Here is a 57,671-nt window from a genome sequence, read left to right as displayed (position 1 = left end):
CTTAAAGAGTTTAAATCCTCCAGACATGCTATCGCCAATATTATACCGCTTTATATAACCGGTAAATTCCGTACCGCTTTGTGTGGTTACGGTACATTTTGCTTTTTTCTGGGCTACGAGGGTTGCTGGCCCAAGCATTAGAAAAAACAGAAACCCTACAAATGCTCTTTTCATGATATCCTTATTTAAAACCGATAACCCAGACCCAATTTCACCAAGTCGATTTGCTTGTTGAAATCATTATCCGCAAGGCTGCCAAAGGTGTCTATTTTTATATAATCGTATTGAGCCATTACAAAAAGCCCTTTAAACACATCAAAAGAAATTGCCGCGTTTGCGTTTGGGCCCTCGGAATTGTCTCGCACCTTTTCTGTTTGGCCAGGTCCCAGGGCATTTTCGGTACGGAAAGAGGTAAAGGTGTAACCGCCACCCACTTGCACCCTTAGTCTACCCACATGTAGTTCCCCAAAAACCCTGGGCTGTATAAAACGGGCATTGATGTCTGGCTGCACCGTAAAATTCTCGTTTTCAAACTCGTAAAAACTGGCATTTACCGAAGCTCCCAAATTAAAAAACTCGGTCGTAAAAAAACGGTATTGTGCCCCAAGGTCTATAATGCCCTTATAGTTTTCGTTGACAAAATTGTCCCCAATGGGAATGGGGAAGGAAAGCGCACCCGAAAATTTTCCTTTTTGGGCCAACCCAAATAGGGTACAGCTTAGGGTTATGGCCAGAATGCATATTTTTCTCATTGGTAGGTCTTAATAGTTATACTGTAAAATTACATCCTCAATTTTCACGCTTACCCCTGTATTTCCTATAAAGCTTAATGTAAAAAGTTGAGCTATACTTTGGGGCCTCTTTATTTAATAAGGTCTCTATAAACCATACTTCGGTTCTATATAATTCCCTTGCCGTTTAATGTTAAAAAATCATATGAGGCACGGAGAACATCTTTTTAGCAACTATTTGTTACCACCAGCGTGGACGCTGGCGGTAGCGGGGAACATTTCCGCGCCATCGGGGGTCCCACAACCCTAGTTCAAAGGCCTCCTTGCCCGTTTCGGGGGAACAACTTTAATATATCTCTCTCCAAGTATTCTCTATACTCGGAAACCATTTCATCAAAGGAATAAAAATCCTCAATATTACATTCTGCCTTTGTCTTGCCTGTACTGTCCTGAATATGGTATTCTATTTGGTTATAGTATAAATATGCCTCAAAAGAATAGGAGAGAATACTAAATTTGAGCCTTAATCCCAATATCTCTTTATCTCTCCAATTTCCATGATTACCAAGAATTTTAAACGTTTCTGTTTCAATATTCTCAGTTCCGTAATCAGAAAAAAGCTCCTTAATTACTTCTAATGCATTTAGTTGAAGAACATTGAATTTTTCTTCATAGCTTTCTATATCTATCATGAAAATTATTAATTCTTTATTTTAGGTATTGGCCCTAAATCAATATTAAAAAAGTGATTTTTCCTTTTTCCATAAGTCGCCCTGAAAACCTGTCTACCTTTATCTGTGGAAAGCCCTATTCTTAAGTATCTATTTGACCCTACCCAAGGATGGTAATATTTAAGGTAATTTCCAAAATATCCAATCGTATGTATTTTAAATGCAGTATAACTAATCCTTGGGGCTTTTATACTTAGCCTTACTGCACTCAAGGCAGATCCACCTGCTAAACTAAAAGCAATATCAGGTGAATTATAACCCGCAGCATAAGACCAATCATAAAGTGTCATGCTGGACACGTTATCATAAATCCTATTTCCCAAGAACCCTTCTAAATCGCCAAAACTATCTGAAGCTACATAATCATTGTAAAGTTGTCCTGTCGAATTTATGGTGTTTGCCACACCTTGAAGCGTTCTATCCGCTGGGCTTTCTATCCAAGCTGCAAAATCCTTCCCTCTCTGTGTCAGGCCTTCATTGAAACCTCCTGTAATGTCATAGTAAGATCTAGCAGCTATATCAGCGATATTTATTTTACCAGAACCACCAAAAAGTTTCCCGATATTACTTAAATAGTCATGTGAAGCCGAATTCGTCCCAACCCAAGTAAAGCCATCAATACTTGCGCTTGTATTGTGCCATTCCAATTCACCTGTTGTGTCGTTGATATACCAGTCTTCACCACCATCAGGATCCACCCGAGAAAGGGGGTTATTGCCCATTCCTAGATATGGGGAAGCATACTGCCCAGCAGGATCCGTAGTTAGCCATCTTCCTATCCTGCCATCCCACAATCTAAGCTCAAAGGCCTCCTTCCCGGTCTCCGGATCCTTTTCCTGGCCCTGGAAAGCATAGCGGTAGGTATTGGCATCGATACTATTGCGGTTGGGCATGGGCATCCCAAAGGGATAGTAATCGTTGTAACTTTGGTTGCTGGTACTGCTCCCGTTTTTTTGGAAGACCGCCCTAACATTGCCCAAATGGTCCGTAAGTTGATAGACATTGACACCCCCGCTCCGCAGGTGTATCCCAAGCCTATTGGTCCCATAAATGAGCTGTTCCTGTAGGGTGCTACCATTATAAACCGACATAATACTGCCTGCCGCATCCCTAACGTAATAAGTGGTGCCGGTTAAGGTACCACTGCCGTTATAGCTTTGTTTCTTGACCCTGTGGTTCCGATCGTTGTAAAAGAACTTGACTAAAGATACGTTGTTTTTCTTTACCTCGGTGACCAGTCCGCTGGCATTGTAAAAATAGGTCAAGCTCTCGCCGGTGTTGGTAATCAATTGCCCAATCTTGTTATAGACATAGTTGTTACCGCTCTGATCTCCGATGTCATCGGCACCTGAGACGTCACCGGCCGCATCATCTACCCGCAACAACTGGTTGGGGCCGTCCTGAGGTGTGGTCTTGTAGGTGTAGGTAAGATCGTCCATGGCATTGCCGCCACTGGCATCCTTGTTCCGCTTTAAGTTCTGGATGTTGCCATTGGCATCATAGGAAATACCGGTAACATCATAGTCGCCAGCGCCCAATTCTTCCAACTGTCCCACAATTTTTGTCGCAAAGGTACTCCCTCCCTGCGCATGGAAGCCCGGTAGTAGCGTAATGCTGTTCCCTGCCTCCAATGTCGTATTGCTGCCATTGGCATAAACCAAAGTGCTGGTCAGGTCCTCCTGTGCCGGTTCGTCCCCGTTGGCCACCCGACCAAAATTGGCCTGGGCAAGCCAATTGTTCCTGTCATAAGCAAAGGCATAGGTGCTCTGTTTACCGCTCACGGCATATAACGGGCTGTTCCATCGAATGCCCTTGATATTGCCGTTTAACTGATCGGTCCCATATCCCGGGGTCGTGATATTATCCGTGCTCTTTCGGGCATAGTCGCTCTGGTTATAGTCCAGTTGCATCCCAAACAGATCATTGCTATCCCCTCCAGGGTCGTCAGCCGCACTTAAGCTGGGGTGGTTAATACTCTTTAGCTGCCCGGCCAGGTTATAGACATAGTCCACCCCTTGGGCTCCCCCGGCCATTTCGGTCCGTTTTAAAGCTCCTGTTTCATAATACTCGTATTCGGCATGGGTGGTATAGCTGCTCCCATTGATGGAGGTTTCTACCTTGGTCAATTGATCGGCCGTATTATAAGTATAGCGGTGAATAAATTGCTCGTTGGAAACGCCCTGCTGGTAAATGACCTTAGTAACGAGACCGGTGATGGGATCGTACTCATAGTCTACCGTTTTGGTGCCCAACCCCTGTATTTCCTGCACCAGCCATTCTACACGACCGTAAATGTCGTAGCTGTACCAGGTTTCGCTCTGGTCATTGGCGGTATAGGCCACATTTCCGGCTGAAAAGTCGAGCGCGGGATAGGACGATTGGCGAGATCCCAAATTATAGGTCTGTGCGGTTTCATCGTATTCCGTATGATGCAACTCGCTCCGGGTACCCGAGACCATACCGCTATCCGGGTCGGCCGAACTAAAGCCGCTATTCTGCACCACCCCACTTTCTATAGGGCGACCAAAACTGTCGTAATTGGTATAGGAGAATCGTCCGGCATCCTTTTGCACGCTGTTCTGGGAATAACGGATTTGCCCATCATTTCTGTACTTAAACCAGGCCTCTCCCTCATCCGGACTCTTGGTATAGGTCAACTGCCCCAGGGTATTGTACTGATATTCCGTCTTGGGCTTGGTGGCCTTGGTGGTGCCAAGGGGCTGGTAGCTTGCTATAAGCCTTCCGGACCGATCATATTCGTTGAGGCTATAGTCATAGTAGTTTTCCTTATAATTAACGGTCACCGGATTGGCCGTATCGTAATTGTCCGGATCATTTACCGCCACCCGGTAAAACCCATTGGGCAAGCCCGTGGAAGGGCTCACCGTAGACTCCGTTATCAAATTGTATGTGGTTATGGTGTTGCCGTTGGTGGTCACCGTAAAGCCCATACTGCTACCCTGGGGCACATGGATGTCCACAAAGCCCTGTTCGTAGATATCAATGCTCATACTCCTGGCCGTGGTGCCTCCGCTACGTGCGGAGGCCAAGGGGCGCCCATCGCTATCGGCAAACACCACATTTTCATTGCCATGGGCATCCCTGCTAACGGTCTTATGTATTCTATAATCCGCTGCGGCGTACTTGCTTTCCCCAAATGCCACTGTTTGGGCCAACTCCTGGCCTGCACGCATGGTAAAGGCGTAGGCCTGCGGCCATTGTCCGTTTACTTTGTTCCCACCAATCGTTTTCAATGGCGTTCCCGGGTTTAATGAACTAAATATAGTACGGGAAAAGGGGTAGGAGGTGATATCCATATAACTGTTGCCCGGGTGGTCATTGTTGTCATTGGACGTACTGTAGTAGTTTCCCAGGGTATTGGAAGCCGTGCCCACCGTGCTTGGGTTATCTGGGTTCGCTTCAAAATCGGCCACCGAATAGGTGCTATTTCCCGCATCCCGTATAAAACTGCTCCGGTATCCAAAGGTAGTTCCCACCGGGGCACCCAAAGTGGAAAGTGCTGCCCTCCCTTGATAATCATACAGGGTTTGGGAGGCCCATATCTTGTTCGTCAAAATATCCTTGGTCTGCACCTGTTGTACCTTCCCCAATTCATCGAAGAAAGAGACACTTCTGCTTTTTACTGTGCCGTTCACATCAAAACTTTCCAAACTGCTCCAGTTGCTTGTAGAGGGAAGTGCATCAAAGGCATCCTGGGCATAGGTCGATAGGCCGCAAAACGCAATCAGCAAGCCCGTGGTCAAAATTTGTAATCCGAAGTTTTTTAGCTGTTTTTTCATGGTTGTATTTTTAGAATGAGCTTACACTTACTGATGTAGAAACGGTACCGCAATTTCCAGGTTTCTGAATACTTAAACTTGTGGAGCCCGAACCACCAGCGGCGGAATTTACGCTCAAGGTACAGCTCACCGAGCCCGAGCCCGGGAAAACCCCGGCATTTACATTGGATACGCTGCTTCCGTTATTAGGGAGAGTTGAACTTACCCCATTTACCGATACGGATCCGTTGAATCCTGCGTTGGACCCTCCTGTGGAAGCCGAGTAAATAATGGGATCCCCTGGGGTTCCATTGAGGGTGACCGTCTTGACCCCAGCTCCATTGTCCGACGCATTGGTAAAGGTATAGGAGGTTGATACCGAAACATTGGTAGTAAAGGATTGGGAACTATTTAGGGTCAATGTAATGGTCTTATTGCCAGCGCTGCTGTACGAATGCGACAGCGTAGATGGCGGATTGTTGCTTCCACTCTGCGAATTGCCATCCCCAAAGTTCACATTCCAGCTTGTTACCCCTCCATATCCGGTAATATCAAAATTGATGGTACATGCCGTGGTCGCCGTGGTCCTATCGGGAGTTATGCTACCCGAGAGGTTGCTACAGGTGCCCGTACTTCCATTTTTGTACTGGAGTTTGTTGCTTGTAACGATTTTAAATCCACCGGTAATACCGGTCTGATCTACCACCTCTATATAAGTACTGCACAATTGCCCCCCTTCATTGTAGATGTATTGCGTTGCCAGATTATTGGCCCCAAGGATATGGGTAAGTTCGTCCCATTCGTTGTACACATAGGAACTCATGGAAGATTGCACCGGATGGATCCTAAAATCATCGTAGTAAAGGGTGCCCGAGTTGGCCCTTACGTAGATGGTCTTATTTGAGGAACTTAAATCCACATAGTGGTTCAACAGCACCCAATCCCCTGCGATGATTTTTTCACCGTTAAAGGATTTTAGGCTGTTTCCGTCGTAGACCCTTGCGTTGGTATGGTTATCCTTGGAGGCCCAGACAGAAATCTTGTATTTTCCTGTTCGATGCCCGGACATGGTGGTCTTAAACCCTTGGTCACTGGTGACCTTAATCGCGTACTGGCCCGTATGCGCCCGATCCGTAGTTCGTCCTACATCATCTATACCGCCATCGAAGGTGGTCCCATCCAAATGTTCCGCACCGCTATAGTGCATTTCCGAGAGGGGGGCATTGGCAGCGGCAATAATCTTGGTATGTGCATCGCCCATACGGGTAGCCGCCTTGTTTCCGTTGATATCTTCCACCTCCAAAATCATGGAATAGCGATCATACGCATTGATTTGTGAAACCAGTTTCCAATCGGTCGGTTGGGAGCTTGCCGTGGTACTCCAGTTAAATCCATCATAGTCCCCTGAAAAACTGGTATAGAAACCATTGCTATCACTGGTACCGTCCCAAGTATACGTTTTGTGTTTTCGCCATACCTTGGTGGTACTTCCTCCATTACTAGGGTTATAGGTCCAAGGGTTCCAGGTATTGATTCCGGCACCCATTAACTTATAGGTACCGTTATCCTTGATATAGGTTTTGTTCATTGCGTCTTGCGTCAACATATTTTTATAAGTGCTATTGGTAATCTTACTGCCCATCTCGGCGTAGCGCGTGTAAGCGGGGATGGTCTCCGTCCTAAATTCAGTACCATCGCTCTGCAATGTGGTAGTTTGAAGTAGCTGACCCGAATAGGAATCATGTTCGTCAAAATAAGTGGTGCTGGTAAAACCTCCCTGTATTACCGTGGTGCTCAATAAGGCACTGGAATATATGGTTCGTGAGGAACTGTTCACATACCATTTATCGGTTATGGAACCACTGGCATAATCCAATATCTTATACTGTTGAAACGATTCCCGAACGACCCCGTGGGGGGCATTGTCCGGCAAGGCATAATTGTTAATGGTCTTGCTCAGCAATTGACCATAACTATTATAGCTGGCTGTTGATAAAAGTTGTCCCAAACATGCCGTATTGTCCTTTATGTTTATTTCGCTTACCGAGACAGAGGCATTGGCCCCGGGATTGCTAAATATATCGTCGTCCTTATCAATCTGCAGGATGTCCCCAAAAGCAACGGTTCCGCTTTTTTCCGGAAGTGTTTTAAATACGTACTGCGTATAGCCCAAAGAGGTGTTGTTTGTCCCAAAAGCTGTGGTCCTCACGTGGGAATACATGGGAATGGGTGCCGGAAGCTCCATCCCATAGGGCACTTCATTGTCGGCATAGGGTCCGAAAGGGATGAAGGATACGATACCCGATGTGGTACTGGTGCCTGGAACATTGTAATCGTATTCCGTTTTGTACGAATTGACACCATCCGTGGTGGTCAGGGATTTTACCCGTGTACCGGTGGAAAAGGTATCCCCGGACATGCTGACCCTGGTATAGGTATTGTTAAAGGTAATAGAGGAACAATCCGTACCATAGGATACGGAACTTATAGAGGTGGGATTTCCATTCAATTGCAATTTTATTTTCTGCGGATTGATGACCTGTATTACTTTGGCCGTACCGTCATATACATCCATGGAGTAGGGGTCGGGATCCGAGGGGGTTGCCCCGTCACTGCAACTGGTCACCTTTCTATGTGTTACCGGAAGATTATCGTTAAGTCCAATACCGAAATTGGAAAAATCCACATTTGCGGTAACTTCAAAGGTGTTGTTGGCATCCAAACTTCGTGTGGTCGAAAAACTAATGTTTTGTGATATAGCGGACGAAAAGGTATCTTCCTCGTAATCCACCGTAATTTTACCTCCAGTAGGCATGGTAATCTCATTGAGGCTCCATTGATCTGGATCAAATTTGTCATAGCCCCATTCGTCCTTATCGGCCAGGGTGTACGGTTTGTTGATATAGGCAAAGGTGTACGGGGGCATCAGTTGATTGTCTCCCTTGCCTTTAAAGGCCACATTTTTTAAGGTCAGCCGTCCCGAAGCCGAGGTGTAAGGCGCTCCTGAAGCCAGGCTATAATCGTAGGCAAATGAAACAACTTTAACAGCTTTGCTTTTTAAGATACCCCAATCGTTTCCATCCTTAGCATCCAGGACATTATCTTGCCTACTACACTTTACGTATTTAAAACCGCCACCATCCGAAACTTGGTCAAACCAATCAATGGAATAGGTGGTGTTTGCAGTTGGTGTTGAACTTAAATTCGTGGTATTGGTCCTGGAGATCGTTCCCAGGTCCGTATTCTTGAGTAGAAGGATCTCTTTAAGCCGCAACAGGCTTTGCTCTTTGAGGTTGAAGGTCCGTAAGGCCGTATTTTTATCTTTCCTGTGCCTATAGGTCAATTGTTTTCCTCTACTATCCAATCGCTCCTCTTTTACAAAAAGCGCCGTATGCGTCCGGGTAAATACCTTATCCAGATAGTACACTTCCTTTCGTCCCCAGGAATAGTTTTTTATCTCGTCATTTAGACCGCTCTCTTCAAACTCTTCGCCATGTGGATTGTACCAGATATAACCATCGGTCCATTGTCCGTAGTCAAAGGCCACCCAATACCCATAGTCCGAATCATCTGGTTTTTGATTGTTGTTCATATCCACAAAATCCGGACCTGTAACCGCAGTGAGTAACCAGTGCGTGGCATATTTTTTTAGCTGGCGCTTTTCATAAAAAGCATCATCCTCATTGGTGTATTGGGAATCCATCCCGTACTGTCTTGCCACAATCTCGTGGTTATGTACCGGTATGGTATAATGATAGGTCTTTCCATCCGGGGCCACCACCTTAAAAGCGCCAATTCCGTCAGGTTCGTACACAGTGCTACTGTAAACCGGTATATTGGAAACGGTCTTTAAAAGACCCTGATTAAACGGTGTGCCCGCAGCAAGCTCCGCGTTGGTATAATACTCCACATACCTTCCGGTTGTCCTACGGGATAGGGAAGCACTTGCCGTAGACGTCAGGTAATTGAAGATAAGGGAACTGTTCGCAGAACTGCCGTGAAAATCCTTTTGGGTCTGTAACCAGGTGGAAGTGTAGTCATTATCAAACTGAAAATCGGGCAACAAAGTGAACTCCGTTGCGGTAGCATAGGAGGTGCCAGCGCTGGGCAGTTCGTGTCTCAGCTCATAGTCCACCGTAGGAAAACTGTTCTCCACTTTTTTGTTGAGCCCAATTAATGCTCCGTTTTTTTGATGCCGGGGGGTTATGGAACCTCCGATACCCTGGCCCGTAACCCGGTAGCCATCGTAATTGGGATATACCGCATTGCTGCTATTGCTATTATAGGTGGTAGAGGTACCTACCCCATAGATATCCGAAGTAGCATGAACACTGGAACTATTTTGATTTAAGGCCGTTCTGTTATTCTTAAAATACAGGGTGCCGTTAACAATGTTATGCTCCAAATTATCCAAAGATACCGTGGTCTTTTGCTTTCCGAAACTAAATGACAAAATACCTCCAGGCAAGGGAATAAAAACGGGAATGTTATAACCGCTTTGTTTTACATTATAATCATTTGATGATACCGAATGTGAAAATGAAGATACGTTTGCTCCAGTTCCTAGGCCTTTGACCTTTCCCGAGACACCAACACCGTTCGAGGAAAAATTTACACCAACGCTGCTCTTTTTACCCCTCTCTCCAACAGAATATGCCGCATTTGCGGAAACATCACCACTCCAGCTCGAACTTACTGTTAAATCAACAGATTGGTTAGGAATCAAGCTGCCAAACCCATAGCCACCTCCCAATCCGATCCCATTGGTGCCAACACTGCCTCCCAAAGAAAAGCCACTTTTTCCCAAACCTACATTTGCACTTAATGAAGCGCCCGTTGTCCCAAGGTTTACTCCAACATTTCCTCCTTCAAAACCGGCGCCCAGACTTACCGAACCTCCAAAAGCGCGAGTGTCCCCCCAAGCTAGGTTAAGTCCAACGGATGCTCCCCCGGTGGAAGTAAAACTAATGCTCGCGGAGTAGTCGGTATAAGTAGTCCCCTTATTATAAAAATACTCTCTAAAAGTGCCCTGGTCCCAATCATCAGGGTAGCCATTTACAGAACGGGTAATGGCCCCAGGGTTCACGTTCCAGCCCAAACCGGTCCAGGACGCCTCCTGATCTATGGCAATCCCAGCGTGGTACGCCAGGGACAAGGGATAACCACCTTCCGGAGAGGGTACATTCATTAGGGGCAATACATAACTCAAATCGCCCGTGGCCAGGTTGACCATATCCGTGGCATCCACAGGCTCAAAACTTGACGCTTCGGGCGCCGTGGGGCCATTGTTAGATGCATAAAGCATGTTAACGGGCAATAAACTGGGTAAAAAGGCCAGGGTAAGGCACACGGCCATTACTTTGTGGGAGAACTTGGTTTTTGTCTTGTGCGATTTCATATGTCGGTTCTTTTAATCGTTGTTTTATTCAAATTTCAGTTTAGGTTCCGTTCGTATGGGATCGGTGGGGATCTTAAACCCTACTTCCCCGGTAGCAAAACCGATGTCATCTATGGTAAAATGGAAGAAATCGTTGCTCAGGAGGCGTCCGTCCCTGGGGTAGACCAGGAGAAGTTGGGTACTTTGTCCCATACCATACATTCGCGGATAGATGTAGTCAGCCATGGGAATCGTATCCCGGGTCTTGCTTATTAAATGTACCTTTTCGGACATACCAAAGGCCAACTGGTTTACCATGGCCCCAAATTCGTTCCGGTTACCCGCTTTTGCGCTCAACAGTTCCTGATTGTCAATGCCCAGGGAAAGGTTAAAATAGAGGTAATCCCCGTACTTGTTCCTCAGGCTATCCACCTTTTCTTTATTAATATCTTCTCCCAGGGCCTGATTGATCAAAACATCGGTGGGCCTATAGCTTAGGGTATAATCCACACCTTTCACCTTCTTATGTTGTGTATATCCATTTTCCGTATCCCTAACATGTGCCCAGAGTTCCTTTTCGGTATCGAAGGTTTTTTGCCCACACGAAAACAGGGCAACCATGCCCATAACACCTAAAAAAAGACGGGTATATGAAAATATTGGTTCCATGCTATTTTCCATTAAATTCTGCGTTAAGTCCTTCCAATACGTCTTGGGTGAGATCCGAAACGTCCTGGGCATACATAATGTTGCCACTGCCCTCGGCCCCAAAAATGATGCGGTATCCCTTGCGTTTACCGTATTCCTTGACATAGGTATTGATATCATTGACGACGGTTTGCGTCATTTTTTGATCTTCTTCCTGTATCTGCTTCTGAATGGCCTGCTGGTAATTGTTCAATTGCTGTTGTTTGTTCTGTAGGAGTTGTTGTTTGAGTTCCAGTTCTTTTTGGGTCATGGTACTCCGCTCCTTTTCGTAGGCTTTGAGCTCATCTTGCCAATTCACTAAAAGGCTGTCTACATTCGCTTTTAGCGTACTGGCTTTTTTATTAAAGGCTTCGCGCTCCACTTCGGTGCGGGCATAGCCGTCCACTAACTTTTTGATATCTACATAAACCAGGTCCGACTCAGAACTCGTGTAAAAAATAGCGGCAATACTTGCTACCAAAGCGATAATTGAAAGTAGAAGTGTTAATTTATTCATAGGATTCTTCTTGGTTTTTATTGTTTATTCTTCAGTTGGCTTTGTTTCATAATTTGTGATTAGCTGTTCCAACTTTAACAGTCTAGCTTCCAAATTTTGGTTGATCTTCTTTTGCTGTACAAGTTTAGCTTCCTGGTGTATGGTGTAGAGCATAAGCTCCTCAATTTTCTCCAGCAGCTTCATATTCATAAGCCCTAGTTTTAATCCATCCCTCTCCATTTCCTCAGCAGAAGGGATATTCGGCAGATGGCCATATTCCTTGATGTATTGTTGGGTTTCCTCCAGCGTACGGAGGTCGTAATCTTCCTTAAAGACATAGTCTGGTGCTGGTACGGAAAGGTCTACCTTGACCTCCTCGGCATGGATTTTGCCTTTTACCGTGAGTTTGGCGTCTGGAGCCGTGGTGCCGACGCCCACGTTTCCAGTTGAGGTAATCCGCATTCGCTCGCTTGAACCTGTTCCAAAAACCAACTTGCCCTGGGCATTGCCTGCTATTATATTTAAGCCACCAAGATCATTCCCGGTTAACAAGGTTGAATTCGGTAAACTATAATTTCCCCATGTGGGTGCATAGCCACCGGCATAATGAGCCAAATAGCCATAATCGCCTCCTGTGAAATCTCCTCCCAGTAAAATGACAGTACGGGAGTTGGAACCGGTATTTGGATTAATCAGATATGCCCCTGTCGTACCATTGACATCTTTATTTATTTCAAGGGCAACGGCAGGCTGGGTGGTTCCTATACCGACATTGCCATTTTGTAGAATTCTCATTTTTTCTGTTGGTAATCCATCATCGCCGGTCCCTTTTGTCTTGAAAACCATATCTGCTTTCCCATAGGAACCTACATTGTCAATCGTGATTTCCGCATTTATCCTGGTTCCGGTTCCTGTAGAACTGCTAAAACCGTCCAATCCGGACCATTTAATCGAAGATTGCCATCCACTGCCGTTGGACCCATCTCCAAAAAGGACTAGATTTCCCTTACCATCACCGGTAGAACCGGAAACGAAGGGTCCGTAGTTGACATAAAGGTCATTTTCGATACTCGCCGTTGTATGGGTTTGCGCTTGCAACCCTAAGGTGCACATCACAACTATTTGAATCATGAACATTATTTTTTTCATTTTCTTTGGTTTTTGATTTCTTGTAATTCTTTTTTAATTGCTTTTATCTGTTGTTCATTGCTTGCTTTCAAATCAATGATATAGAGTGTCAACTCCTCGATCTTCTCCAAGAGTTTCATGTTCATCACACCGAGTTCCACCCCATTTTCTTCCATTTCTTTGGCAGAAGGGATGTTCGGCAGGTGGCCATGTTCCTTGATGTATTGTTGAACCTCTGCTAAGGTGCGCAGCTCGTAATCGTCCTTGAATACGTAGTCCGGGCCGGGCACGGAAAGGTCTACCTTAACCTCCTCTGCGTGGATATTCCCTTTTACGGTGAGTTTGGCATCCGGGATTTTGGTCCCGATCCCTACATTATCCGTTTGGGTGTTGATGACGAACGTATTCCATTTCTCTGTGCCCGAATACAAGGTTCCGATTCCAAAAATATTATGGCCCAAAGTATTGGAGTCAAACCCCATGTTGACGCCCACAAGGGACCCGTCCTGTCTCAATTGGATCATGGGATTGTCATATTCGTCATTATTGTCGGTATCCGCTTCCAATCGCAGAACAGCGTCCCCAGATGTGCCCGTGGAAATATGCAATCTACCTTGCGGAGCGGTCGTTCCAATTCCCACGTCGCCATCTTTATTGATTACCATATCACTGCTATGGTTATTTACCCTGAAATGCATGATATCATACAGATGATAATACTGTATTCCTGCAACAAAATCGTCTTCGGAATCAGCAAAGCCGTAATAGCCATTTACCGTGTTTGGGGTAAGTATGGAAATCATCGCATTACCGCTATTCTCTGATGTTACGCCTGAAAAACCATGTGGTGTCCCCCCGGAGGATCCATTATAAATATGAAGCGTGGATGCTGGACTCGTTGTGCCCACACCTGCGTTCCCTGTAGTTGGAAAAGTATTGGTCTGTGCCCAACACAGTACAGGGAAGCACGCCAATAGAAATACTAATTTTTTCATTTTTTGTTGTTTTTTAGTTCGTCGATTTCTTTTTTTAACGCAATCATGTGCAAGGTTAATTCTTCAATCTTCTCCAACAACCTCATGTTCATCACGCCCAGTTCCACCCCATTTTTCTCCATTTCCTTAGCGGAAGGGATGTTGGGCAGATGGCCATGTTCTTTGATGTATTGCTGGGTTTCTTCCAGGGTACGGAGGTCATAGCCTTCTTTAAAAACATAGTCCGGGCCGGGTACGGAAAGATCTACCTTGACCTCCTCCGCATGGATCTTGCCTTTTACGGTGAGTTTGGCATCTGGGGAAGTGGTGCCGATACCTATCTGCCCATTTTTGTGAAAGGTGAACATGGAAGCATTGTCCGTATGACCAATGAACAGACGGTTCGCATTAGCTTCCAGATCAAAACGCCATACTTTTCCTCCCCGCTCCAGTCCTATGGCCGCACCCCCGGCAGGGTCCTTAATATGTAATTTGTACAAAGGGCTTCCATCCCCCAGCATAAGCTCTCCATTTTTCAGAATGAAATCGCCCCCTGTCTTGAACAAATAGTTAATATTCCCGTCCTGTTTGATTTTAAGGCCATCACTCTCAATTTGCAGATGGTAAATCTGATCTGGACTGTAATGCGTATCCTTAAGGGTAAGCAGATTAGACCTCCAAGTGCTGGTTTCTATGGTAAGGCTTGCGTCAGAAATGGAAGCGTCGCCTGTTGTGGGGAAGTTGTTCTGTGCATAGGCCCCAACACTACACAAACCTAATGCGATTCCTAAAAGATATTGTTTTGGTACCATTGTAATTGGTTTTTATTTGTTTTCGTTTTGGAGTTCCTCGATACTTCTGGCCTGATGGGCCAATTGTTTTCTTTGTTCTTCTGTCTGCTCGCTCAATTGCTTTATGATTTTGTCTTGCTGCAACAAATACAGTGTAAGCTCCTCTATCTTTTCCAACAGTTTCATGTTCATCAGCCCCAGTTCCATGCCGTTTTCTTCCATTTCTTCCGCGGAGGGTATGTTGGGCAAATGGCCATGTTCTTTGATGTATTGCTGGGTTTCTTCCAGGGTACGGAGGTCGTAATCGTCCTTGAACACGTAGTCCGGTCCCGGTACGGAAAGGTCTACCTTTACCTCCTCTGCATGGATCTTGCCCTTGACTGTGAGTTTGGAATCTGGGGCGGAGGTCCCGATTCCAATTCTACCATTTGTCTTCAATGAAAGCACTGGACTGGACCAGGAAGTCCCGTTTAGGGAAGGATAAAAACTAAGTGCGTAATTTTCCGATGAGCCTCGTGTAGAAGCCACCCACGAGAGTCTATTGTTATTTTTAAGAACAAAATCTGTTGGCTGGTCCAAAAGGGATTCTAGTATTAGAGTCCCTCTATTGGTCATATCCTTGACATATAGAGATGCATTGGACGTATAGTGAGCCCCTGTAGATCGAATCTCCAGTTTGGAGGTAGGATTACTTGCACTGATACCAACATTTCCATTGTCCTGATTAAACCACATAACCGGTGAGTAGACCCCTTGGTAAAATCGCCATAGGGCAAGGTCATATTGTTCGCTCGCATTTCGGGTACCCAGCTCCCATTTTACCACGCCGTTAGACCGGAATTCCATGGGGACTTTGTTGGCGGTATTTGCATCATTTAGAATAAGTTTTGGCCCGTATAAGCTTGGCTCAATGGTTACTGTCTCTGAGTGGGTTATTTGGCCATGGGTGTTCATAGCCCATAAAAAACACGTAAACAATACCATTATGGTTACTTTCCACTTTTTCATTCTTTGTTGTTTTTTTATTAATCGAGTCCTTTTATACAAAACCAAAGAGTCAACTAGACTGTTCGTTCTATTTTTAACCATAGGAACACCTTGGTGCCAATCGCCAAGCTCCATCCATCTTAAAACCAATAGCCATTAAACAATACCATTACCGCAATGCCAACGTCCACCGCCGGAAATATTGGTCAGGTCGTAATCGAAAAATTGAAATCGCATTAACGCCAGGTTCGCGCCAATTCCTAGGGAGGTAAAATCCGATCCGGAATGGACCGAAAAATGCAAAAAAAGGAAAACCTAAGCAATGTGTTCTCAAATTGGATCGGTTTGGGGCCTAAAACAAAAATCTGGTATTAAGGTAGAAAATTATTTTGTTTAATAAAACTTTTCTTACATTTTTTTGTATGAATACTATTTTAATCACATTAGGAATATATATTGTTAAAATATTATGGCTTCCTACTCATAAAGTATTAAATTTCGTGTGCAAACCGCGAAACTTTTTATATATTTCGGTAAAAACCCGGCTACACCTCCCAAGAAGGATCGGGTCCCCAAACCAAAGATGATGCACATGAACACAATGAAAAGAATCCCCGCTATTAACCTACAGGAAACCCTGATCGTACTGGCCATAATAGGCATTTTGCTCCTTCTGGCCTTGCCCAATCTAATGCCCCTGATCACCAAGGCCAAGAGCATAGAGGCCCAGACCCAGCTAAAGGCCATTTACAACGCCCAGACCACCTATAGGTACATGTACAGTAAATTCAGTCCGGATTTCAACGAGCTCGATTTTGAGGCGCCCAGGACCGTAAAGGAGAACGGGACCGCCAACTATCAGTATCAGATTATCAGTGCGGACAATGCCACCTTTAAGGCCAGGGCCGAGGCCATTACAGATTTCGACGGGGACGGGGTGTTTAATGTATGGGAGGTTGATGAAAACGGAAACCCAAAACAAATTGTAAAGGATTGATCCCCTTCCTAAAGCTTGGCGCTATGATCTGTTGTGGACTTATCACCTATCAGGACTTTACCCAAAGACGGGTACTCTGGATCTTGTTTCCCTTGCTCGGGCTATTGCTGGGTACGGTACATTTTCTGCACAGTTCCCCTTCCCTTTTCTTGGGCTATGCTTTGTTGAATGGGTTACTGGTTTCTGCGGTAATCCTCATTCTGTATCTCTACACCAAAGGTCTCCGTAAAAAGGCCTTCCTCAATGCCAGCCTAGGCCTGGGCGATATCTTGTTCTTTTACGTCTTGGGTCTCGCCTTCCCCACCCTCACCTTTATAACCCTTTTTGCCTGCTCCCTAATCTTTTCCCTGATTGCCTTTTTGCTCCTTAAGAAAGGTTTGCAATGGTCTACGGTGCCTTTGGCCGGACTCATGTCCATTTTTCTGACCCTGATAATTGCGTACAGCCTCTTTTTTAACTCCCCTAACCTATACCTACTCTAACCATGCAGCATACCGATTACCAGATACAGACCCAACTACAACAACGGATAACCGCCGAACAGGCCTTTCATTACAGGATTGTCCCGGTAGCGGAGCAGGATGGGGTGGTGGTGTTCAATACGGACAGTACGGCCTTGGATAGCTTGTTGTCCGAGTTAAAGATTATTTTGGACATCCCGCTGAGCCTACAGGCTTGCGAAAGCGAACTCTTGCAAAATTACCTTACCGCCAATTACCGCGAACGACAAGATAGCACTACGACTGAGCTTCGGTATACCCCGGATTTTTTGGAGAAAATATTGCTGACCGCCAAGGAGATCAACAGTAGCGATATTCATTTTGAGCCCTATGAGACACATTGCAGGGTCCGCTTTAGATTGGACGGGAAATTGGTGGAACAATTTAGGATTCCCATAGGGGAATATCCCACCATCATCAACAAGATCAAAATCAGGGCCAATCTGGACATTGCAGAAAAACGCCTTCCCCAGGATGGGAGGATAACGGTAAAATCTACCCTGGATGAGTTTGACATCCGGGTGTCGTCCCTGCCCACCCTCTTTGGGGAAAAAATCGTGCTGCGAATCCTCAGTAAGGACGCCAGCGCCATTGATATTAACGATTTGGGCTTTACGGAAAGTGAACTTCGGACCTATTCCCAAGGCATCAAAAAACCCAATGGCATGGTATTGATCTCCGGACCTACCGGATCGGGAAAGACCACCACGCTCTACGCCACCCTAAAACTCCTCAACAATAGCGAGACCAATATCCTTACCATAGAGGATCCCATAGAATACACCTTGGAAGGCATTAACCAGGTACAGCTCAAAGAGGGCATAGGGCTGGATTTTGCCAGTGCCATGCGGACCTTCCTACGGCAGGACCCGGATATTATCATGGTAGGAGAGATCCGGGACGTAAAAACGGCCAATATGGCCATTAGAGCTTCGCTTACAGGACATCTGGTGCTCTCTACCATACACACCAACTCGGCCTGGGCCACGATCTCGCGCCTGATCGATATGGGCATTCCCTCCTTTTTGATCGCCAGCACCCTGAACCTAAGTGTAGCACAACGATTGGTGCGCAAATTGTGCACGCAGTGCAAGCAAAAGGAAAAAATAGCGGACCATCTTTTTCCCGACGGTTTTCTGCCCAGCCAGGAATTAACACATCATTATGCCCCCAAGGGCTGCACCCAATGCCACCATACGGGTTATAGGGGAAGAAAGGCCATCTATGAAATCATCCCGATTACCAAGGATCTGGTGGCCCATATCAAAAACAATGTCTTGGAAATTGAGGACTATCTGTATAAAAACAAAATTATCACCTTACGTCAGAACGCCATACAAATGATACGCGAGGGCATTACCTCCATTGATGAGGTGTATGCCTTGCTAACCAATTAACCCCATGAAAAAAAACCTGCTCGTTATACTATTCCTTTGTGCCTTTCATCTGCATGGCCAGGAAAATCCACGGATACAGAACATACAAAACAATCTGGAGTCGCTTGCCGTGGACAATGCGGGACTCACGGAAAACCTGAAACTGGACATCAACGTAACCAATGTGACCCTGCCCAATTTCCTCATTGCCGTCTCCAAAGTGCATCGGGTAAATATCAATGTGGATCCCAGCCTACAAGGCATTACCATTGTAAACAACTTCTCCAACGTCACAGTAGCCGATCTTTTGGTGTTTCTCTGTAAGGAATATCAATTGGATATCAATTTCACCGGCAATATTCTGTCCATTAAAAAATACGTCCCGCCACCGGAAAGGGTGGTGGAAAAAGAGGTCGTTGCCAACTTTGATGCCCTGAACAATCGTATTTCCCTAGATCTGAACAATGATACATTGGAGAAGGTCTTTCGAAAAATCATTGATATATCGGGTCAAAACCTGCTCTACAACAGTGGCATGGAGGCCCTTCCCCTAACACTCTACCTCAACAACGTGCCTTTTGATGCGGCTATGGCCAAGCTGGCGGAGACCAACAATCTGTCTTTTTCCAAATCGAGGGACGGTTTTTACTTGTTTAACCGAACGGATACCCCACAGAACAGTCCGACGGATACCCGCCAAAACCTTCCACCAAGGCCCCAGCGCAGCCCTAGGGGGAGCAATTTTTATTATCAGGTGCTCGATACGGTGAACCGACTGCTCAGTGTGGATTTTGAAAATGTCCCCATTGCACAGATCATCAATGAAATCAGTTATGACCTAAAGCTCGATGTCTATACCGCCACCCCCTTGGAGGAAGCAGGGAACGTTACCTTTAAGGCAAAACAGATTTATTACGACCGCCTGTTGGAACGTATCTTTGAAAGCAAGGCCAATGGCGCTATCGGGGCCAATCCGCCGCAAAATCAAAACACTAATCCGGCACAGAACAGGGCACAAAGCAATCCAGCCCGGGGTGGTCTGCCCACCAATTTTACCTATAAAAAGGAAGATGGTATTTATTTCTTCGGCACGGCCGATCAGCTCAGTGTCCGCCGAATAGAGGTCATCCAGATGATGCACCGATCGGTGGAATTGTTGGGAGACCCTGCACCCTATGCTGGAGGTGGCCGATCCGCCGGCAGGACCATAGGGGGAAACATCAATTACCTGGGTGGCGGTTTTCAAAACAATCAGGGCTTTGGCAATACCCAGGGTCTTGCTGGCAACCAGGGCTTCAACAATTCAAGAAGGATCAACACCCAGGCCAATAATACCTTTGGCAACTATAACAATACCGCGGAAGCCTTGGTCAATATTTTGCCCGATGACGTTTTGGTAGATCTGGACGTAAAAATAGATTTTGAATTGAACAGTTTTTTGGTCAGTGGCCCCGCGGCCAACATCAACCGTTTCCGAAAATTTATCAAGGAAATAGACAAGCCCGTTCCCGTGGTGCTCATAGAAGTAATGATCATAGAGGTGCGAAAGTCTGCTACCGTGGAAACTGGGATCAGCTGGGGCATTGGGGAAGAACCGGTAAAGACCCAGGGGCGTATTTTTCCCGAAACGGACCTTACCTTGGGCGCTAACACGGTAAACAAAATTATCGGCGGTTTTGACGGTTTTGGTTCCTTTAACATCGGGCAAGTGGTGCCCGAGTTCTTTGCTACGATCAAGGCCATGGAGGCCAATGGCAACCTAAAGATCCGTTCCACGCCAAAACTATCTACCCTAAACGGGCATAGGGCCAATCTATCCATCGGAGAGACTACCTATTATGTGGTGACCAACCAGAATTTCTTTGGCTCCCAAATTCCAACCACCTCCGAGGTACGGAATTTTCAGCCCATTGACGCCGAACTGGCCGTAAGCATAAAACCTCTGGTCTCTGGAAATGGCCAGGTAACCCTGGACATCAATGTGATCCAGTCCGATTTTAGTGGCGAGCGTATAGAGGATGAGGCCCCACCAGGACTTACCTCGCGTGAATTCAGTTCTATCATTCGCATGCAAAACCAAGATCTTGCCATTCTCGGCGGACTTGAGGAAAAGATCAAGAACGACTCTGGAAGCGGGGTGCCCTTTTTGGCCAGAATTCCTATAATCAAATGGCTTTTTAGCAAAAGGGTGCGCGAGGATACCAAACAAAAATTGACCATACTCATTAAACCTACGGTAATTTATTAGTGCTTAGTCCCTTAAAAACATACCTGAACGAAGGAAGCGTATACTACGGCCTAGAAGTGTACAAACTGGGTAAAAATGTCCTTTTTAACCTCTTGGAGCTTAGGAGAAAAAAACAAGAACTCTTCATTGGGGGGCAACACGCTTTTTCAACTATGGAGGAGGTCTCGAAGCATGTAAAAAAAGATGCACCCCTATTTGTGGTATTCGCCACCCAAAGCGTGCTAACCAAGGTAGTAGCGACCAACCCCAGCCAGGAGCATGAAGCTACCGTACATCGGTCCTTTCCCAACCTGGATTTTTCCACCTTCTATTATCAATTGGTGCCGATGGAAGAAACGACGGTCGTTAACATCTGCAAAAAGGAACATCTAGATCTATACCTCAACCGTTTAATAGAGTTGAAACTTCCAGTGACCGGTTTTGCACTGGGGATCTCCCCTTTTGTTGCACTATTGGATTTTTTGACGGAAGACAGCGTGCCTACCTCCACCTACCGCGTGCAACTTCAAAACCGTTCCATCCAGGAAGTACGGCCAATCGAAGGTATTGAACCTGCTCAAAAGACGCATTATGACATCAACGGTCTATCCCTTCCCCATACACATTTGCTAGTGTTTGCAAGTATCTTGGGCATGCTCTCAAAAGGGGTTGACGGTTTTAATAATTTTGGGGAGGAACTGCAAGGGCTTCAAAAAGAATTTAGGAACAAACGCCATTTTGGGCTGCTGTTAAAATCTTCCCTCATCTTTGTTTTATCCCTTCTGCTGCTCAATTTTCTCGTATTCACCTACTATTTTCAAAAGGTGGAAACCCTTCAGAACACTTCGGCGCTCAATCGGGACAGCAAAAGTAAGCTGGTAGCGTTGAAACGTGCATTGGAGAGCAAGGAAGAACGGGTAAACACCTTGCTCGCCACAACAAATTCCAAGGCCACCCTATACGTGGACCAAATGGCCATGAGTCTTCCTGTTTCCATGTTGTTTACAGAAATACAGTACCAACCCCTGGAAAAACCCATGCGGCCCAAAAAACCGATCCAACTCCTTGTAGGCACCATTACGGTACGGGGTACCGCCAGCAACGGGAACGATTTTTCTTCCTGGGTGGAAACCTTGGAAAGCTTTGCTTGGACAAAATCCGTCGAGACGCAGGACTACGATTACGGCAACAGGGGCCTGTCTAATTTTACCCTAAAAATAGAGATCCATGACGAGTAGCACGAGAAACAATATAAGCTTGGTAGGAATTGTCTTGGTGCTCTTCCTATGTTACAAGTTCGCCATTGCCGAAACCATCGCCCTGGGGAGGGAGTACAACAATCTAAAAAATGAGGAGGTCCTCTTTAAGGATATTCCCGTGCAACTTTCGGTCTTGAAAAGCAAGGAACAACATTACGATTCCGTCCTAAAGAAAATGAACCTGGGCAACACCTCTCTGGAGAATAACTTACTCCGTGCCTTAAATGGGCAGGTGGAGAAACACGGGCTTAAACTCCTCGATTTTAACGAGCCCCATGCCTTCCAGGACGGGGAAAACCAGTTGAACACCTTTCATTTTAGCCTAGAGGGAAATTTCACCGATATTTTGAGCACCGTGCATACGTTGGAACAAAAAGGAAACTTCGGTGCTCTGGTACATCTAGATTTTCAGACCAAAAGAAATTATAGGGCCAACAAAAACTATTTGGTGGCCACCGTGCTCATGCAATACGTTCAATAAAGCGTCAAGGGCTATAAAAGTTCCGTCACACCTGCCCCAACACTCTAGTTTTGGGCAAACTCATCGGGTTTCACCTCGTTCCAGACCTTGATTTTATGGTCTGGCTCCAGACCGGATTTCACCTCCACAAAAATACCATCGCTCAATCCCAACTCGATATCCCGGCGTTCAAATTGTTGCTCCCCGGTCTGTATCTCCACAAAAGGTTTCTTGGTCTTATCATCAAACTGCACCAGGGCTTCCTTTACGGCCAGAACGCTGTCTGCCCGGCCCAAAATAATGGACGCATTGGCACTGAGGCCGGCCCGTATAAAAATCGAATCCTGTTTTTTAAGTGTTCCCTTGATCTCGAACTGTATGGCCCCATTTTCCTCGTTGCCCTTAGGGGCGATATAATCCAGTACCGCATCAAAAACCTGATTTTCAATGGCCCCGACCGTAATCTCCAAGGGAAGGTCCTCTGTAATTTTTCCGACCTCGGACTCATCCACCTTGCCCTCAAAAATCATCTTTTCCACATCGGCTATGGCCGCTATGGTGGTTCCTTCATTGAAATTATTGCTCTCGATCACCTGGTTGCCCACCTCAACGGGCACCTCCAGGACCATCCCACTCACGGTAGCCCTGATCAACGTATTGGCCGCATTGCCGTATCCCTTGGCGGTACCGGTCTTTACAATATCGTAGCGCTTGTTGGCCGCGCCATAGGACTGTTTTGCCTGGTCAAAAGCGACCTCGGCCCTTTCCAAATCTACCTTGGAGATGACTCCCTTATCGAACAGGCTTTTTTGACGCTGCAAGTTCCTACGTTGGTCGTCCAAATCAATTTTGGCCTCATCAATGGCGTTTCGGGCATCGTTCAGGGCGTTCAAATTGGGAACTACCTTGATTCTTGCCAGCAGATCGCCCGATTTAACAAAATCGCCCCCTTCCACATATACTTCCTCTATTACTCCCGAGATGTTAGGCTTAATGAGCACCTCCTCCAAGGGAAGGATACTGCCCGTGGCCACGGTTTTCTTGATAATGGTCTGCTTTGAGGGTTCTTCCGTTTCATAGACCACTGGATCCTCCGCGTTTTTCTGGTACAAATAGTACATAGATGCTCCAAAAGTGATTACGATTAAGAGCAAAATGATAATAGTGATTGACTTTTTCATGGTTTGTGTACGTATATTACTGATTGATGATTCCCTATTTATAATGGCTCGATTTCCCTTCAAAGACCCCTAGTGCCCTGTAGACCATTTTCGCCCACTTCCTCCGAAATGGGCCCCTATTACTTATTCGTTCTGTGCGCTAATGCAATGTCTCAAATTTACATTATTCCGTTCGTAACGCATCTATCGGTCTCACTCGAATAGCGCTTTGTGCAGGGATAAAACCGGCCAAAAGGCCCGATATGATCAATATGACCAATGCCGAAACCACAACGCCCAGATTAACACTGGGGTTTACGAACATATCCACCGGTCCGTTGGCTTCCAAAAGGGCATTTATACCATAGATGAACAAGGCGCCTATGGTAATCCCTGCCATTCCGGAAATAATCGTTAAAAAGATGGATTCCATTAGTATCTGCATTTTAATGGACCATGGATGTTCGCCCAGTGCCCTTCGAATCCCAATTTCCTTGGTACGTTCCTTCACCACGATAAGCATAATATTACTTACACCGATAATGCCCGATAGCAGTACCATAATCCCAACAAAATAGGCAATTATGCGCATGGCCCCAAAAAGACTTTCCACCCTGTTGTACTGCTCGTAAAGGTCAAAATAGCCAACGGCCCTGCCGTCTTCCGGGTGTATTTTGTGTTTTTCCTTGATGTGGTCCACAATCCTCTCCTTGACACTGGTGATGGAAGTGCCATCATTGGCCGTAATGGCCATCCAACCTACATCATTTCCAGTATTAAAGGCTTGGGAAAAGGCGGAAAAGGGAACAAATATCTGATTTTGGGCCTCCTCCCCGTCCCCATCGGTGTTTTTCTTCTTGTAGGTCCCTACTACCATAAAATTTACGCCCTGGATTTTGATATACGTGCCGATGGCCGTCTCTTCCTTTTCGTACAACTCACTTTTGACACCCTCTCCGATAACCGCAATTTTCCGCTTCTCATTGATGTCCGAATGGTTGATAAAACGACCGGACGTGATGGTCATGGGTTCCTGTTTGATAATTTCAGGGTAATCGCCATATACGTTGAACGCCCCGGTATTTAGTCCCCGTACCACATTGTTGGTTCCCCGGAACCCGCCAAGCTGATTTCGGGGAGAAATAAATCTAAGATTGGGTACATGGTCGTTGATGGTCTGTACATCTTCGAGTTTAAATTCATATTCCCTCCCTTTAGGCAATCCCTTATAGGGTTTGGTGGTATTGCGGGACCACATGAACATAGTGTTGGTAGCGGTATCTCCAAAATCCTGTTTTATACCATTTTCCAGTCCCTTGCCAGCGGCAAGCAGAATAATCAAGATCAGAATACCCCAAAACACACCAAAAGCGGTAAGGACGGTTCTGAACCAGTTACCGGTGAGCACCTCCAAAATTTCTTTCCAACGATCTCTATTGAACATACCTATTTGTTATTCGTCCCGTAAGGCCTCTATGACCTGTATCCTAGCCGCCCTCCAAGCCGGGAAAAAACCGGCAACGGTACCTGCAAAAATCAATACCAGTACGGTAGAAAGGGCTACGTTAAAATTTACCGAGGGATTAACAATATAATCTACCTCCACATGGGGACCCAACAGTTCCAACAGCCCCATACTAAAAATGAGTCCCGTAAAACCCGAAAGGGCCGTTACAAATATCGATTCGTGGAGTATCATCCCTACTATGGACCAAGGTTTGGCCCCCAAGGCCTTTCGAATCCCAATTTCCCGCGTTCTTTCCTTTACTACGATAAGCATGATATTACTCACGCCTACCACTCCGGCGATAATGGTACAAACCCCTACGAACCAAAAGAAAAACTTAATATTCCCCGTTAGCCCGTAATAGCGCTTTGCTTCCTCTAAGGTATTAAAGGCATTGATGGCGCTGGGATCATCAGGAGCCACGGTATGGGCCTCCTGAAGATAGGATTTAAGGCCGGCCGTGAATCTAACCGACTGCGCAACAGCCTCTTCAAAGCTTGCTGCGGGCTGCAGGGTATAGGACAGGTTGTTTACCTTGTCCGAACCATTGAAGACCCTTTGTGCAGTGGTAATGGGAACAAAAATCCGGTCCTCTTCACGTTCCCCTCCGGGGTCTCCATAAACGCCTACGATCCTAAATTTGATTCCAGAAATATCCAAGTACTCCTGTAGTGGGTCTTCCACATCTTTGAAAAACTCCCTTTTAATCTTATTGCCGATAATCGCCACCTTGGCCACACTTTCCTCGTCCTTTTGATTGATAAACCGGCCCTGGGAGATATACTCGTTTTCTATCTGCTGATATCCCGAGGAAACGCCCTGCACCGGATACCCAATGGTTTCATTCTTGTAGTTCACAAAAACGTCCCGTATTCTGAACACGGCCGATTTCTGGTCCAGTTGATCGGCAAAGCGATTGGTCACATATTCGTGGTTCTCGTTCCGCAACTGTATTCTTCGGCCCGGATTAAGCCCCTTATGCTCTTTCGTAGTTACCCGGGTCCATACCCAGACTCGGTTGCTGGCATCCGATGCAAATTCCTTGGCGATGCCGTTTTGCATTCCCTGGCCAAAACCCAATAAAATAACAAGGATAAATATGCCCGAAGCCACCGAAAGCCCTGTAAGGAAGGTCCGCAATTTGTTCTTCCGGATGGTATCAAAGATCTCCTGCCATCTTTCTATATCGAACATAGGATTGGTATTATGCTTAGTTGATTACCTGGGTGTGTTACAATAAGACTTGGGCCATAGCGTATTGTTACAGTTAAAGTGGAAAAAAAACGGAAAAAAATGTTAAAATTGAGGAACTGACTAGCCCTTCATTTTTTTGTAAATGAAGTAAAACAATCCCGCGATCAACACATAGGGTACGGCCATGAGGTAGACAATGCCATTGTTTACACCTTCCGCAGCCGACCTATTTTCCTCGCTTTCCAGCACCGCACGGCACATAGCGCATTGGGCTTCGGAATATTCCGGAAGTAAGAATACGATCGCACATAGGATAAAGAAACCGCTTTTTTTCATTGGACATTCCCCGTCTTTCCGGGAAGGATTATTGGATTAATGCGCATAATACGGCGAAATCATAAGGTAGACCACCACCCCTGTCACCGCTACGTAGAGCCAAAGGGGAAACGTGATCTTCGCCAGCTTTTTATGGCTCTCATATTTACCCAAATAGGCCCTTGCATAGGTTTTCAAGACCAAAGGTATGATAACAATGGATAAAATGATGTGCGTTATCAGTACAAAGTAATAAATATACCTAATCGGCCCCTCTCCTCCAAAGGCCGTAGATTCCGAGGTCATATGATAGGCGATATACATAATCAAAAACACCAGGGATAGCGCAATACACGTGGTCATAAGGTTTTGGTGCGTTTTTCTTTTACCATTTTTAATGGCCAAAACCGCTAAGACCAGTAAAACAGCCGTTACTCCATTGATGGTGGCATAGATGGGCGGTAAAAACCCGAGCGGTTCCATATTGGGTATCTTGACCCCGAAGAGGGCGGCTACCACTAATGGGATAACAATGGAAATTACCGTGATAAGCCTATTGAACTTTCTTTCCGCTATGGCCACACCGTCCGTTTTATTCATCCAACAATTTTTTTATGTCCTCCTTCAATATGCTGATCTGCTCTTTTTCACCCTCCGGGTTTTCACCTTGCGCCTCCGTTAAGGTACCCCTATAATAGATAATGGGATTGCCAAAACTATCGATTCTAGATCGGATATACCCCTTTTTGTCCACAAGGGCAAACATTCCAGAATGTTCAAAACCGCCCGGTGCATTGGGCACTTGGGCCGCAAAAATATTAAAACCATTGTTTGCCAGCTCATAAATGAGCGCTCTGTCCCCGGTAAGGAAATGCCAATCCAGGTTGGTAACCCCGTACTTCTCCGAGTACGCCTTTAACACGCTTGGGGTATCGTGTTCCGGATGTATGGTAAAGGAAGCCACACCAAAGTTCTCAAACTCCTTGAATGCATCCTGCAGTTCCACCAGGTTTTTGTTCATAATCGGACAAATGGTGGGACAAGTGGTAAAGAAAAATTCCACGATATATACCTTTCCCAAGTAATCTGTATCCGTAATCAACAAACTGTCCTGGTTGTGGAATGCAAAGGCAGGCACCTTTCTGTTTTCCCCGCCCAACGTTATATAGGCAAGTTTGTCCGTGTCATTTTTTATGCTCATACGGTCATTCTCCACAATGGCACCCCTTTTGACCCGGTCAACGATCCTGGGGATAAAGATGATTCCAAAGATCAAAATGATCAAAGAAATCCAAACGTAGGTATATTGGTTCTTTTTCATGCTTTATTTTTCCCGATCTGCATTGTTCTTTTTTAAGGCCATGCGGTATTCCGCCAGGATAATCTTTACATCATCCTCCATCTTATTGTTCAGTTCCGCAACGGAAATGGTGTTAAAACCATACTTGACACCCTCATCCTCATCATCGGTTCGTCCCCGTAGGTTTCTGGTCTTGTCCACAATAAAAACATAGGGTGTTCCCAAATTATCATCCAGGTCGATATTGGTTTTTAAGCCTCCGAAAAATGTGGTGATATCCGCATCGCTTCCAAAGACGAACTTCCATCCCTTGATATCGGCTAGGTCGCCCAGTTCTTTTTTCAAAATGGTTACTTTTTCTTCCATTCCCTTAGGCACCACCATAACGATTTGAAAATCCCTGAACTCATAAAAGCGCTTGTAGATCTTTTGGTTCAGGTTAAAGGCACTGCCTTTTTTTAGTTCAACGTCCTTTCCCAAAAAACCGAGGATGGAAATTTTGTTTTCCAAACTGATATCTGCCCCTAAGGTATTTAGATCAGGAACATTTTCGGTAAGCACGGGGAGTTTTCCAAAGTTGTTGACTCCGGAGGCAAAAAAGAGATAGGCCACCAGGGGCAATACAAAGAGTACGACTAAAACAAAGGTTTTTTTCATCGTTCGTGGAGGTCCAAATACCTATTGCAGCATATGACGGCGTAAAGCATATGCTTCCTTGGCTACAAAAATAAAAAAGACGGTTGTTATACCGTCTCTTTGTTCTGTTAATTATACGTTAGAAGTCCCACGCCACAAAGCCGTCCTTGTAGACATTATAGATGTAATCCGCTTCAAAAAGTAGGATGAACACCAAATAGGCCACCAAAAAAATCGGCGTCCAGACTACGGCTCTTCTCAGGGAACTCTTTTCATCGCGCAAATGCATAAAATCCCATGCAATGTAATATGCTTTTACCAGGGTAAGGATAATAAATATCCAGTTCAATAACTTCATCCCCAGGAAATAGGACTCGGTAAGTGCAGCGGGCTTGGTGATACCCAAACCTACTTCAACCGCGGTAACGATGGTAAGGAAAATGAGGACTCCCCATATTTTTTGTGTGTTCGACTTAAATTTTAAAAGTCCCCTAAAAATTTCCAATTTATGTTCGTGCGCCATTGTTGCTTTTGTTTTTGTTTATACCAAATAGAAGAACGTAAATACGAATACCCATACCAAATCCACAAAGTGCCAATACAGTCCCACTTTCTCTACCATTTCATAATGGCCCCTTCTTTCATACGTACCCAGGATAACATTAAAGAAAATGATGACGTTTATGACGACCCCTGAGAATACGTGAAATCCGTGAAAGCCTGTTATGAAGAAGAAAAAGTCTGCAAACAAGCGGCTTCCGTATTCATTGTGGATCAAATTAGCCCCTTCCACCACTTGGGTGGCAGCACTGAGTTTCTTTAAGGATTCCTCACGGTTCAGCAGTGTCTTTTCGCCTTCCTCATTTATGGTTTCGGTCCGGATGAGTATATTGGGATTGGCCTTAAAACCTTCGGTAACTTCCCTTAGGGAATAACTTGGCAAGCTTCCTTCTTCCGTGTACCAAATGCCATTTTTTCTCTCATGGGCCGTACGCTCTCCTGGAATGGTCTTTGCAAAATCGGCCAAGGCCGCCCGATCACCACTATCGGCTTTAACGAACTGCAATATACGTCCTCCCTTGGTCTCCAAGGCGCCATAATCGCCACTGATGAAGGTAGCCCACTCCCAGGCCTGGGAGCCTACGAATATGGCACCTCCGATGATGGTTGCAAACATATACCAGATTACCGCGTTCTTTTTCATACGGTGGCCCGCATCTACCGCCAGTACCATAGTGACCGAAGAAAGGATAAGGATAAACGTCATGAAGGCTACATAGTACATGGGGTAATTGCCATGAAAAAACGGGACGTGGGTAAACACCTCATCGGCTATGGGCCATGTTTCAATAAATTTAAATCTTGAAAACCCGTAGGAGGCCAAAAACCCAGAAAACGTCAACGCATCCGACACCAGAAAAAACCACATCATCAATTTTCCGTAGCTCGCATTAAGAGGTCTATTTCCGCCTCCCCAAACGTTTTCTTCCGTACCTGTAGTAGCCGTTGTATCCATATAAAAATTATCGTATTAACAAATTTTTTACAAATTTACATTTTTTTCCTCCACAGAAAAGCCTAAATCGCTTTCTATGACCACTTAATTCGCCAGATCATTTAACGAAATACATAAATACAATTAAATACAACCACAAAAGGTCTAAAAAATGCCAAAAGGAGGCCCCCAATTCCAGGCCCAAAAATTCTTTTGAGGAATATTTATGCGTTTGATGATTGAATAGCACCACCAATAAGGAAATGATCCCAGCTACTACATGGGCAATGTGGACCACAGCGATCAAAAACACATAGGACAGTTTTATATTGCTGGTAGGCCCCGTAAAATAGTAGCCCTGCGCTACCATTTGAGAAAATCCGTTAAATTGAAGCACAATAAAAACAATGCCCAAACCCAAGGTAAGTACAAGCCATTGGGTGCATTGTTTCCGATTGTCCTGCTGGATTGCCCTTTTTGCCAGAATATAGGTTAAACTGCTAAGGACAATGACTGCGGTACTGATAAAGAAGGAAGTGGGCAACTCCAGGTCCGCGATCCAATCCTCTCTGGAACTACTCACGATATAAGCACTTGTCCACCCTGCAAAGGCCATTAATAGGCTTACAATGCCAAACCAGAGCATCATTTTCTTTGCCCTATCATTTTTCTCCTTCGGAGTTCCTTGTGTTAAATCCATGCCTCTAGATAAATTTATCAATTACATATACCACCTGCATTAGGCTAATATAGCTTACACTGGCCAACATAAGATTTCTCGCGGATATGTTATCGCGCTTGGTATAAAGGCGCAGTCCAAAAACGAGCATGACCATACCCATCAGGAACACAAGTACAGCTGCGGGAAGGGACAAATGCAATTGGCCCGTAATCCCAAAGACAGGGATGATGGAGATGACCATCATCCAAATGGTGTACATGATAATTTGCAAAGCGGTTCCCTTGTCCTTCTTTCCGGTGGGCAACATTTTAAATCCTCCTTTTTTATAATCCGCATCGAGCATCCATCCCAAGGCCCAAAAATGGGGAAACTGCCAAAAGAACTGGATCATGAACAAGGTGCCGGGTTCTATACCAAAATCGTTCGTAGCGGCTACCCATCCCAACATAAAGGGAATGGCCCCTGGAAAGGCCCCAACAAACACCGCTAGCGGTGTTTTGGTTTTTAGAGGCGTATAGACACTGGTGTACAAAAAAATGGAAATGGCCCCGAACATGGCCGTTTTTGGGTTTAAAATATAAAGGGATATTACCCCAAGGATGGTCAATACCACCGCTATGGTCAAAGCCTTGTTCACCGTCATCCTCCCCGAGGGAATCGGCCGATTCTTGGTGCGATCCATAAGCGCATCGAGGTCCTTTTCTATAATCTGGTTATAGGCATTGGACGCTCCCACCATACAATATCCGCCAAAGGCCAACAAAAAAAGAGGAAAAAAAGTAATTTCAGAAGCACCAAGAAAATAGCCGGCTATAGACGAAAAAACAACACTTACTGCTAGCTTAGCCTTGGTAATCTCCTTAAAATCAGCAAAAACCAAGGACCAGGAGGCGCTTTTTGCCGTGCTTATAGCAGTCTTCATTCGCTTCTAATAATAGGTCCGCAAAGATAGGGCCCGGCCGCTATTTTTGCAACGAAATAGCACGATTTATGTTATTTTTGAAGCGGTACCCCGTCCAATCAGCTAAAACTATCCCTCATGAAAAATAAACACCTTATTTCAGTAGTTGCATTCTCTATTTTTTCACTACTCTCCCTAAAGGCCCAAGAAGAAGAAGTTACCATTACCATTGACACCTTGTCCAATGACGTTTATATGTTGACAGGCCGGGGTGGAAATATTGGTATTTATGTGGGTGAGCACAACGTATTTATGATCGATGACCAATTTGCTTATCTAAGCGATAAGATAAAGGCAAGCATAAGTACAATCACCTCCAAACCTATTTCTTTTTTATTCAACACACATATGCACGGAGACCATTCCGGAGGGAATGCCAATTTCAATATGGAAGAGACCACCTTGGTTGCACATGATAACGTTCGAAAAAGAATTCAGACCAGGCAAAAACAAAACTTGGAGGCAGAAAAAATAAGCTTGGATTACTATACAAGGATGTTGCCGGAGGTAACCTTTTCAGACGATATCACCTTTTATGATGGGGAAGAGACCATAATGGCCTTTCATGTTCACAATGCACATACCGATGGGGATGCCATTATTTATTTTATGAACAACAATGTACTGCATATGGGCGATACCTATTTTGCGGGCAGATACCCATATATTGATCTAAAAAGTGGGGGTAGTGTCCAAGGCTACATCAACGCCCATAAAAAAGCCTTGATGGTCATTGATGGTGATACCAAAATCATTCCAGGCCATGGAAGACCGTCCAACAAGAAAGAACTGGAATCCTATGTAGCGCTTTTGGAGGATATCAAAGCCAAGGTACAGACAGAAATAGATGCCGGGAAGTCGCTCGAAGAGGTCAAGGCCAATAGCTCGCTGACCGGTTCCTACGACGCTACCCACGGCAATGGATACATTAAACCCGATGCAATACGGGAGACTTTTTATAAAAGCCTTAAAAAGTGATTGCCCTGAATGTGAAAATTTGATTTTCTACATCGGATAAACTATAGCTCTTATTGTATTTTTCTTATTTTTAGAAGGTTTTGCACCTCTTAAATCCAAGGTATGAACCTCTTGGATTGAGGCATTTATTCTATACATTGAAAAAAAACGGCATGGAAATTGTACTTCCCCGAGTGAGTACTATTTCCAACCAAAACAACACTTATGAGAACGCTTTACACCACCTTGTTTTTTTTGATCGCCCTTACATTCAATCAACTAAGCCAGGCACAATGTTCGGAAATTTACTTCTACAGGACCAACGGCTTTCAGAGCAAAAGAGCGGTGACCCTATATCACAACGGGAAAGAATTGGCTACCATCAATGCAGGTGAGCGGTACAAGGCTACGGTCTGCAACACCAATGCCCTGGAATTTGTGGTACGGACCAGTGAAAAGGACATGGTTCCCAGTAAGGTAGATCTTAAACCGAAAAACAATACCAATTACTACCTAAAGGTTTCCTGTGCGGCAGGCGTTGAGATAGCCTCCATTAAGATCCAGGAGTCTGCGAAGGGGAAAAAGGATGTAAACAACGGAAACAAGTTTATCTCCGAACTTAAAACCATAAGCATAGGGGAAAATGCCGTGGTCCAAGGTAGTGGTACCAGCCAGACTTCGTTTCAGGCCGGCGGTGGGGGACAGACTTTTGAACCCGTTCAGATCATTGACAACTTCAAGTTTGAGATTACCGAGATGGTAAAGGCAGGGGAGATGATGACCCTGTCCTATAAGATAACCAACTTGTCAGCGGAAGATCGGCGGCTCGAAACGTGCGCGAACATGATTTATTTCTATGATGACCTAGGTAATTTGAGCTTTGCGAAAAAGGTATGTTTGGCCAACTCCTGTTCTAACCCTCCCAGTTGGATGAAGACCTTAAGTGTCTCTTCAAAATACGCCTGCCATAGCAAGGTAAATTCCAATGCCATTATGCCCTCGGGAATACCGCTGAACGGTCAAATCACCATACAGAATATTAATAAGCGGGCCGCCAAATTTGTCCGGGGCACCGTTTGGTTCAAATCGGAGGTGGCCTACAAGATCGATTATTTCAATATGGAATTTCCCAAGGTGGTAGATGCCAACAACCCAAACAAAAGAAACTTTGGCACACAATCCATTGAACTTATGGAAGCCTCCCGGGACAGTATTAGCACTTATGTCCGCTTTAGACATACCAACTCAGGGCTGGAACCTTATCCCTCAAAAGTCAAGGCCGGCCTGGTATATGACGATCAGGGCAATCAACATACCTTGGACGGCATGTCCCTTATTTCCAAGGACAAGCGCGTGAACAACCGCCCTTATTTTAAGGGTTGGGACCTCGTGGTAAACCCAAATAGTGCTTCTGAGATGTATGCCATATTGGACAAGATTCCGGCAGCGGCTTCCGAAATTAGACGGATTACCTTAAGCTTCGAAGGTTTTAGCCTGTCCTGGGAGAACATCTCCATAGCGGGCGGTGCGGCCATAAAACAACCAGGGCCTGAATATATACCCTATACGGACTTTGAAAAAAAGGTGCGGGGCAATGAAAATGTACTCGGCACCAAGGTTATCCTGAAAAAAATCTATTTTTCCACGGGGAGCGATGTTATTTTAAAGAATTCCCACGGACAGTTGGATCAGTTGGGAGATCTATTGAACCTCAACAGCAGCCTCAAGGTAGAAGTATCTGGTCATACGGATGACGTTGGAGACGATCTGTCCAATATGCTGCTTTCACAAAAAAGGGCCGATGCCATCAAATATTATCTCATTGGAAAATCCGTACTGCCCAACAGGATCATCAGTATTGGCAAGGGGGAAAACGAGCCCATACAGGAAAACACCAGCGCTGCAGGCAGGCAGGAGAACAGGCGGGTAGAGCTTACCGTGGTGGAATAAAGCCCGTCCAAAACCCTTACTAAGGGACTGAACAGGCCCTTTACAGGTATGCGATCTCAGTTTTGTAAGCGGAAATTGATGGGAATATAGAAGGATACGTTTACCGCCTTGCCGTCCTTTTTTCCAGGCATCATTTTGGGGAGTTTACTTATAATGCGTTCCGCCTCCCTCTCCATGCTGCGCGTAGGGCCCCGCATTTCAATATGCCCAATGGAACCGTCCTTGCCTATTCTGAAAAGTACATGCACCTTCCCTTCGTTCCCCTGCATTCTATCCAGTTCTGGATAGTTAAATACCCGTTGCACATGCCTGGTCATTTTTCGTTGAAAACAACCTTTGCGTTCTTCCAAACTTACTTTCTCACAACCGGGAAAAACAGGCACTTCCCTCAACGCATCGATGGGAACTACAATGTCTTCCTCGGGAGGTATATAGGCAATGGAATCCAGCGGAATATGGTCCCCCTCACCATCAGTGGCGGGCTGTACAACATCGGGGCCTGGATCTAGTTCCCCACCTGTCTTGGATATAATAAGCTTCGTAGGGTTTGTGACCTTCTTGGGCACCACCACTTTCTCCTTTTCAATCTTGATCTTCTCCAGTTCCGGATAGTATTCCGGTGCAATCTCGGTCAACACATCGTTGGGTACCGTGGTAGTTTTTGTGGTTTCAAAAAACGCTTCCATCCCAAAATACACCATGATCAGTGCGAGTATGAGTCCGATCTGAAAATGGATAAAACCGTTTTTTCGTAAATTTACCTCCTGTTTGCCCAACTTGTTTTGGGCATACGAGGTTGCTTCGGTCTTGTTCCCATGGCCGTGGGAAGCAACACCAATTGTGTTCTTTTTTTTCATAATAATACGTTTTAGAAATTGTTATTATTATGTTAAAACACAAGAAGCGTACCAAAAAAAATCCCGGGCCTAGGCCCGGGATTTTTGATATATCGTAGTGAATTTTTACTGCAACTTAAAGGTAATCGGTATACTAAAGGGTACCCTTACCGCTCTGCCCCGTTGTTTTCCTGGGGTCATTTTGGGAAGCTTTCCAATAATCCTAGCGGCTTCCTTTTCCAAATTTTTATCCGGTCCACGCATTCTAACGTTACCGATACTGCCATCTTTTTGGATGGTAAATATAACGTTTACCCTGCCTTGAACACCCATTTCCTGAGCTATCTCAGGATAACGGAAGTTCTTACGGATGTGCTTTTGCATCATTTCGTTAAAACAGGCTCTTTTATCACTTTTCCTTTCACATCCGGGAAAAATGGGCACGTCTTCGATAACGGCAAAAGGTACGTCAACGTCCTCCTCTACTTCTTCCACTTCTACATCCTCTACTTCAATAATTTCCTCTTCCTGACTGGTCTCCGTAGATTCTATCACCGTTTCCTCTACCTCTTCCTCATCTTCAACAACTTCAATTACTTCGGGAGCTGCCGGTGGTGGAGGTGGTGGAGGTGTCTTTATCTGTTCTGTCATTGGAACTTCTTCATCCAATTCATCCTCTACATTCAAGGTGTAATCAAAATTACCATCATCCTCGTACGTCTTCCATTCCAAACCTCTCCATACTAAAAGCATGACCACTGCCAAGCCAATGACGAAATAGAGCCCACTATTTCTAGTTAAATCGGCTTTTGGATTCTTTTTTGGTTCCATAATAATACATTTTAATGTTTGCTAATTTAATTATTTATTTACTAAAAAAACAATTAATTCTTCCATTTTAACCGCCTTTTCCCCGAAAATATAAGTTTTATGGCAATGGCTCCCAGCAAAGCGCCCAGGGTATTTGCCAAAACATCATAAAAATCGCCTTCCCTGTGGGTGGTGAATTCACTTTGAATACCCTCAATAAGTATACCATAAAAAATGGCGAAGATCACGGCAACACCCAAGGCTTTGAACGAATCCACTTTTTCCCGGGCCATTTCCCATAAAGCAAGATAGCCCAATACGGTGGCCACAAAATAGAAGGTGAGGTGGGTAAGCTTGTCCATATGTGGAATTTCGATACCCAAGCTAAAATCATCATCCGGAAAGGAAACCAGGCTCAAGAGGGTAATGAACACCATCCAGCCGATAAAAAAAAACGTGCCTAAACGCGTTTTAAGCACCTATCAATTCCTTGTATTGTGCATCGGAGAGTAGGCCTTCTTTTTCCGCGGCGTCATTGATCTTTATTTTGATCATCCACCCCTCTCCATATGGGTCCGAATTTACCTTTTCCGGCTCTTCTTCCAAGGCCTCGTTAAATGCTATGATCTCTCCGCTCAAGGGCAAAAAAAGGTCGGAAACCGTTTTTACCGCTTCCACGGTTCCAAAGACCTCGTCCTTGTCCAGGGTTTCGTCCAGTGTTTCCACTTCCACATAAACAATATCGCCTAATTCCCCTTGTGCAAAATCGGTTATTCCTACAGTGGCAATATCCCCTTCGATGCTGACCCATTCATGGTCCTTGGTATACTTTAATTCGGATGGTATGTTCATTTATCTGTCTATTTGTTGAGGAAACAAATGTAACGGATTATCCCTAGGAATTCAAAAAAAAAGTGGTCGTGAAAGTTATCCGGACAAGCTCCTAAAAATTCTGGTCAAACCAGGTTGCGATGCCCGCGCCACTGGGCCTAGTTCCCAAAATTGTATCGAATGGTGAACCCTGTATTTATCGTTGTCTGCGGAAAGGCCGTGGAAACTGCAAACTGGGAAAAGGAATGGTCGTAGAAGAAGAGCGCGTTCAGGTTCTTATTGAGCGCATAATCTGCCGTAAATTTTATGGACAGGAGGTTCTGGCCAGAGGTAATCTGATTGTTGTCTATGTCCAAATTTCTAATGATGGTAATATTGTCCCTGAGGGTCACATCGGCCTTCAGGTTTAGATCGCCCTTTAGCCGCTGTTTTTCACCGCCGATATTGGTTACGATCTTCACGTCCTTGAACCGATAGCCCAATCCGACCGTATATTCCTTCCCATTGATTTCCGTCAAAAGGTTGTTGTCAAAGCTGAGTGAGAGCGCCCTATCGGTTCGGACTTCAGCGAGAACGCTCAAGGAATTTTTCATTTCAAAATCCACACGCATCAAGGGGTTAAACTGATCCGTAAGCACCACATTGTTTATAATGTTTTCCGGCAGGAAATTACCGGTTTCAGGGTCTATTGTGGTATTCTGCCGTTCCAGATTGGTTTGGAAGGAATTAATACTGTAGGAGGCCCTATACCCGTGACTTACGGAAAAACGTTTGAACTTCTTTTTGAACCACTTGTTCCGCATTAGTCCTGTATACTTAATGTTCCAGTTGGGAATGGGTATTTCCCTAAAGGCATCCAGGTTCACCCGATCCACATTTTGACCGGTATAGGCCGCAAAGAAAGCGGGCAGGAGCACATCCTGACTGGTCTTGCCATAACGCTCCGGAAAGCCATCGGCATCGACCACACCGGTGCCCTGGTTCCTATCGGCGATCAATCTGTTGGCAATGGTAATCCTGTTGCTCTTAAAAGTCTCAAAGGTTTCGGAATCGAATTCATCGCTTTTTCCAAAGGCCGTGCCGATCATCACCGTGGAGATACTGAAATTGCCAAAGGTATTCGGGGTCAGCGATATATATTCCCCGTTTTCTATATTGAAATTTTCCTGAAAGCTGCTCGAGGACTGTCGGTCTGCCACCAAATCTATAGTAAGGTCCGGAATGGGTTGGGCGGTGGCCGTTATATTCAATTGTCTGTTGGTCCGTTTTATAAACTGCTCGTTAAATTCGGGGAAGGTGGTCAACCATCCATTTCGGGCCGCCTCAAAACGCACATCGGCCTGGCTCCCGAAAATAAATCCGAAGGTGGGCCTTGTGGTCCCAATAAAACCGACGGACTGTGTGTATCCCGGTAGGACTGTCCCATTGCTTTCGTTATAGTTCACATTAACCCGTTTCACCATGGTCAACACATCCACTACGGTGTTAAAAAGACCGCTGGTCTTTCCTTTGGGTGCATTGCCTGCAGTCTGATCGGCCGGATTTCCGGCCTTGTCCCTTCGCACATTGGCGGTCGCCGCACCTTTACCGCTTCTTTTTTTCAATCCTATATAATCATAGAAACGTTGCATGCTAAGCGCTGCGGTCAGGTTATGCGTATTGGCATTCTGAACCGTACTGATGGAGACGTTTTCCTGTCCCGGGGTTTCCCGGATAACCTCGTTCAGGGCATCCCCTGCCCTTTGCCAATCAAAATTACTGGTATAGGTATACTGTGCATTGACAAAATCGAGGAAAGGTATTTTGTTCAATGGCAGTTCATAATTGATCTGCATCTGCTGTGAATGTCTGTTGGGTTCGCCTACGTCAAAGAAACCGTTCCAGATGTTAAGGCTGGGATCTATCAGGGAATTGGGGTTGCCCTCTTCCTCAAAATAGTTACGGACAATGTTGTTGTTGGATGCCGTTAGGTTTAGGCGCAGGGATCTCGTAATGCTATAATTCAACGCATATTGCCAATTAAAGAGGTAATTGCGCTGTTGTAGGAGCGGGAGCTCCAAGGCTTCCACGCCCGGCTCCAAAACATCCCTGAAACGCTGTTGATTGAAGGCGCGGTTAATATTTGAATTCACCGATACACTGGTGGGCAACAAATTAAAGTTCAACTCCTTGAGCCATTTCCAGTAGGCTCCCCTGAACAGGGAGTCTTTTTTGGCAAAGGGCTCCACTGAAACCGGCTTAAAATTGTGATTGTACACAAAACCGGTGACCACACTCTGGTCCCGTAAGCTCTCAATTTCAAAGTCGCGGTGATCGGTCTCGTTGTAGGAGTAGTTAAAGGTAAAGTTCTCGATATCGTAAAAATTGGCATCTGCCTCATCCCCTCTATTTTTTCGCACCCCTATGAGGTTAATACTGGTACGCTTGGTATAATCCTCGGCCTGTTCCTTTATGGTTTCGGCCTCCTCTGGGGTCGTTGCTGCGGCGATACGGTCGTCCAATTTAAGGTCGTCATAGACGGGGTCGAACTCGGGAGTGATCAACTGCTCCGATATCCCGTAGTTAAAGGGTATCTGAAGGCCCCACTTTTTGGGGAACAGTTGGCCCACGTTTATATTCGTGACCACATCATAAGAGATGGCATCCTCCCGCAAACGTTCATTGGGCATTTGGTCCAATGCGCCAAAGCCAGAAGTACTCCTACTGCCGGTAGCGGTTACATTGGCAAAATCCGCCATGTTGGCGTCAAGGGCTGCAACGGCGGCCCATCCCCCATTGTTGTCCAGACCGGCCAAGCGCAGTTCATTGTACCATACCTCTCCCCTAGCGGGCAGGTTATCTATATTCTTTACCCCCACCATCATACCGCGTATGCTTCCTAGCGAAGGATTACCCTGTATCCCGATACGTATTCTGCCCAAGGTCCTTGGGGCAAACTCATCTACCGGCACCACGGCTCCATCGATTACCTCGTAAAAATTAAGGTTGCTCAGATTCTGATTGGCTATGCCTTCGGTCTTTACCTTTCTCAGGTCTTCCAAGGAAATATCCAATTCGTTTACCTCGGGCCACACATCATCCGGGGAAGCGGCCCCAAACTGCGTAAACTGCAGGGGTAGTTCTATCTGATAGAAATTTTCGGAGAAATCCGTTCCGATCCGCAAAAAGCCGACCAGGGGGGTCTCATCGTCCACATAATCGCCTTCACTGATCTCCTCGGCGTGCATGAACATTTTCAGTTTTTCGTATTGGCGCACGTCTATATTGACATTCTTGAAAACCCCTCGGGAATCCTCAGGTTCCAAATTTTCGACCTTAACGGATAGCGACTGTTCGTTCTGCCGGATAATGGTATTGTTGTTGTTCAGCTGTTCCCGTACCACTCCGGGAGGAAGTACGTAGGGAATAGGTATCCGCGCATTGTTTTCTTCCACGTTCACTGCGTTTACGTCTACCACCGTGCCATCATCGGCTGGATCGTCCTCGTTGTTTTGTAGGGTCCTGGTATAGGTTCTCCAATCGCCCCGCACCAAATCCAAGGTAGCAAACCGCAGGACCACATCATCGTTGAAGCCTGTGAGGTACATCCGCATAAAGCTTATGGATCGGAAATCGGTAATGCCACCAATAGCATCGGTAAAATCGTTCAATGGAATCTTGTATTGGATCCAGCGTCGGTTTAACTGCGTTCCATTCTGCAAGGTGGGGGTGACCCCTTCCCTGATATCGGTCACGTATTGGTCGTCTATAGTGGTATTCGGACCTATGGGTATGCGATATTCGTAATAGCTGTTCACGGTATTCATGGTAAGGTCGCGGTCCACATCCTCTACATCGGGCAAGGTTGTTGAGCCCCTATCCGTATTGCTCACCGCTACCGGTGAATTTCCGTCGGTATTGTTAAAATCAAAGTAGCGTTCCAAAATACCACCTTCGCGGTTAAGATAGTATTGATAGTTGTCCAAAGCGGGATCCGGACCACCATTATTGGTATATATGGCCGCCTCATCCGCATCGTTCAAACCATCGAATCCAATATCCTGGAGGCCCCTATTGGTCTCATCCGCATCAAAGGCATAGACCAGGGATTGTGTAGACGGTACCCGTCCCCAAACCGTGGGCGCGGTGAGGTCGTTGCTGTTTACCCCGGGTAGACCGTTTTCGTACTGTTTTCTGCCATCCTGTAGGATATCCTCGGAAATATTCCCCAAATTGATAACCAGTTCACCCGTTGCGGTCGTTGTCCCGTCCACATAGGGGTCCAACACCCAAAACTGCACAAACTCCACGTTGGACTGCTCAAAATTGGTACTGCTCAGCGATCGCATGATACCTGCCCATTTTTCGTTGGGCTGTTCGCCGGGAAAGTTAGGGTTATCGTTGTATGGGCCCTTTTGATTGGGATAATAGGCAAGGTCCAAGGTATTCTGCACCGTGGTCTGCCCTTGGGCAATATCTACCTGGGGGAAAACCTCATCTATAAATATGCGTCGCGTCTCGTTTGTGGAAACATCGTTGTCACTTACTCCTGCGGGCCGTTGGTTCGTATAAAAAATTGGGTCTATGGTATACCATGCCATTTTGGCCCGTTCATATCCGGTTTCGAGGTCCGATTCCCCTTCGTCCAAAAATTCCAGAGGCGGACTGGCCAGTGCCCAGCCCAGGGAGGACCGTATGTCTATCAACGCTTGGGCGCCTTCAAAATCATCGATATAGGTGGTGGTCTCCCCTTGAAAATCCGCATTTTTGGGCGAATTGGGCTTTAAAAAAGCCACTTCTCCCCGTACCGACAAATTGGAGGGCACATCCGTATCTATATTGGGCAGTTTGTTTACCAGGCGTGTCAGAAAGGGAATCTCCGTTGAAAAATTTCCGTTTAGACCAAATATGGTGTTGTTCACCGGTTCTACCCCAAAGTTAGACTTTTGGGTAAGGGGTCTTTCATTGAGGTTTAAAAGTGTTCCGCCCAGGACAAAATTCTTATTGAATTGGTGTTCCACATTGATTCCTGTAAATCTCCGGGTCTGTTGCCCAAAAACGGCGTTGTTTTCCACGGAGATATTGATGGGGGTATTGGAGGCTTCCAAACTTGGGTCCAGGATCTGCACCGTACCCGCCTGATAATTTACCGTATAATCTATGCCCTCCTGCAGTTGTCGCCCCCCGGCGGTAACCCGTACCGAACCCCGTGGCACGTTGAACGCCCCTATGGGAATACCACTGCTGCCCTGGGATTTGTAACGCCCCTTGAGCAAAAATCTATTTTTCTCGGCATCCTGCAGAGACGCCGCTTTGGTCAAGGCATACAGGTTTCTGAAAACATATCGCTGCTGATTCTGGTTGTAGCCCTGATCGTTGTCCACGTCATAGATACCCCCGCCCAATAAATCGAACAGGAATTCCCCGAAGGGTTCCACTTTAGTAAATATGATGTTCCCCGATTGGGTATCAATGGTGATTCCAGGCACAAAGTCAAAAAAGCCATCACCTCCGGGTTGCACGTCATTGTAGACGTTTAAACGGTCCAAATTGAATACATCCAACAAAATACGATCTTCCAGGGGTACCGGACCGGTTACCGGAAACGGCTCCACAGGGGTAATATAATTTCTAGGTGTGGGATCTGAATAGAGGATATTCATTTTAAAATCTTCCTGGCTCAATTGAAAAGCACCAGTAGAGTATATGTTCTTCATCATCAGATCCCAAATGGGATCGCTGACATTGGTGATATTACTCTTGAGCAATTTCAGTACCAGGGTGTTGTTATTGATGATGGGATTTACCCCTGGTGCAACGGTGGTGGCATCTATGCTTCCGTTCGCGAATTCACCCACTTGGTACACTTCCCCATTAAAGGTGTATTGGTAGGCCACTGCAAGCACCTCATCATTGCTCAAACGCTGGTTTAGCGAAAGGTAGCCCAATTGGGTGTTGAACTGATAGTCCCTGCCCTGTTCCAACTTTCTGGCATTTTCCAGAATGGCGTAATCAAAGCCTTGGTTGGCCACGTATCCCGTGGATATATTAAATCCGTTGTCTACCGTGGCAATATCCCGGATGGCCTCGGTCAAAGCCCCTTCGGCAGAACCAATAAGTACCGGATCGTAGTCGTTGGCATTGTTACGGGGCAGGTTAAGGGTGCCGTTGAAAAAGCCCGCAGGATCTCCATTTTGCTGTCCTATCCTTGTTTGGGCGCTATTGGTTTCCCCCAAATCCTGAAGGGCGACCACATTTCGTACGTTCAGGGTCTGCTGGCTTCGGTTGGTGACCCATACCTCCAAGCGTGTAATCTGCACTTGGCTTCTAATGTAGGGATAGTTTTCCAGGGCCCCATCATATTGGTCCCTAAAGAACTGGGACAGGAAAAAGTGCCTGTCCTCATCATAGTCCAGGGCAGTAAGTTCAAAATCATTTATGGTACCGCCCCCCTGTGCCACAACCGTGTTGTTTTGTGAGCGTTGCTCAGAAAACACAGCGGTTACCGTAGTCTTTCCAAATTGCAACTGGGTCTTCACCCCAAAAAGGCTTTGGGCACCGGTGATCAAAGAACTGTTGAGCGGCATATTTACATTACCTACTTCTATCTTCCTAATGATATCATCTTCCGTTGGGGTATAATCCAGTTTTACCAGATTCTGGAAATCAAAGGTGGCCTCGGTATCGTAGTTCGCGGTGACCTGTAAGCGTTCCCCGATCTTTCCCAGCATGCTCAAGCTGATACGCTGATCAAAATCAAAGGACAAATTGGTACGGTTTCTTGGGGAAAGTGCAGGATTGTCGTTTTTCTGCCAAATAACCCCTAGATCCATGGCCACGGAACCCTGGGGAATGACTTCGATCGTGTTTCCCCCAAAAACGGATTCAAAAAAATTGTTGTTGACGTAAAAATTGGGCAATAGATTTTTCCTGGCCTCCTCACTTCCTGCCTTTTTACCGGCAAAAGCATCAATCTTTTCCTTGAAATAGGATTTCATGTCCTCCTTTCGCACCAGCTCCCTATACTGCTGAGGGGTAAGGATGATCGGGTAGCTTATATTGAAATCACCAACGCTTTCCGAATAGATATAGCGATCCAATTTGGGGTCATAGGTGTACTTGGAAACAATGCTGTTGGGGTTTTGTATAGCAATCCGGCCCAGGGCAAATCCTGTTTTCACGGAATCCGTTTCCTGTTCATTGGTTTCTTGGGCCAACGAAATCCGTGTTGTACCAAAAAAAATAATGGATAGGAAAAACAGCTTAAATAAAGATGATTTAAGAAATAATCTTGCCCCTGTTTTCAAACTTATTTACAAATTTTTAAGCGTGTATTTTATAATGTCCTCTACGCTTAGTGAAGTATCTTGGCTTAAAACCTTGTCAACAGCCTTTTCTGCTTGCTTTCTGGCAAATCCAAGAACCTCTAAAGCAGATAACGCTTCTTCTTTATTTGTATTGTTCGAAATGGTGGAAACTTCATCAATATCATAGATTTTTAAAACCTTGTCCTTAAGATCCAAAATTACCCTTTGCGCCGTTTTGGCACCGATACCCTTGATGGCCTGTATTGAGGGCACATCCCCGGAGGCGATCGCGTCCCTTATTTGGATGGGCGATAACGAGGAAAGCATGGTCCTGGCCGTGCTGGATCCTATGCCCGAAACGGAAAGCAATAACCTAAAAATCTCCCGTTCCGACCTTTCCGAAAAACCGAACAGGGTATGGGAATCTTCCTTGACCTGCAGGTGGGTAAACAACTGTATGTTTTCTACATCCTCCAATTTTGAGAACGTATGGAGGGAGATATTCACAAAATACCCTACTCCGCCGCATTCAATGATGACATAGGTTGGATTTTTTTCGACTAGTTTTCCCTTTAAATGGGTAATCATATGGTTGATGGTTTAAGGTTGATGGTTCAAGGTTCAAGGTTTAAGGTTTAAGAGTGAATCACTTTTTATTGTTTATTGTTCACTGCCAAATATAATGCATCGTGATATACGCTAAGCGCCAAGCACATTGCCCATTCATAATTCATAATTCAACATTCAACACCTAACACTGCCTACTGTTTCCGGTTCAAGGTTCAAGGTTTCAGGTTTCAGGTTTCAGGTTTCAGGTTTCAGAGTGAATCACTTTTTATTGTTCACTGCCCACTGTTTACTGCTTACTGCCAACTGTTCACTGCCTACTGCCTACTGCCTACTGCCTACTGCCCACTGATACTCATTCAAAATTCAAGATTGGCATTGTTTATTGATAATTGTTAATTGTTAATTGTCCATTGTATCATTTATACCCCAGTTTGGCCTTTTTACGCTTTTCCCGTTCTTGGGAATCGATTACGGCAACAGCGGTCATATTCACCATTTCGTCCACGCTGGCGCCCAGTTGAAGGATATGGACCGATTTTCTGAGCCCTACCATAATGGGCCCTATGGAATCGGCCTTGTTCAATTCCTTGAGCAGTTTATAGGTGATATTGGCAGATTCAAGATTGGGAAAAATCAATGTATTCACTTTCTTGCCCGCCAATTTGGAAAAAGGGAATTGTCCTTGATGGAGTTCCTTGTTCAGGGCAAAATCGGTCTGTATCTCGCCGTCCACCACAATGTTGGGGCAATGCTCGTGCAAAATCTTTGCCGCTTCCCGAACTTTTCTTGCGTGTGGATGGGATGAGGAGCCAAAGTTGGCATACGACAGTAGGGCCATTACCGGCTTAAAACCAAAGGTGGTCGCTACATTGGCCGTCATTTGCGCAATTTCTGCGATCTCTTCCCCATTGGGGTCAATATTAATGGAGGTATCTGCCAAAAACAAGGGTCCCCTATTGGTGATCATGATATTGACCGTGGCCACTTTTTTCACCCGTGAGGCGCGTCCTATAACCTCCAAAATAGGTTTTACTACAGTTGGATAGGCCCTGGAGTACCCGGAGATCATGCCGTCCGCATCACCTTCGGAAACCATCATGGCGCCAAAATAGTTTCGCTCGTGCATTTTTATTCGGGCACCGTACAAGGTAACTCCGCTTCTTCTCCTGTTCTTCCAATACTTTTTGGCGTATTGCTGTCTCTTTTCCCTAGCCTCTTCTGCATTGGGATCTATTATCGGGATATCGGCATCGAACTCCAGTTCCTTCTTAAGTTCCTGAATAACCTCCTTGTTCCCCAATAAAATGGGATTTGCAATTCCTTCCTCGTGTGCAATTTGGGCCGCTTTGAGCACGTCTAGCTGATCTGCCTCGGCAAAGACTATCTTTTTTATGCCCATTTTGGCCCTGTTGTGGAGCAGGCGAACAATCTTGTTATCGCTCCCCAAGCGTTGTAGAAGCGCTTCCTTATACCCATCCCAATCCTCGATAGGTTCTTTGGCCAACCCGCTCTCCATGGCCGCCCTTGCTACCGCTGGAGGAATTTCCGCTATGAGTCGCGGATCAAAGGGTTTGGGTATAATATAGTCCTTGCCAAAGGTAAGTCTGGTCTCCCCATAGGCAATATTTACCTGTTCCGGCACGGGTTCCTTGGCCAGGGCGGCCAGGGCCTTTACGGCCGCCATTTTCATCGCTTCGTTTATTTTGGTGGACTTTACGTCCAAAGCACCCCTAAAAATGAAGGGGAATCCCAAAACGTTGTTTACTTGGTTGGGGTGATCGGAACGTCCTGTGGCCATAATGATATCCTTCCTCGTATTACAGGCCAGGCCATAGGCAATCTCCGGATCCGGATTTGCCATGGCAAAAACAATGGGGTCATCGGCCATGGCGGTCAGCATATCGGGCGTAACAATATCGGCCCTGGATAGTCCTATGAACACATCGGCATCCTTCATGGCCTGATCTAGGCTGTCAATTTTTCTAGTGGTCGCAAACTCCAACTTTTCCTTGCTCAGTTGTGGCCTGTCCTTGCGAATGACTCCTTTGCTATCCAGCATGACAATATTGCTGCCCTTGGCCCCGAAAGCTTTGTACAAGCGCGTACACGAAATCGCAGCGGCTCCGGCACCACTGACCACGATACGTACTTTTTCTATCTGTTTTCCCGCAATTTCAAGGGCGTTAAGCAAAGCTGCGGCAGAAATAATAGCGGTGCCGTGCTGATCGTCGTGCATGACGGGAATATCCAATTCCTCCACCAATCTTCGTTCTATTTCAAAAGCTTCTGGTGCCTTGATATCCTCTAGGTTAATGCCTCCAAAAGTTGGCGCTATGATCTTTACCGTTTCCACAAATTTATCTACGTCCTTGGTATCCAATTCTATATCAATCCCATCGATATCCGCAAAGATCTTGAACAAAAGGCTCTTCCCTTCCATTACCGGCTTGGCCGCTTCCGGGCCAATATCTCCTAAGCCCAAAACAGCGGTACCATTGGAGATTATGGCTACAATATTTCCCTTGGCGGTATATTTATAAACATTGCGCGGGTCCTTTGCTATTTCCAGGCAGGGTTCTGCCACCCCAGGAGAGTAGGCAAGTGCCAGATCGCGCTGTGTGGCATAGGGTTTGGTAGGCACGATCTTGATTTTTCCGGGTTGAGGCTTGCTGTGATAATCCAAAGCCTCCCTCGTGTTTTTTTGTTTGCTCATTACCGCTGGGTTTAAGTGACAAATTTAAATTTATTATTGGTATTACCTTAAAACTATTCCAGTATTAGGTCGTTAAATATAAGTAACCCCTTATCCTGCCATGAAAAAAAGCACCGGCCGGGCCGATGCTTTTTCGATACATTTTTTTATTCTGTTATACTACAAGAAAGATCCCACAACAATAGCGGTCACTAAGAGCAATATAATGGCCAAATACCGATAGTTTTTGTACCAGGGTACCGCCTTGAGCTCTTCCGTTTCCTGTGTAAACAGTTCTTTCTTATAAGTGTACTCCGCAACCTTGTCTTCCGGGGGCGGAGCGGTAGCCAAGCTTACCACAACATGTATGACCACGGTGGTCAAAAAGAGGAGATTGGCTTTCCCTAAAAAGTGGATCTCATTGATATAGGGCGATATATCAAAAACCGCCGATAAGATCATAAATATGGCAAGGACACCTCCGCAAAGCAAGCTTACAATAGCTCCGGTACCGTTGGCCCGTTTCCAAAAAAGTCCCAGTACAAATGCGGTTACCACAGGCGGACTCGTGAAGGCGATGACCAACTGCAGGTAGGTCCATAAGGAATCGCTTACCCGTTCTATAAAAGGAACCCACGAGGAGGCCAAAATCACCAACACAATGGTGGCTATCTGTCCTACCCTCACCAATTGCTTGCTGGTGAGTTCCGGTTTTAATTTTTTTACAAAATCCATCGTAATCAGCGTTGAAGCCGAATTAAAGGTCGCCGATACGGAAGACATCATGGCCGCGAGAAGACCTGCCACCACCAGTCCCAAGATCCCTGTAGGCAATAATTGAAACAACAGTACCGGATAGGTAAGGTTGGGACAATCGGAGATGTTCTCACAGATTTCGCCTCCTGGTAGCGGATAATTCAAGGAAGAGATATCCAAGGTATTAAACAGCAACAGGGCCAGGACACCGGGAACTATCATGATAAAAATCACGGGAAGCTTTAGGAGTCCGGCGAACAAGGCGCCCCATCTTCCGTGGTCCAAGTCCTTTGCGCCCAAAACACGCTGCACCATAAATTGGTTGGTTACCCAAAAATAGAAGGCCAGTAAGGGTACCCCGGTGAGCAGGCCCCACCAAGGCATAAATTCGTCATTATCTGGCCGGACCAGACTGAATACCTCGCCCGAATTGGCCGGGATAAATTTTCCTTCGGCCGCCCTATCCCCAAAATTGACATCTCCGGAGGCCAACAAGGCGTCCAATTTGGTCATCATGCCGTTCCATCCACCACCCAATTCTTCAAAAGCGAAATAGGTGAGCAAACAAGAACCAATGATTAACAGTACCGCTTGGATTACCTCGGTCTGTATTACCGAATTCAGTCCCCCGGGAATGGTATAGGCCGCGGCGGCCACTGCCAATAGAATGATAATGGTGGTGCTGCTGATCTCCGGGAAAAGCAGTTTCAAAACAATACTACCTACATAAAGCGCGGCAGCCGTATCTACCAATACATTGGCGACAATGGTAACAAAGGAAAAGTAATAGCGTGATCTATGGTCATATCGTCTTTCCAAGAATTCCGGCATGGTATACACCCCCGATCGCAGATAAAAGGGCAGGAAGAAAATAGCGAAGAAAATAAGGATAACAACGGCAAACCATTCGTAGTTGTACACGTTGATATTGGTCTGAAAGGCATCCGAGGCCAACCCTACCAGCGTGGAGCTGGAGATGTTCGCCGAAAAAAGCGCGATACCCACAATGGGCCAGGTCATTGTTCTACCCCCTAAAAAATAATCCTCGGAACTGCTTCTTTTGGATTTTGAAATTCCGTAGATAACGATACCTACCAGATACACAAGAATGACAACGAGGTCCAAGGTTTCCAATCCGCCCATGATTCAATAAAGTTTAGTTAGTTTAGTTTTTTGTAAAATTTTGTTTCCTTTCCAATTCCTGACCCAATTGTTTGTCATTATACAAACTTTTATGGGCTGTTTTTGAGGAATTCACAAAACCGTACAGCTCACCAATATAGTGTATTTAATTTTTTCTTAAAAAAAACTTAACATGAAAATACCCTTGGGGATAAACGAAATCGATGTAGTAGTGGAAGGGCTTACTTTAGAAAGTGGATATTGCGCTTTAAACCTTGGTATTTGGTGCGTTTTACGGCCGATTTTTGAAACACTTTTTTAAAGACCTCCTCTGTAATCTCTTCCCAATCGGCCTTGGTCATGGACAACAGTTCGGGCTGTGGATTAAAAAGCGGTTCGTTGTGGGGCTTGGAAAAACGGTTCCATGGACAGACGTCCTGACACACATCACAACCAAACATCCAGTCGTCAAAACTTCCCTTCATCGTGTTGGGAATTTCATCCTTGAGCTCAATGGTAAAATAGGAAATGCACTTGCTCCCGTCCACCACATAGGGCTCCACAATGGCCTGTGTGGGACAGGCATCCAAACATGCGGTACAGGTACCGCAATGGTCCGTAACCGGCGTATCGTATTCCAATTCCAGGTCTATGATCAGTTCGGCAATAAAATAAAAGGAGCCCACTTGTTGGGTAAGCAGATTGCTGTGTTTTCCCATCCATCCCAGACCGCTCTTGGCCGCCCAGGCCTTATCGAGCACTGGCGCCGAATCCACAAAGGCCCTGCCCTGTACCTCCCCGATCTCTTCCGATATAAATTCCTGAAGTGCCTGTAATTTTGATTTTATGACGTGATGGTAATCTTGGCCGTATGCATATTTGGAAATTTTATAGGCGTCTTCCGTTTGGGCTTGGCCAGGATAGTAGTTCAGGAGCAACGAAACCACCGATTTGGCACCATCTACCAGCAATCTGGGATCCAAGCGTTTGTCGAAATGGTTTTCCATATAGCCCATCTCGCCATGCATCCCTTGTTGTAACCATTGCTCCAAACGCGGGGCCTCCTCCTCCAAAAAATTGGCCTCGGAAACACCACACGACAAAAAACCGAGGCGTTTTGCTTCGGTTTTTATCAGCTTGGTATGTTTTGCCTTTACCTCCAACACCTTGACCCTGGCAATACTTTAATCACAGACCACGGACCCATGGCGAAGGTACAAATCTAATGCGACACTGGGCCAAGCGGCTCCCCAACCGATCAATTTCCGGTCTCGGGACCGATCTTGGTGGCCATCTCGCTTATGGCATTGGCCGGAAAACCCCCTTTCTTTGCATGTTCCAGGATGGCTTCCTTGTTCTTGGCCCTGTACACACAATATACCTTATCATCGGTAACATAGCTGTGCATCCATTGGATACCAGGACCCATCTGGGCGAGCACTTCGTTGGACTTCTGAGAGATTCCCTTGAGCTCCTCTTCCGATAAATTGCCCGCATTTGGAATTTCACGTTCAATTACAAAGGTCTTCATAGGCTGCTTCGATTGCTGTTCCTGGGCAAAAGTGCCCTGTGCACTGAACAGCACCAACACGCATACGAGTTGGCATAAATTGATTGTTTTCATCATCCTTGCTTTTAGATATTTGACTCCTCCAAAACTAGAGCGTTCCGGTTAGGAATACTGTAACGAATGGTTCCGATTCTAAGAGAAACCGTGCAGCCTTAGGTGAAATGTTTACGATAGGCCATGGGTTGTAGGCCAAATCGCTCTTGAAAGCATTTGGTGAAATAGGACGGACTGCTAAAGCCGGAATCAAAAGTAGTTTGTGCAATATTTCGATCGGTCCGCATCAGGGCCAGGGATTTTTGTAGCCTGTATTCCCTTAGCAGTTCATTCGGAGACTTTCCGGTAAGTTCGGTGCTCTTGCGATATAATTTGGACTTGCTCATGGACATTTGTTCGCAAAACTCCCCAACACCGAATTGCGGATCGCTCCAATTTTTGAAAAGTGTTTCCATAAGCAACTGCAAGAAGTTTTCATCGCTAGGGCCGATACACTTAAGTTGTTGATGTTGTGATATCCCTTGGGGACCATCGTCCTTGTAGATTTCCCGAATAATGGAAGCCATCACAATTTGGTTTTCGCCCCCCAGCTTACAGAGGTATCTGGCCATATTTACCGTATCCCCAAAAAGTTCCGGGCTTTTGGATACGGGCATTCCGGCGTTCAGTCCCATGCGCAGGCCTATGAGTTCTCCGGCCACATGCAAGCCCTTCATCACGGCCACGGCACAGGAAACGGCCTGGGTTACGGACACGAAGGAAGCAATAAATCCCTGTCCCTTTAATTCCACTTCCCTGCCCTCGTATTGGTGCAGTTGCGCACGCATAATTTCGTGGTACAGGGCGGTCAGATGTTGCGCCTTTTCCTTGCCCATTTTATGGCTTAACAGTCCCATATCCATCGTCTCCGTAACAAGAATGATACGGAAAGCGGGGTCGTTAAAAACTTTTAGATCGGGATCCTCCGGACTGTAATACGCTTCGGGGTCTTGGATCCTGCCCAAAAAGGCTTCGACCACATTGCTGTTCACTTGTAGAATTTCGTGCGGTATCAATCCGTGGGCACTGTTGTGCATTTTTTCAACAGCTTCCTTGTTGGGCGCATCGATCAGGCAAAAAGCATTGCCTCTTTCCTCATCTACCCAGTAGGTCATACAGCGGCAACCAAATTTATCCTGCACCCTTAGGTCTTCCCTATGGGCTTCTGCGGCATTCTTGGCTTCTATACCAGGAACAATATGTCTGTCCATAAAGATGGGCATGCTTGGTACGCTTTAGTTGCAATTTTGGTTCATTGCGCCTGCAATTCTTATAAAATTACGCATCTCAATAGAAGAAAATGGCATTTTTGGATCAAAGAATGTCAAAAACCGTTCAAAAAAGGTTGTGGATGAGAGCAATACAGTGGCAAGATCTGCTCAAAAAAGCCCTTCTTGCTTCCCACCTAAGAGTTTGCCAAGATGTTTATAGGCCAGTTCGGTAACTTCCCTGCCCCGCGGCGTGCGCATGATAAAACCTTGCTGGATCAAAAAGGGCTCGTAGACCTCCTCTATGGTCTCGGCACTTTCAGAAACGGCCGTGGCCAGGGTGGTGATTCCTACGGGACCGCCTTTGAATTTGTCGATGATGGTGCTCAGGATCTTATTGTCCATTTCATCCAGGCCATGGGCATCTACGTTCAGCGCATTGAGCCCAAATTTGGAGATTTTCATATCAATATTTCCGTTGCCCTTGATCTGGGCAAAATCCCGAACCCGTCTTAGAAGCGCATTACATATTCTGGGGGTACCCCTGCTCCGTCCGGCAATTTCAATAGCAGCGTCATCGGTAATGGGTACTTTTAGAATGTCGGCACTGCGCAGTACGATGGTAGATAACAGTTCGGTGGAATAATATTGCAATCGACTTTGTATCCCAAACCTTGCCCTCATGGGCGCGGTTAAAAGACCCGATCGCGTGGTGGCCCCGATCAGGGTAAAGGGGTTCAGATTAATCTGTACCGATCGGGCATTCGGGCCCGTCTCGATCATGATATCGATCTTATAGTCCTCCATGGCCGAATACAGGTACTCTTCCACAATGGGACTAAGCCGATGAATCTCATCTATGAACAGCACATCCCGTTCCTGTAGGTTGGTCAACAAGCCTGCAAGGTCGCCCGGTTTATCCAAGACTGGTCCCGAGGTAATCTTGATTCCTACGCCAAGTTCATTGGCCAAAATATGGGCCAGGGTGGTTTTACCCAAACCTGGGGGGCCATGGAACAGCGTATGATCTAGGGCTTCATCCCGTAAATTGGCCGCCTGTACAAAGACCTTTAAATTTTCCAACACTTGTTCCTGTCCGGTAAAGTCATCAAAGGAAATAGGCCGCAGGGCCCTTTCCATATCGAGCTCTTCGGAAGAAAAATTGTCGGAAGTGGGATCAAGGTTCTCGTTCATACTACGACAAAGATAACTGAAAAAGCGTCTCTTTGTAACTGACTTTGGATATTCCCGTTCGGGTTCGCTTCCGATTGTGTTCCTTTTAAGGGAAACGCATTTTTTTCACTTAAAAATTTGTACTTTTTACCTATGCTAAAGACTACCTATTCCCCAGGGACACTACAGTATATTCCGTTCTATTATGTCATCTGGTCGGACAACCTGCTTTCGGCCTCGGAGATCGCTGTTGTAAAAAAGACCGTGGAGGAGGATGCGGCACTTACCGAAACGGACAAAGCCACGCTGACCTCCTGGTTGGACAAAAAAAATCCGCCACCGAACGGCGAACTCAAACGTTGGAAGCAGACCATCTCCCGGGCCGGGGTAAAATTGGTGGAAAGCGACACCTATCCTTTGGCCACCTTCAGCCAAAAAATGGTCTGCAACTACCAGACTGAATGCCCTTTTAACAACCACCTGAAACATATTGAGGTAAACCTGGGCATACAACCCAATCACTACAACCACCTGTTCGATGTGGAGGTCGTTCATGAAAAGACATCACGCTACTACAGTGCCAGCACCCTGGATGCCATTTTAAAGGGCGATAATGCCAACGCCATAGACTCTTTCAGAAAGGCCATGGTCCATCCGCTGTTTCAGTGGGAAATTAAACGGGACAAAGAAGCGTTCCGGCAAAAAACCCTGGAACAAGTACAGCATTTGGCCGCTCAGGGATACGGTGCCATGGCCTACCCGGAAGCCTATGGCGGAAGTGGAAACATGGACGCATACGCCGCTGTTTTCGAAAACCTAATGTATGTTGATGGCAGTCTTACGGTAAAATTTGGCGTACAATTCGGGTTGTTTGGGGGAAGCATCCAGAAATTGGGCACTAAAAAACACCACGACCGCTACCTTACAGCAACGGGACAGGCCAAACTATTGGGTTGCTTTGCCATGACGGAAACCGGACATGGCTCCAATGTCAGGGGTATCAAAACAACGGCCACCTACGTAAAGGACACCGACAGTTTGGTCATCCAAACACCGGGCAGCAACGATAACAAAGAATACATTGGCAATGCCCTGCACGCTACCATGGCCTCTGTCTTTGCACAATTGATCGTAAACGGAAAAAATGAAGGCGTCCACGCCCTATTGGTGCCCATACGCAATGAAGCAGGGGAACTTATGGAAGGCGTTACCATTGAGGACAATGGATATAAACTGGGACTGAACGGGGTGGATAACGGAAAGATCTGGTTTAAGCAAGTACGCGTACCCCGTGAAAATTTATTGAACAAATACGGCGAGATTGGCGATGACGGCAACTATCGGTCCGACATCAAAAATCCGAACAAGCGCTTTTTTACCATGCTGGGCACTTTGGTAGGCGGTAGGATCTGTGTGGCCAAGGGCTCGCTTAGCGGAGCTAAAATGGCGCTTGCCATTGCGGTAAGGCATGCCTTGCAGCGCAGACAGTTCAATGATAGCATTAAGGTGCAGGAAGATCTGATCATGGATTACCCCACCCACCAACTTCGACTTACCCCAGGGGTAGCAAAGTCCTATGTGTATCATGTTACCTTGAATCATATGATGCAGGTATACAGCGATGACAGCAATACCGACAAACGTAAGGTTGAGACCCAGGCGGCCGGTCTAAAGGCTATTATCACCTGGTTTGCCAATGAAACCATCCAAGAATGTAGGGAAGCCTGTGGCGGAAAGGGTTATTTGTTGGAGAACCGCATTGCCGATCTTAAGAACGATGTGGACATTTTCACCACCTTCGAAGGGGACAATACCGTGCTGCTGCAGTTGGCGGCCAAGGGTGTACTGTCCGATTTTAAGGCCGAATTCAACAGTGCCGGTTTTTCAGCGGTGCTCAAGCTATTGGGTACGCGATTGAGTGATAGAATAGCGACCATCAACCCAGTGTATTCCAACAAGGTGGACAAGGAACATCTCTACAACCCTAAATTCCACCAACACGCCTTCAACTTTAGAACCCGAAGGCTCACCTATACCCTGGCCATGCGTATCCGCGATTATATCAAAAAAGGGGTGCCCTCGTATCAGGCCTTCCTTAAGGTGCAGACCCATTTGCTAGCGTTAGGCAAAGCCTACAGCTGTGAATTGGCCTATAACACCTATATGGATTTTTCCCATACCATTGATGACGAAAAGCACCGACTCTTGTTCCAGAAAATGGGGACACTTTATGCTTTGGATGAAATCAAACAGGACGCCACCTGGTTTTTGGAGCGTGGTTATTTGGGCGGCACCAAATCCAAGGCCATTCAGCAACGGGTAGAGCGCTTGTGCACCGAACTGCGGCCGCATATCGAAGTGTTGGTGGAGGGTTTTGGCATACCGGAGTCTTGCCTTACGGCTCCCATTGCCCAATAGTCTACTTTCCTTTCAATGCGTCTGTAGGTTTGGGCACGTAATGTCCCTTGCCACCGGCCCGATCATCGTTGAAACTTGTAGGAATATCATCGGCCTGGGTACGCTCGTCCCAAGTGATATGCTGGGTGCCATCGTCGCGTTGCACCATGGTGATGCACTCTTCCACCGGACAAACCAAAGCGCATAGGTTACAACCCACGCAGTTTTCCTCAATAATTGACGGGATCCGAACGGTCCGATCCTCGGATAAGGCGATGGCCTGATGCGCTCCATCATCGCAAGCAATATAGCAGAGCTCGCAACCCACGCATTTATCCGAATTGATCTCGGCAACCACCTTGTGTTTTAGGTTCAGATGTTTCCACTCCGTCACATTGGGCAAGGCCTTACCGGCAAAATCGTATATCGTGTTATATCCTTTATCATCCATAAACTGGCGTAAACCCGCCTCCATTTCGCGAACAATACCGAACCCATAGTGCATCACGGCCGTACAGACCTGTACCGAAGTGGCTCCCAACAAAATGAACTCTACCACATCCCGCCAGGTTTCTACACCACCAATGCCCGAAATAGGGACTTTTGAAATTTCCGGATGCTGGGCCAATTCCCGAATCATGTGCATGGCAATGGGCTTGACCGCTGGGCCGCAATAGCCTCCGTTGGTGCCTTTACCATCAACCACGGGAAGAGGGGCGTAGGTATCCAGATCAATGCCCACAATGCTCTTTATGGTATTGATCAGGGAAATGGCATCGGTGCCACCCTGATAGGCCGCCAATCCCGGATCTGTAATTTCAGAGATATTCGGGGTAAGTTTTGTAATCACCGGGATATTGGCCGCTTCGGTTACCCAACCCACTATGGTCTTCAACACTTCGGGCTCTTGCCCTACGGCCGAACCCATGCCCCGTTCGCACATACCGTGGGGGCAACCAAAATTCAGTTCAATGCCGTCGGCCCCAGCATTTTCCACATCTTTTATGATCTGCTCCCATTCGGTCTTGCTTTCTACCATGAGGGAGGCAATTACGGCGTGGTCCGGGAAGTATTTCTTCACTTCTTCAATTTCGAGAAGGTTATCCACCAAGGGCCTGTCCGTAATCAGTTCTATATTGTTAAAACCCATCATTCGGGTGTCCCGGTAATTTACGGATCCATAACGGCTAGATACGTTCACAACGGGCACGCCCAGTGTTTTCCATACCGCTCCACCCCATCCGGCATCAAAGGCCTTCATAATCTGATAGCCCGAATTGGTGGGCGGTGCCGAGGCCAACCAAAAGGGGTTCGGTGCTTTAATGCCTGCAAAATCTATTGATAAATCTGCCATGTCTTTGTTCTTAATTATGGGTTAACAGTTAAGAATTATGAATGTTGAATTATGAGTTACGAATGTTGAGTTATGAGTTATGGGTTCAGTGTTTAGCATTTTAAATTAAAAATTCTCAATTCTACATTCTCAATTCTACATTCTCAATTCAACATTCCCAATTCTACATTCCCTATTCTACATTCTCAATTCAACATTCTCAATTCAACATTCTCAATTCAACATTCTCAATTCAACATTCTCAATTCAACATTCTCAATTCAACATTCCCAATTCTACATTCCCAATTCTACATTCCCAATTCAACATTCTCAATTCAACATTCTCAATTCAACATTCTCAATTCAACATTCCCAATTCTACATTCCCAATTCTA

The 57,671-nt window shown here is 46.0% G+C and carries 44 protein-coding genes (1 of these 44 running past the window's edge); 9 read left to right on the top strand and 35 right to left on the bottom strand.

Annotated features, from left to right (window positions below; all coding sequences use genetic code 11):
• The 11 genes from ACRD67_RS04200 to ACRD67_RS04150 all read right to left on the bottom strand — a co-directional run.
• On the bottom strand, positions 1-174 hold the start of the coding sequence (locus ACRD67_RS04200; protein ID WP_430965784.1) for a hypothetical protein. Its footprint begins 390 nt before the window's first position; only the first 174 of its 564 coding nucleotides appear in the window; it begins with the start codon at positions 172-174; the stop codon falls past the left edge of the window.
• Between the two features lie 11 nt (positions 175-185).
• Positions 186-752 (bottom strand): outer membrane protein, encoded by a 567-nt coding sequence (locus tag ACRD67_RS04195; RefSeq protein WP_430965783.1) that lies wholly within the window; start codon positions 750-752, stop codon positions 186-188.
• Between the two features lie 290 nt (positions 753-1,042).
• A complete protein-coding gene (locus tag ACRD67_RS04190) occupies positions 1,043-1,423 on the bottom strand; it encodes a hypothetical protein (protein WP_430965782.1) in 381 nt (126 codons plus the stop codon).
• 8 nt (positions 1,424-1,431) lie between these two features.
• Positions 1,432-5,262, bottom strand: coding sequence for an RHS repeat domain-containing protein (locus tag ACRD67_RS04185; RefSeq protein WP_430965781.1), 3,831 nt, complete (start codon positions 5,260-5,262; stop codon positions 1,432-1,434).
• A gap of 10 nt (positions 5,263-5,272) precedes the next feature.
• Positions 5,273-10,639, bottom strand: coding sequence for a PKD domain-containing protein (locus ACRD67_RS04180; protein WP_430965780.1), 5,367 nt, complete (start codon positions 10,637-10,639; stop codon positions 5,273-5,275).
• A gap of 24 nt (positions 10,640-10,663) precedes the next feature.
• Positions 10,664-11,287 carry a hypothetical protein gene (locus ACRD67_RS04175; RefSeq protein WP_430965779.1) on the bottom strand — a complete coding sequence of 208 codons (624 nt, stop codon included), beginning with the start codon at positions 11,285-11,287 and terminating at the stop codon, positions 10,664-10,666.
• A gap of 1 nt (position 11,288) precedes the next feature.
• Positions 11,289-11,822: an OmpH/Skp family outer membrane protein gene (locus ACRD67_RS04170; protein WP_430965778.1), complete on the bottom strand. Its 534-nt coding sequence runs from the start codon at positions 11,820-11,822 to the stop codon at positions 11,289-11,291.
• A 24-nt stretch (positions 11,823-11,846) separates the two neighbouring features.
• Positions 11,847-12,950: a hypothetical protein gene (locus tag ACRD67_RS04165; protein ID WP_430965777.1), complete on the bottom strand. Its 1,104-nt coding sequence runs from the start codon at positions 12,948-12,950 to the stop codon at positions 11,847-11,849.
• Positions 12,947-13,924: a hypothetical protein gene (locus ACRD67_RS04160; RefSeq protein WP_430965776.1), complete on the bottom strand. Its 978-nt coding sequence runs from the start codon at positions 13,922-13,924 to the stop codon at positions 12,947-12,949. Before ACRD67_RS04160 ends, ACRD67_RS04165 begins: the two co-directional genes overlap by 4 nt.
• Positions 13,921-14,715, bottom strand: coding sequence for a helicase associated domain-containing protein (locus ACRD67_RS04155; protein WP_430965775.1), 795 nt, complete (start codon positions 14,713-14,715; stop codon positions 13,921-13,923). The genes ACRD67_RS04160 and ACRD67_RS04155 overlap by 4 nt, the downstream gene beginning before the upstream one ends.
• Before the next feature lie 12 nt (positions 14,716-14,727).
• Positions 14,728-15,702, bottom strand: a complete 975-nt coding sequence (locus ACRD67_RS04150) for a hypothetical protein (protein WP_430965774.1) — start codon at positions 15,700-15,702, stop codon at positions 14,728-14,730.
• Positions 15,703-16,273: 571 nt separating this feature from the next.
• Here ACRD67_RS04150 and ACRD67_RS04145 point away from each other — a divergent pair.
• The 6 genes from ACRD67_RS04145 to ACRD67_RS04120 are packed head-to-tail and all read left to right on the top strand — an operon-like array spanning position 16,274 to position 22,521.
• The gene (locus tag ACRD67_RS04145; RefSeq protein WP_430965773.1) at positions 16,274-16,678 is read left to right on the top strand and encodes a type IV pilin-like G/H family protein; all 405 of its coding nucleotides are present in this window, start codon (positions 16,274-16,276) and stop codon (positions 16,676-16,678) included.
• A gap of 23 nt (positions 16,679-16,701) precedes the next feature.
• Positions 16,702-17,160: a hypothetical protein gene (locus ACRD67_RS04140; protein WP_430965772.1), complete on the top strand. Its 459-nt coding sequence runs from the start codon at positions 16,702-16,704 to the stop codon at positions 17,158-17,160.
• Between the two features lie 2 nt (positions 17,161-17,162).
• On the top strand, positions 17,163-18,575 hold the full coding sequence (locus ACRD67_RS04135; protein ID WP_430965771.1) for a GspE/PulE family protein: 1,413 nt from the start codon (positions 17,163-17,165) through the stop codon (positions 18,573-18,575).
• A 4-nt stretch (positions 18,576-18,579) separates the two neighbouring features.
• Complete coding sequence (locus ACRD67_RS04130) at positions 18,580-20,802, top strand: type II secretion system protein GspD (protein WP_430965770.1); 2,223 nt, start codon at positions 18,580-18,582, stop codon at positions 20,800-20,802.
• Positions 20,802-22,019, top strand: coding sequence for a hypothetical protein (locus tag ACRD67_RS04125; protein WP_430965769.1), 1,218 nt, complete (start codon positions 20,802-20,804; stop codon positions 22,017-22,019). Before ACRD67_RS04130 ends, ACRD67_RS04125 begins: the two co-directional genes overlap by 1 nt.
• Positions 22,009-22,521: a hypothetical protein gene (locus ACRD67_RS04120; protein ID WP_430965768.1), complete on the top strand. Its 513-nt coding sequence runs from the start codon at positions 22,009-22,011 to the stop codon at positions 22,519-22,521. Before ACRD67_RS04125 ends, ACRD67_RS04120 begins: the two co-directional genes overlap by 11 nt.
• A 44-nt stretch (positions 22,522-22,565) precedes the next feature.
• On the opposite strand, the gene ACRD67_RS04115 is transcribed toward ACRD67_RS04120, so the two are convergent.
• The 11 genes from ACRD67_RS04115 to cyoE form a co-directional block, all read right to left on the bottom strand.
• Entirely contained in the window at positions 22,566-23,681 is a 1,116-nt protein-coding gene (locus ACRD67_RS04115) for an efflux RND transporter periplasmic adaptor subunit (RefSeq protein WP_430965767.1), read from the bottom strand.
• Between the two features lie 163 nt (positions 23,682-23,844).
• Entirely contained in the window at positions 23,845-25,104 is a 1,260-nt protein-coding gene (locus tag ACRD67_RS04110; RefSeq protein WP_430965766.1) for an ABC transporter permease, read from the bottom strand.
• Between the two features lie 9 nt (positions 25,105-25,113).
• Positions 25,114-26,361 carry an ABC transporter permease gene (locus tag ACRD67_RS04105; RefSeq protein WP_430965765.1) on the bottom strand — a complete coding sequence of 416 codons (1,248 nt, stop codon included), beginning with the start codon at positions 26,359-26,361 and terminating at the stop codon, positions 25,114-25,116.
• 120 nt (positions 26,362-26,481) lie between these two features.
• A complete protein-coding gene (locus ACRD67_RS04100; protein WP_430965764.1) occupies positions 26,482-26,697 on the bottom strand; it encodes a hypothetical protein in 216 nt (71 codons plus the stop codon).
• Between the two features lie 36 nt (positions 26,698-26,733).
• Positions 26,734-27,276 carry a DUF420 domain-containing protein gene (locus ACRD67_RS04095; RefSeq protein WP_430965763.1) on the bottom strand — a complete coding sequence of 181 codons (543 nt, stop codon included), beginning with the start codon at positions 27,274-27,276 and terminating at the stop codon, positions 26,734-26,736.
• Positions 27,269-27,997: an SCO family protein gene (locus tag ACRD67_RS04090; protein ID WP_430965762.1), complete on the bottom strand. Its 729-nt coding sequence runs from the start codon at positions 27,995-27,997 to the stop codon at positions 27,269-27,271. Before ACRD67_RS04090 ends, ACRD67_RS04095 begins: the two co-directional genes overlap by 8 nt.
• Before the next feature lie 3 nt (positions 27,998-28,000).
• A complete protein-coding gene (locus tag ACRD67_RS04085) occupies positions 28,001-28,633 on the bottom strand; it encodes a hypothetical protein (RefSeq protein ID WP_430965761.1) in 633 nt (210 codons plus the stop codon).
• A 118-nt stretch (positions 28,634-28,751) separates the two neighbouring features.
• Complete coding sequence (locus ACRD67_RS04080; RefSeq protein ID WP_430965760.1) at positions 28,752-29,135, bottom strand: cytochrome C oxidase subunit IV family protein; 384 nt, start codon at positions 29,133-29,135, stop codon at positions 28,752-28,754.
• 18 nt (positions 29,136-29,153) lie between these two features.
• A complete protein-coding gene (locus ACRD67_RS04075; RefSeq protein WP_430965759.1) occupies positions 29,154-30,128 on the bottom strand; it encodes a cytochrome c oxidase subunit 3 in 975 nt (324 codons plus the stop codon).
• A 97-nt stretch (positions 30,129-30,225) separates the two neighbouring features.
• On the bottom strand, positions 30,226-30,807 hold the full coding sequence (locus ACRD67_RS04070) for a cytochrome c oxidase subunit 3 (RefSeq protein WP_430965758.1): 582 nt from the start codon (positions 30,805-30,807) through the stop codon (positions 30,226-30,228).
• Positions 30,808-30,811: 4 nt separating this feature from the next.
• Positions 30,812-31,711 (bottom strand): heme o synthase, encoded by a 900-nt coding sequence (gene cyoE / locus ACRD67_RS04065; RefSeq protein ID WP_430965757.1) that lies wholly within the window; start codon positions 31,709-31,711, stop codon positions 30,812-30,814.
• A 117-nt stretch (positions 31,712-31,828) separates the two neighbouring features.
• Here cyoE and ACRD67_RS04060 point away from each other — a divergent pair, with 117 nt between their 5' ends.
• Together ACRD67_RS04060 and ACRD67_RS04055 are read left to right on the top strand one after the other, a co-directional pair.
• Entirely contained in the window at positions 31,829-32,728 is a 900-nt protein-coding gene (locus tag ACRD67_RS04060) for an MBL fold metallo-hydrolase (protein WP_430965756.1), read from the top strand.
• Positions 32,729-32,932: 204 nt separating this feature from the next.
• Entirely contained in the window at positions 32,933-34,657 is a 1,725-nt protein-coding gene (locus ACRD67_RS04055) for an OmpA family protein (protein ID WP_430965755.1), read from the top strand.
• A 56-nt stretch (positions 34,658-34,713) separates the two neighbouring features.
• Here the strand turns inward: ACRD67_RS04055 and ACRD67_RS04050 are convergent, their stop codons facing one another.
• From ACRD67_RS04050 to ruvB, 12 genes are all read right to left on the bottom strand, one after another.
• Positions 34,714-35,514 carry an energy transducer TonB gene (locus ACRD67_RS04050; RefSeq protein ID WP_430965754.1) on the bottom strand — a complete coding sequence of 267 codons (801 nt, stop codon included), beginning with the start codon at positions 35,512-35,514 and terminating at the stop codon, positions 34,714-34,716.
• Positions 35,515-35,619: 105 nt separating this feature from the next.
• Positions 35,620-36,324, bottom strand: coding sequence for an energy transducer TonB (locus tag ACRD67_RS04045; protein ID WP_430965753.1), 705 nt, complete (start codon positions 36,322-36,324; stop codon positions 35,620-35,622).
• Positions 36,325-36,377: 53 nt separating this feature from the next.
• Positions 36,378-36,740 carry a VanZ family protein gene (locus tag ACRD67_RS04040; RefSeq protein WP_430965752.1) on the bottom strand — a complete coding sequence of 121 codons (363 nt, stop codon included), beginning with the start codon at positions 36,738-36,740 and terminating at the stop codon, positions 36,378-36,380.
• Between the two features lie 34 nt (positions 36,741-36,774).
• Positions 36,775-37,155, bottom strand: a complete 381-nt coding sequence (gene gcvH, locus ACRD67_RS04035; protein WP_430965751.1) for a glycine cleavage system protein GcvH — start codon at positions 37,153-37,155, stop codon at positions 36,775-36,777.
• Between the two features lie 137 nt (positions 37,156-37,292).
• Entirely contained in the window at positions 37,293-44,420 is a 7,128-nt protein-coding gene (gene sov, locus ACRD67_RS04030; RefSeq protein WP_430965750.1) for a T9SS outer membrane translocon Sov/SprA, read from the bottom strand.
• Between the two features lie 6 nt (positions 44,421-44,426).
• Positions 44,427-45,008, bottom strand: a complete 582-nt coding sequence (gene ruvA, locus ACRD67_RS04025; protein WP_430965749.1) for a Holliday junction branch migration protein RuvA — start codon at positions 45,006-45,008, stop codon at positions 44,427-44,429.
• A gap of 397 nt (positions 45,009-45,405) precedes the next feature.
• On the bottom strand, positions 45,406-47,703 hold the full coding sequence (locus ACRD67_RS04020) for an NADP-dependent malic enzyme (protein ID WP_430965748.1): 2,298 nt from the start codon (positions 47,701-47,703) through the stop codon (positions 45,406-45,408).
• Between the two features lie 159 nt (positions 47,704-47,862).
• A complete protein-coding gene (locus ACRD67_RS04015) occupies positions 47,863-49,581 on the bottom strand; it encodes a sodium:solute symporter (RefSeq protein ID WP_430965747.1) in 1,719 nt (572 codons plus the stop codon).
• Positions 49,582-49,802: 221 nt separating this feature from the next.
• Positions 49,803-50,723 carry a tRNA epoxyqueuosine(34) reductase QueG gene (gene queG / locus ACRD67_RS04010; RefSeq protein ID WP_430966183.1) on the bottom strand — a complete coding sequence of 307 codons (921 nt, stop codon included), beginning with the start codon at positions 50,721-50,723 and terminating at the stop codon, positions 49,803-49,805.
• A 95-nt stretch (positions 50,724-50,818) separates the two neighbouring features.
• Positions 50,819-51,187 carry a DUF4242 domain-containing protein gene (locus tag ACRD67_RS04005; protein WP_430965746.1) on the bottom strand — a complete coding sequence of 123 codons (369 nt, stop codon included), beginning with the start codon at positions 51,185-51,187 and terminating at the stop codon, positions 50,819-50,821.
• 95 nt (positions 51,188-51,282) lie between these two features.
• Positions 51,283-52,386, bottom strand: a complete 1,104-nt coding sequence (locus ACRD67_RS04000; protein WP_430965745.1) for a nickel-binding protein — start codon at positions 52,384-52,386, stop codon at positions 51,283-51,285.
• 156 nt (positions 52,387-52,542) lie between these two features.
• Positions 52,543-53,565 (bottom strand): Holliday junction branch migration DNA helicase RuvB, encoded by a 1,023-nt coding sequence (ruvB, locus tag ACRD67_RS03995; RefSeq protein ID WP_430965744.1) that lies wholly within the window; start codon positions 53,563-53,565, stop codon positions 52,543-52,545.
• 132 nt (positions 53,566-53,697) lie between these two features.
• On the opposite strand from ruvB, the gene ACRD67_RS03990 reads away from it, so the two are divergent.
• Positions 53,698-55,962 carry an acyl-CoA dehydrogenase family protein gene (locus ACRD67_RS03990; RefSeq protein WP_430965743.1) on the top strand — a complete coding sequence of 755 codons (2,265 nt, stop codon included), beginning with the start codon at positions 53,698-53,700 and terminating at the stop codon, positions 55,960-55,962.
• Position 55,963: 1 nt separating this feature from the next.
• Here ACRD67_RS03990 and preA read toward each other — a convergent pair whose 3' ends face one another.
• Entirely contained in the window at positions 55,964-57,295 is a 1,332-nt protein-coding gene (gene preA / locus ACRD67_RS03985; RefSeq protein ID WP_430965742.1) for an NAD-dependent dihydropyrimidine dehydrogenase subunit PreA, read from the bottom strand.
• Between the last annotated feature and the right edge of the window lie 376 nt (positions 57,296-57,671).

The organism is Eudoraea algarum, from assembly GCF_050589645.1.
Taxonomy (GTDB): domain Bacteria; phylum Bacteroidota; class Bacteroidia; order Flavobacteriales; family Flavobacteriaceae; genus JBNGOQ01.
The sequence above is the reverse complement of the archived record's forward strand: the minus strand, read 5'-3'. Positions and strand labels throughout refer to the sequence as shown.

Bases quoted from the DNA above. Each gene is read 5' to 3' on its own strand.
- ACRD67_RS04195 (WP_430965783.1), bottom strand. From the start codon at position 752: ATGAGAAAAATATGCATTCTGGCCATAACCCTAAGCTGTACCCTATTT.
- ACRD67_RS04020 (WP_430965748.1), bottom strand. From the start codon at position 47,703: ATGAGCAAACAAAAAAACACGAGGGAGGCTTTGGATTATCACAGCAAG.
- ACRD67_RS04075 (WP_430965759.1), bottom strand. From the start codon at position 30,128: ATGGATACAACGGCTACTACAGGTACGGAAGAAAACGTTTGGGGAGGC.
- ACRD67_RS04040 (WP_430965752.1), bottom strand. From the start codon at position 36,740: ATGGTGTTCATTACCCTCTTGAGCCTGGTTTCCTTTCCGGATGATGAT.
- ACRD67_RS04180 (WP_430965780.1), bottom strand. From the start codon at position 10,639: ATGAAATCGCACAAGACAAAAACCAAGTTCTCCCACAAAGTAATGGCC.
- ACRD67_RS04155 (WP_430965775.1), bottom strand. From the start codon at position 14,715: ATGGTACCAAAACAATATCTTTTAGGAATCGCATTAGGTTTGTGTAGT.
- preA (WP_430965742.1), bottom strand. From the start codon at position 57,295: ATGGCAGATTTATCAATAGATTTTGCAGGCATTAAAGCACCGAACCCC.
- ACRD67_RS04070 (WP_430965758.1), bottom strand. From the start codon at position 30,807: ATGGATTTAACACAAGGAACTCCGAAGGAGAAAAATGATAGGGCAAAG.
- ACRD67_RS04145 (WP_430965773.1), top strand. From the start codon at position 16,274: ATGAACACAATGAAAAGAATCCCCGCTATTAACCTACAGGAAACCCTG.
- ACRD67_RS04045 (WP_430965753.1), bottom strand. From the start codon at position 36,324: ATGGAACCAAAAAAGAATCCAAAAGCCGATTTAACTAGAAATAGTGGG.
- ACRD67_RS04050 (WP_430965754.1), bottom strand. From the start codon at position 35,514: ATGAAAAAAAAGAACACAATTGGTGTTGCTTCCCACGGCCATGGGAAC.
- ACRD67_RS04130 (WP_430965770.1), top strand. From the start codon at position 18,580: ATGAAAAAAAACCTGCTCGTTATACTATTCCTTTGTGCCTTTCATCTG.
- ACRD67_RS04170 (WP_430965778.1), bottom strand. From the start codon at position 11,822: ATGAATAAATTAACACTTCTACTTTCAATTATCGCTTTGGTAGCAAGT.
- ACRD67_RS04080 (WP_430965760.1), bottom strand. From the start codon at position 29,135: ATGGCGCACGAACATAAATTGGAAATTTTTAGGGGACTTTTAAAATTT.
- ACRD67_RS04185 (WP_430965781.1), bottom strand. From the start codon at position 5,262: ATGAAAAAACAGCTAAAAAACTTCGGATTACAAATTTTGACCACGGGC.
- ACRD67_RS04150 (WP_430965774.1), bottom strand. From the start codon at position 15,702: ATGAAAAAGTGGAAAGTAACCATAATGGTATTGTTTACGTGTTTTTTA.
- ACRD67_RS04105 (WP_430965765.1), bottom strand. From the start codon at position 26,361: ATGTTCGATATAGAAAGATGGCAGGAGATCTTTGATACCATCCGGAAG.
- ruvA (WP_430965749.1), bottom strand. From the start codon at position 45,008: ATGATTACCCATTTAAAGGGAAAACTAGTCGAAAAAAATCCAACCTAT.
- ACRD67_RS04110 (WP_430965766.1), bottom strand. From the start codon at position 25,104: ATGTTCAATAGAGATCGTTGGAAAGAAATTTTGGAGGTGCTCACCGGT.
- ACRD67_RS04175 (WP_430965779.1), bottom strand. From the start codon at position 11,287: ATGGAACCAATATTTTCATATACCCGTCTTTTTTTAGGTGTTATGGGC.
- ACRD67_RS04005 (WP_430965746.1), bottom strand. From the start codon at position 51,187: ATGATGAAAACAATCAATTTATGCCAACTCGTATGCGTGTTGGTGCTG.
- ACRD67_RS04190 (WP_430965782.1), bottom strand. From the start codon at position 1,423: ATGATAGATATAGAAAGCTATGAAGAAAAATTCAATGTTCTTCAACTA.
- ACRD67_RS04140 (WP_430965772.1), top strand. From the start codon at position 16,702: ATGATCTGTTGTGGACTTATCACCTATCAGGACTTTACCCAAAGACGG.
- ACRD67_RS04060 (WP_430965756.1), top strand. From the start codon at position 31,829: ATGAAAAATAAACACCTTATTTCAGTAGTTGCATTCTCTATTTTTTCA.
- ACRD67_RS03990 (WP_430965743.1), top strand. From the start codon at position 53,698: ATGCTAAAGACTACCTATTCCCCAGGGACACTACAGTATATTCCGTTC.
- ACRD67_RS04090 (WP_430965762.1), bottom strand. From the start codon at position 27,997: ATGAAAAAGAACCAATATACCTACGTTTGGATTTCTTTGATCATTTTG.
- ACRD67_RS04015 (WP_430965747.1), bottom strand. From the start codon at position 49,581: ATGGGCGGATTGGAAACCTTGGACCTCGTTGTCATTCTTGTGTATCTG.
- ACRD67_RS04115 (WP_430965767.1), bottom strand. From the start codon at position 23,681: ATGAAAAAGTCAATCACTATTATCATTTTGCTCTTAATCGTAATCACT.
- ACRD67_RS04100 (WP_430965764.1), bottom strand. From the start codon at position 26,697: ATGAAAAAAAGCGGTTTCTTTATCCTATGTGCGATCGTATTCTTACTT.
- ACRD67_RS04135 (WP_430965771.1), top strand. From the start codon at position 17,163: ATGCAGCATACCGATTACCAGATACAGACCCAACTACAACAACGGATA.
- ACRD67_RS04160 (WP_430965776.1), bottom strand. From the start codon at position 13,924: ATGAAAAAATTAGTATTTCTATTGGCGTGCTTCCCTGTACTGTGTTGG.
- ACRD67_RS04055 (WP_430965755.1), top strand. From the start codon at position 32,933: ATGAGAACGCTTTACACCACCTTGTTTTTTTTGATCGCCCTTACATTC.
- cyoE (WP_430965757.1), bottom strand. From the start codon at position 31,711: ATGAAGACTGCTATAAGCACGGCAAAAAGCGCCTCCTGGTCCTTGGTT.
- ruvB (WP_430965744.1), bottom strand. From the start codon at position 53,565: ATGAACGAGAACCTTGATCCCACTTCCGACAATTTTTCTTCCGAAGAG.
- ACRD67_RS04165 (WP_430965777.1), bottom strand. From the start codon at position 12,950: ATGAAAAAAATAATGTTCATGATTCAAATAGTTGTGATGTGCACCTTA.
- ACRD67_RS04095 (WP_430965763.1), bottom strand. From the start codon at position 27,276: ATGAATAAAACGGACGGTGTGGCCATAGCGGAAAGAAAGTTCAATAGG.
- ACRD67_RS04120 (WP_430965768.1), top strand. From the start codon at position 22,009: ATGACGAGTAGCACGAGAAACAATATAAGCTTGGTAGGAATTGTCTTG.
- gcvH (WP_430965751.1), bottom strand. From the start codon at position 37,155: ATGAACATACCATCCGAATTAAAGTATACCAAGGACCATGAATGGGTC.
- ACRD67_RS04085 (WP_430965761.1), bottom strand. From the start codon at position 28,633: ATGAAAAAAACCTTTGTTTTAGTCGTACTCTTTGTATTGCCCCTGGTG.
- ACRD67_RS04000 (WP_430965745.1), bottom strand. From the start codon at position 52,386: ATGCCCATCTTTATGGACAGACATATTGTTCCTGGTATAGAAGCCAAG.